The organism is Streptomyces djakartensis, from assembly GCF_014651075.1.
Classification (GTDB): domain Bacteria; phylum Actinomycetota; class Actinomycetes; order Streptomycetales; family Streptomycetaceae; genus Streptomyces; species Streptomyces djakartensis.
The window spans coordinates 1-56,973 of the sequence record NZ_BMWE01000025.1 but is presented as its reverse complement, the minus strand read 5'-3'; the positions used below and the strand labels follow the sequence as shown (position 1 = coordinate 56,973).

Here is a 56,973-nt window from a genome sequence, read left to right as displayed (position 1 = left end):
GTACTGGCCCAGGTCGTTGAGCAGCAGGAACACCGGAATGATCATCGCGACCAAGGGGACCATCTGAACCGCCAGGATCCCGACGATCACGATCTTGCGGCCGCGGAAGGCGTACCGGGAGATGGCGAGCGCGGCCAGCAGCCCGACGGCCATGCCGATGACGACCACCGCCAGCGACACCACCAGGCTGCGGCCCACCGGGCCCCAGAAGTCGGCGATGTCGAGCGCCCGGCCGAAGTTGGCGAAGGTGATGCCGGTCGGCAGCAGGCTCGGGTCGGGGTCGATGGCGTCCTCGGCGGGCTTGAACGCCGTGTCGAGCATCCAGTAGAGCGGGAAGCCGGCGGTGGCGAAGACCAGGAGGCCGAGGAGGTTCCACCAGAGCTTCGGGGCCCGGCGGCCCGTCAGGGTGCTGCTCATTCGACCTCTCCGATCTTCAGCATCTGCCGCATGTAGACGGCGACCACGCCGAGCAGCAGCAAGACGGTGATCAGCGCGATGGCCGAGCCCTGGGCGTAGTCGTTGACCACGAAGGCCCGGTCGTAGGAGTAGGTGTTGAGGACCTGGAACTCGGGCTCGGGGTGGCCGCCCCGCATGACGAACACCTGGGGGAAGACGCCCATGTCCCAGATGACCGACAGGGTCGTGAGCATCACGATGACCGGTTTGAGGACGGGCAGGGTGACGTAGCGGAAGACGCCCCAGGAACCGGCACCGTCCAGGCGGGCCGCCTCCTCCAGTTCCCTCGGGACCTGGGTGAGGCCCGCGCTGAGGGTGATGACCACGAAGGGCACGGCGCCCCACACCACCAGCAGCATGATCACAGCAAGCCCCTCGGGCCCGCTCGCGAACCAGTTGTGGCCGGTCATCTCGACGCCGGGCAGCTTGCTGAGCAGGGCGTTGAAGACGCCGTAGTCCGAGTCGAAGAGCCACTTGAAGACCGTGGTCGCCACGATCACGGGCATGCCCCAGCTCGCCACCAGCACGATGTTGATGAGCACCTTCAGCCAGCCGGAGACCCGCTGGAGCAGCAGGGCGAGCGCCATGCCGATGACCATGGTGAGGACGACGGCTCCGGCCGCGAAGACGAGGGTGCGCAGGACGACGGCCCAGAACACGCCGTCGCCCAGCACCTTGGCGAAGTTGTCGAATCCGACGGTCTCGGCGGGCTGGAAGCCCCAGAGCTGGGACTGCCCGAACCTCTGGAAGGACAGGGTGACCAGGCGGGCCAGCGGATAGCCCATGACCGCCGCGAGGACCAGCAGGCAGGGCGCCAGCAGCAGCCAGGGGACCGCGGCCCCGCCCGGCGTGCGCCGCTCGCGTGGCCGCCGGTCCGCGGGAGGTGGCGGCGGTGCCTGCCGCGGTGGCGGCACCTTGGCGGGGGTGGTGGTGTCTGCGGCACTCATCGCGTGCTCCTTGGCGGTCCCTCAGGTCTGAAAGGCGGCGGGGCCCCACCGATGAGGAGCCCCGCCGGAGGTCACTTGGTGTTGATGACCTTGTCGATCGCGGTGTCCGCCTCCTTGGCGGCGGCCTCGACCGACTTCTTGCCGGTGCCGATGCTCTGCAGCATGGTCTGCAGGATCTGCGCCTTCTCGACCTGGCCCCAGCCCGGCGCCATCGGGACGAACCAGTTGGACTCGGCCGCGATGGCCGGGACCGCCGTCTTGGGGTCGTTCTTGAGGGTCGCGAGGTCGGTCTTGTTGTTGGGCAGGTTGCCCTTGGCCATCAGACCCTTCTGGCCGGAGGATCCGGTGAACGCGTCGATCCACTCGGCGGCCAGCGCCCGCGCGTCCGACTTCACCGGCACGGCGAGGTCGGAACCGCCCAGGAAGACGGGCATGTTCCTGCCGGAGGGGCCGGGCATCACGAAGTTCTCGAGGTTGCCCTTGAGCTTGCCGGTCTTGTCGTTCTTCGGGTCCTCGGCGGTCGCGCCCTCCCACGCCGCCGCGAAGATCATGGCGGACTTGCCCTGGCCGTAGACGATGTAGCGGTCGGACTCGTCCTTGGTCTTGTCGCCGTGCATGTACCTGTCGACGACGTTCTTGAACTCCTTCAGGCCCTTGAGGGACTCGGGCGAGGAGAGCGACGCCTTCCACTGGCCGCCGGACTCGGTGGCGATGGCGCCGCCGGCGTCGTAGACGAAGGACATCGCCGCGTACCAGTCGCGGGTCGGCTGGTACCAGGCGCTGAACTTGCCGCCCCGCTTCTTCTGGATCTTGTCCAGCGCGGCCGTCAGTTCCCGGTACGTCTTCGGGGGCGTCTTCACCCCGACCGAGGCCGCCACGTCCCCCCGCCAGTTGGCGACCCGGCCTCCCGCGTAGTACGGGACGCCGTAGGTCTTGTCCTCGTAGGTCACCGAGGCCTTGAGCCCGTCCAGCCAGGCGTCCGAGTTGTCGAACTCCGACGCGTCGAGGGGGGCGAAGGCGCCCTTGACCATGTAGCCGAGCATCTCGGTGTTGCCCATCTCGACCACGTCGGGGGCCTTGTCGGTGGCGAGGACGGCGTCGAGCTTGGCGTTCTTGTCGGGCCAGCCGTAGTACTCGTGGTTGATCCTGACGCCGGGGTGCTTCTTCCGCAGCGCGGCGTCGGCGGCCTTCACCAGCTCGGGCCAGTTGTTCTGGGCGTCGACGGTGAGCCAGACGGTCAGCTCCTTGGCGTCCGCGCCCTTGTCCGAGCCCCCGCCGCCGCCTTCGCCCCCACACGCCGCGATGGAGACCACCATGCCCGCGATACCGATCGCGGATATCAGCTTGCGCTTCACGCCACCCTCCTCAGGGATGCCGGACCCCCCTGCTCCCCGCGGTGAACGTGGGGCCAGGACCTGGACCAATGGTTTAGACCAGTACCGGGAGCTTGGACCAGACCAGCAGGCCTGTCAAGGGTCGTGATACGGCGCTGACCAGCCGTTATGCGACCTACATATGCAGGGATCTTTAAGTAAGAAGCCAGCGAAATCCCGGGTCGGCACGGCATACTGCGGGTAGACCACAGAGATCGCTGGACTAGACCAAACAAGACGCCGACGGTATACAAGTGGGATCGTGTCGGCAGAGCAGCCGGGAAGGCGGAGCATGAGCACCGACGTCAGCAGTGCGGGGAACGAGAACGGCACGCCCGTCCGTACCGCACGCGTGCCCAAGTACTACCGCCTGAAGAAGCACCTGCTCGACATGACCGAGACCCAGGCACCCGGCACGCCGGTCCCGCCCGAGCGCACGCTGGCGACGGAGTTCGACACCTCGCGCACCACCGTGCGCCAGGCGCTCCAGGAACTCGTCGTCGAAGGCCGGCTGGAACGCATCCAGGGCAAGGGCACGTTCGTCGCCAAGCCGAAGGTCTCGCAGGCGCTGCAACTGACCTCCTACACCGAGGACATGCGCGCCCAGGGACTCGAACCCACCTCGCAGCTGCTGGACATCGGCTACATCACCGCCGACGACCGTCTGGCCGGGCTGCTCGACATCACACCCGGCGGGCGCGTGCTGCGCATCGAGCGGCTGCGCATGGCCAACGGCGAACCGATGGCCATCGAGACCACCCACCTGAGCGCGAAGCGCTTCCCGGCCCTGCGCCGGTCCCTGGCGAAGTACACGTCCCTCTACACCGCGCTCGCCGAGGTCTACGACATCCATCTCGCGGAGGCGGAGGAGACCATCGAGACCTCGCTGGCCACCCCGCGCGAGGCCGGGCTGCTCGGCACGGACGTCGGCCTGCCCATGCTGATGCTCTCCCGGCACTCGCTGGACCGCGAGGGCAGGCCTGTGGAGTGGGTGCGTTCGGTGTACCGCGGGGACCGCTACAAGTTCGTGGCACGGCTGAAGCGCCCCCAGGAGTAGCACGCGGTCCGGGCACCGCATTGCGGACGAGGGGTTCCGTAGGCGGCTCTCCCTGACCTAGATTGCCTGCGCATTGCAAAGGTGATCACCGAGGGGACGGAACCGCCTGATGTCGCACACCCCGGAAGTCGGCAGAGCGGTGGTGACGCCGATGCGCGTCGTCATCGCACTGTGTCTCGTAGCGCCCTTCGTGGCCATGCTGTGGGTCGGCTCGTACGCCAGGACCGGCCCGGCCTTCATCGGGATCCCGTTCTTCTACTGGTACCAGATGGCCTGGGTGCTGATCTCCACCGCCCTGACGATGGTCGCCTACAAGCTGTGGCAGCGTGACCAGCGCGCCCGCTCGGCCGCGAAGGGCGGTGCGTCGCAGTGAAGGACGGCGTGAACGGCGTCGCGCTCGCCGTCTTCATCCTCTTCTTCCTGGCCGTGACGGTCATGGGCTTTCTGGCCGCCCGCTGGCGCAAGGCCGAGAACGAGCACAGTCTGGACGAATGGGGCCTGGGCGGCCGCTCGTTCGGCACCTGGATCACCTGGTTCCTGCTCGGCGGCGACCTGTACACGGCGTACACCTTCGTCGCCGTGCCGGCGGCGATCTACGCGGCGGGCGCGGCCGGATTCTTCGCCGTGCCGTACACGATCCTGGTGTACCCGCTGATCTTCACCTTCCTCCCCCGCCTGTGGTCGGTGTCCCACAGGCACGGGTACGTCACGACCTCCGACTTCGTACGCGGCCGCTTCGGCTCCAAGGGACTGTCGCTGGCCGTGGCCCTCACCGGCATCCTCGCGACGATGCCGTACATCGCGCTCCAGCTGGTCGGCATCCAGGCCGTGCTGGACGTGATGGGCGTGGGCGGCGGCGAGAACACCAACTGGTTCATCAAGGACCTGCCGCTGCTGATCGCGTTCGGCGTGCTGGCCGCGTACACCTACTCCTCGGGGCTTCGCGCTCCCGCGCTGATCGCGTTCGTGAAGGACACCCTGATCTACATCGTCATCGCGGTGGCGATCATCTACATCCCGATCAAGCTGGGCGGCTTCGACGACATCTTCGCCAAGGCGGGCGACGCCTTCAGCCAGACCAACCCGGCCACGGGCGCGCCGCGCGGTGCGCTGACGCCGCCGGAGGCGGGCCAGTGGACGTACGCCACGCTGGCGTTGGGCTCCGCCCTGGCCCTGTTCATGTATCCGCACTCCATCACGGCGACGCTGTCCTCGAAGAGCCGTGAGGTGATCCGGCGCAACACCACGATCCTGCCGCTGTACTCGCTGATGCTGGGCCTGCTGGCACTGCTCGGCTTCATGGCGATCGCGGCCGGCATCAAGGTGCAGAACGGGCAGCTGGCGATCCCCCAGCTGTTCGAGACCATGTTCCCGGACTGGTTCGCGGGCGTGGCCTTCGCGGCGATCGGCATCGGCGCGCTGGTACCGGCGGCCATCATGTCCATCGCGGCCGCGAACCTCTTCACGCGCAACATCTACAAGGACTTCATCAGGCCCGACGCCACACCGGCGCAGGAGACCAAGGTCTCCAAGCTGGTGTCGCTGCTGGTGAAGGTGGGCGCGCTGGCCTTCGTCCTCACCATGGACAAGACGGTCGCCATCAACTTCCAGCTGCTCGGCGGCATCTGGATCCTGCAGACCTTCCCGGCCCTGGTCGGCGGCCTGTTCACCCGCTGGTTCCACCGCTGGGCGCTGCTCGCCGGCTGGGCGGTCGGCATGGTCTACGGCACGGTCGCCGCGTACGGCGTCGCCTCCCCGACACAGAAGCACTTCGGCGGCTCGGCGAAGGAGATCCCGGGCATCGGCGAGATCGGCTACATCGGCCTCACGGCGTTCGTCCTGAACGTGGTGGTGACGGTGGTGCTCACCTTCGTCCTGAAGGCCGTCAAGGCCCCGGACGGCGTCGACGAGACCAAGCCGGAGGACTACACGGCGGACGCGGGCGACCCCGGGGTCCAGGTGGAACTGCCGCCGGCGACGGCGGGCACCTCGCACTGAGCCCGGCGCAGGACGGGCCGTCGGGAGAGCACCCGGCGGCCCGTCGGCGTATCCGTCCGCCGCTCTAATCGCGGGTACGTGCCGCCATCGCATGCCAGAAGCGGTCCAGCTCACGGACGCGCATGCTCACCCAGGGCGGCGTCTTACGGCGCAACAGCCTGGGAAACCAGCGGCGCAGGCGTCCTGGCAGGAGGGCCTGTTGCTGGCGGCAGAAGGGCTCTCGGATCTCTCCCCGGGGCACACCTCGCGGCGGGTACGGGCAGAGCTGGAACTTGCAGTCGGGCAGGCATGCCGTGCCGGGTTCGGGTGCGGCCCCGGTACCGACGCGCGCGCCGGGCCGCAGCGGCTCGCGGTTCGTACGGACGCACGGTGGGAGCGGCATGCCGGACTGTTCCGCGCGAGCCATGCGCTCCTCGACCTCGTCGGGGCGTCCGTCCCGTTCGATGAGGTTCAGCATCACCAGCACATCGGCGACGAGACGCTGGGCGCGCCCGTCGAGGGTGCTCCAGCCGACCGAGGGCGGGATCCACAGGTTGTGCTTGCGGTATCCGCCGGAGCTGCCCGCGCGGGATCCGATGTTGTCGGCGACGCCCTTCTCGTCGATCCAGAGGAAGCGCTCGGGCTGCCCGGTCTCCAGGGCGAGGGCCACCAGATCGCCCGCCTCGGCGACGAACGGGTGCAGGAGCCGCCGCGGCGAGTCGCCGTTCGCACCGGGCGGGCCGGGTGGTGGGTTCACCGTGCCGGCCATTGCCAGCCACCGCCGTACGGTCTGCACGGCGGTGGAACCGCCGATCGTCGGGAGCGGCTCGCGAGGCCCGTGGTGATCGTCGAACTGCCCTGCCGTGGTGCCGCCGTTGCGGTCATGGTGGCCGACCCGGTCCGGAAGCTTCCACAGGCACAGCGCCTGAAGCAGGCTGAGCTGCGAGTACCAGCACCGGGACTGCTGCAGCACAGTCTCCGCCTGCCGGATCAGGTCGACGCTTCTGCCGGAATCCGTGTTCGGATGGCGCCGGCGCCGGTTGGCCGCGTACTTGAAGCCCTGGGCCAGTGCCGCCTCCAAGGCGAGCGGCAGGTCGGGGGCGCCGTCTGTGTGGGCCGGGTCGAGGTGGAGCAGCCATTTGGTGAGGCGTTCCCGGGCCTCGCCGCGGTGGGAGTCGTCGACCGACCCCAGCAGCATGGGAAGCATCCAGGCCCGCATCACGAACTCCCGGAGCAATTCGACCCGTTGCTTCTCGTACCGCTGGTTGAGTTCCTCCCGCTCGGCTTGCAGTCGGTCAATGGCCTCGGAGGATTCGGCCGGCGAGGAGGCTCGGGCGGCTCTGGCTTGCCCCATTTTCACGGTCCACGCTTCGAACTCCCTCGTGTTCTCGGCCTTCATGTCCTGGATCTTGGCGTTGTACTCCCCTATGGGGTCACGGTTGAGACCGACCCGCTCACGGATCACGGCGAACGCCTCGTTGCCGCCACTGCCGAACTCCTGGGCGATGGCCAGGCGGATGGAGTACGAGGGCTCAGCGATGCCTATCCGGAAGAGCCGCTCGTACATCGCCGTGGTGTCGATCTTCTTGGAAGCCTGCCGCGACGACGCGCCCAGCTGCTTGAGCAGCCTCAGTTTGGCGTCTTCGAGAGTGCGCTGATCGCCCTGGATGTCCGACCAGGCGTCCGACGCCTTCTCGACGATGCCGTTCAGCCGTCCGGGGTCGGCTTCCACACTCTCGACTTCGAGGGCGGCCGCGTAGAGGTCGAGGGTCTTCGGATCGTCCGGTCGGTGCCGCGCGGCCGCACAGAGCCGCTCGGACAGGGCGCGCCCCCGCGCGGGCACCCTCCGCAACAGCTCCCCCTTCCCCTCCGGGAACCCGGCCCCGGCACCGCCGCCTCGGGGAGGACGTCCCCTCAACCTCCCGCGGGACATGAACACGACCGCGACCAGCAGCTCACGGCCGGGGCCGGGCGGCTGCAGCGCCTGCTCGATCAGCTCGCCCGCGTCGGCCTCCTCCAAGTGGCTCAGGAGACGGAAGCCGAAGTAGGCCTGCAGGATGCTGTGCGGGAAGCGCGCCTTCGTCTCGGAACTCTCCAACAGCCCCAGCTTGTCCGCGCTACCGACCAGACGGGCGAGCACGGCGTGACGCTGCGCCATGTTCCCCTTGCGCAGCCGGCTCCCCTCCTCGTCTCCGAGCCCGGCGCAGAGCGCGGCCCAGATCTGTTGGCGGTGCCACTCGGAGAAGGCGTTCCCGCTGTTGCCGTACCAGCCGGAGCCGCGCACCCTGGTCCGCAGGCGGCGTGCCCCAGCCCTCGCGTATCGCGTTCTGCCGGGGTGGACGTCCGGGCCGAGCAACTCGGCGAAGTCCACCTCCAGCTTGTCCTGGAGCAGTCCCACACAGGCCAGGGCGGAGACCACCTCAAGGGTGTCGCGACGCTCGTGCGGGGCGAGCGCGACGTCCTCGCGCAGCCGGCCCTCGAGCAGGGCACGGCTCCAGGTGTCCAACAGCCACAACCGGAGCGTGCTCCGGTCCCGGCTGCGGGTGTTCAGACGCTTCGGGTCATCGGTCGGACGGTCACGTTCCAGGGCGCCGTGCCGGTGCAGTTCACGGGCGATCTGCAGGTAGACCGGCGATTCGGTCACCTCTGCCGTCTCCACGATCCAGTCCACGCGGCGCTCGTCCGTCTCGGGTACGGAGGCTTTGACGAAGTCCAGCGCCTCCTCCTCGCTCAGCGGTTCCAGCTCCACGATCGCGGCGGGCGTGGTGTCCAGCGGACTGTGCGGCCGGGAGGCGATGACCACCGGTAGCCGTTTCTCATAGGCGCGTTCGATGGCACAGCGGATGATGTTGTCCCGGTTCTGCTGAAGACCGCCGTCGAGAAGGGCTTCTTCGAGGCCGTCGGCGATGACCACCAGCTTGTCGTCGGCGAGCAGTTGCTGCCAGACCCGTTCAGCTTTGGTGCGGGCCATGATGCCTTGGGGTGCCTCCTCGGCGAAACGCTGCTTGGCCATGCGTTCGAAGTTCAGATCGCTGCCGTCGGCGTCCCGCAACCGGATCGGCACGGGCACGGCGTGTTCCCGGGCCAGCAGTTCGGTGAGCCGCACAAGGACGGCGGTCTTCCCCGTGCCGACACCGCCTACGAGCAGATAGGGCCGACGGGTGTTGCGCTCCCTCAGCCGTTGGGCGATGACCTGGGCGAGCTCATCGCGGCCCACGATCTCGTCGGTGTCCTGCCCGGCGGTGAGTACGAGCTTGTGAGGGTCCTTGCGTGCCTTCGCGAGGTACCGCCGCTTGTTCCAGCTGTACCACCAGAACAGAAAGAGCGCGGCGGCGACCGAAGCGGTGAGGGCCGGGCCGACGAAGCGGACCAGGGCTTCGACCCCTGGGTCCTTCTGCCATCGCTCGACCGTGGTCTCATCATCAGTGACCAGCATGTGTACGCCGGCCCCGATCCAGCCGAAGACCACGAGGGCGCCGACCGCCCAGGCCATCCGGAGCACGTTGGTGTAGGAGAACCACCTGCGCCATTTCCTGGGGCGGGTGGTGCCGCGGCGGGCCTCAAGCTTGATTGTCAGACTGTGCCAGTAGCCGACGACAACGCGGCTGGTCCACCTCGCCGCCCGTCGCAGATCCAGTGTGGCCATCGGTGCGTTGTGCGGCCGCTCCTTGCCTGGCGTGCGACGGACGACCCTCGTCATGGTGAGTACTCCCTCCGAGAGCGATGTGAATTCCCGGTACGGAGGACCCGCGGACGCCGGCACCTATTTCCATGGAAGCACTCCGGATGCGCCCCGCAACCGGTGGCGGAATCCGGACGGAGGGGGCCCGCGTCCACCTGGCCCTCGAAGGCACAAGGGGCTCGGCGATTCCGCACCTCGTGGACATCACTGACATCACTCTCCTCACCCACCAGTTGACGCTGTGAAACCACCGCGCCACAACATCTGGGGGTGCCACCGCGACCGAACACAAGATGTATGCTCATGCTCGCTGTCGCCGCAGGGGAATCCGGTGCGAATCCGGAACTGTCCCGCAACGGTGTACCCATGCGTGTTCATGCCTGTATGGGAATCAGTCCGAGGACCTGCCGACAGCGCACCCGGCCGACCCGGCCGGTGTGCCTGACGTCCGGGCCTCGTGGAGTGGGCCGGTGGACGCGACGCCGCGTGCGCTCGTGTGCCGCCCCCTGCCCTGCGCGAGGCCCCTGTGCCGAGCGAGGGAGAGCCCCCACGTGACCATCGCGCCAGCCGATCCGGTCTCAGCCGCCGAAACAGAGCACGACGGTCCCGGTGCCGCGCTGCTGCGGACCCTGGCCGAGCTGACCGCCGACCTCCCCGACGCCGATCCCGGCCGGGTCGCCGCCGCCGCGCTGCGCGGCCGGTCCTCGCGTGAGGCGTCCGCCGAGATGATCGCGGAGTTGCGCGAGCTGGCGACGGACGCGGCCGCCGGTCTCATCTCCGAGGACCCCGCCTACTCCCGGCTGGCCGCCCGGCTGCTGACCATCGGCATCCGCGAAGAGGCCGCCTCCCAGGGGGTCACGTCCTTCCCGGAGTCGGTCGCGGTCGGGCACCGGGAGGGCCTCATCGCCGACCGGACCGCCGAGTTCGTGCGGATCCACGCCGCCCGGCTCGACGCCCTGATCGACACGGCCGGCGACGACCGCTTCGGCTACTTCGGACTGCGCACGCTGTACAGCCGCTACCTGCTCAGGCACCCCGTCACCCGCAAGGTGCTCGAAACGCCCCAGCACTTCATGCTGCGTGTCGCCGCCGGTCTCGCCGAGGACGACACGGCCAGGTCGGTCGACGAAGTCGCCGCGCTCTACGGGCTCATGAGCCGCCTCGACTACCTGCCCTCCTCCCCCACCCTCTTCAACTCCGGCACGCGGCACCCCCAGATGTCGTCCTGCTACCTCCTCGACTCCCCCAAGGACGAGCTGGACTCCATCTACGACCGGTACCACCAGGTGGCCCGGCTCTCGAAGCACGCCGGCGGCATCGGCCTCGCCTACTCCCGGATCCGCGCCCGGGGTTCGCTGATCCGCGGCACGAACGGCCACTCCAACGGCATCGTCCCGTTCCTGAAGACGCTCGACGCATCGGTCGCCGCCGTGAACCAGGGCGGCCGCCGCAAGGGCGCGGCCGCGGTCTACCTGGAGACCTGGCACGCCGACGTCGAGGAGTTCCTGGAGCTGCGCGACAACACCGGTGAGGACGCGCGCCGTACGCACAACCTGAACCTCGCGCACTGGGTGCCGGACGAGTTCATGCGGCGGGTGAACGCCGACGCGCAGTGGTCGCTGTTCTCCCCCTCGGACGTGCCCGAGCTGGTCGACCTGTGGGGCGAGGAGTTCGACTCCGCGTACCGGGCGGCCGAGGCGCGGGGTCTGGCGAAGAAGACCCTGCCGGCCCGCGAGCTGTACGGCCGCATGATGCGCACCCTCGCCCAGACCGGCAACGGCTGGATGACCTTCAAGGACGCCGCCAACCGCACCGCCAACCAGACGGCCGAGCCGGGCCACGTCGTCCACTCCTCCAACCTCTGCACGGAGATCCTGGAGGTCACCAGCGACGGGGAGACGGCGGTCTGCAACCTGGGGTCGGTCAACCTCGGGGCCTTCGTGACCGAGGGCGGCATCGACTGGGAACGGCTGGACGAGACGGTGCGTACGGCCGTCACGTTCCTCGACCGCGTCGTCGACATCAACTTCTACCCGACGGAGCAGGCCGGCCGCTCCAACGCCCGGTGGCGTCCCGTCGGGCTCGGGGCCATGGGCCTGCAGGACGTCTTCTTCAAGCTGCGGCTGCCCTTCGACTCGCCGGAGGCCAGGGCGCTGTCCACGCGTATCGCCGAGCGGATCATGCTGGCGGCGTACGAGGCGTCCGCCGGCCTCGCCGAGCGCAACGGTCCGCTGCCCGCCTGGGAGAAGACCCGTACGGCCAAGGGCGTGCTCCACCCCGACCACTACGACGTCGAGCTGACCTGGCCGGAGCGCTGGGCGGCCCTGCGGGAGCGCGTCGCCGCGACGGGTATGCGCAACTCACTGCTCCTCGCCATCGCGCCCACGGCCACCATCGCCTCCATCGCGGGGGTGTACGAGTGCATCGAGCCGCAGGTGTCCAACCTGTTCAAGCGCGAGACGCTGTCGGGTGAGTTCCTCCAGGTCAACTCCTACCTGGTGGACGAGCTGAAGCGGCTCGGCGTGTGGGACGCCCGTACCCGGGAGGCCCTGCGCGAGGCGAACGGCTCGGTGCAGGACTTCGCCTGGATCCCCGAGGACGTCCGCGCCCTCTACCGCACGGCGTGGGAGATCCCGCAGCGCGGCCTGATCGACATGGCGGCGGCCAGGACCCCGTTCCTGGACCAGTCCCAGTCCCTGAACCTGTTCCTGGAGACGCCGACCATCGGCAAGCTCTCCTCGATGTACGCCTACGCCTGGAAGTCCGGGCTGAAGACCACGTACTACCTGCGCTCGCGCCCGGCGACCCGCATCGCCCGGGCCGCCCGCGCCGCCGTCCCCGTGCAGGCCACCCCGGACCCCGAAGCGGTCGCCTGCTCCCTGGAAAACCCCGAGTCCTGCGAGGCCTGCCAGTGACGACCACCCAGAACCTGCTCGACCCCGGCTTCGAGCTGACGCTGCGCCCCATGCGCTACCCGGACTTCTACGAGCGCTACCGGGACGCCATCAAGAACACCTGGACCGTGGAGGAGGTCGACCTCCACTCCGACGTCGCCGACCTCGCCAAGCTCTCCCCCGCCGAGCAGCACCTCATCGGCCGGCTGGTGGCCTTCTTCGCGACAGGCGACTCGATCGTCGCGAACAACCTGGTGCTGACGCTGTACAAGCACATCAACTCCCCCGAGGCGCGGCTCTACCTGAGCCGTCAGCTGTTCGAGGAGGCGGTGCACGTCCAGTTCTATCTGACGCTGCTCGACACCTACCTGCCCGACCCGGAGGACCGCGCGGCGGCCTTCGCGGCCGTGGAGAACATCCCGTCCATCCGCGAGAAGGCCGGGTTCTGCTTCAAGTGGATCAACGAGGTCGAGAAGCTGGAGCGCCTGGAGTCACAGGCGGACCGCCGCCGTTTCCTGCTCAACCTGATCTGCTTCGCCGCATGCATCGAGGGCCTGTTCTTCTACGGCGCCTTCGCGTACGTCTACTGGTTCCGCAGCCGGGGCCTGCTGCACGGCCTGGCCACCGGCACCAACTGGGTGTTCCGCGACGAGACGATGCACATGTCCTTCGCCTTCGACGTGGTCGACACCGTCCGCAAGGAGGAGCCGGAGCTGTTCGACGACCGGCTCCAGCAGGAGGTGACGGACATGCTCCGGGAGGCCGTCGAGGCCGAGCTGCAGTTCGCGCGCGACCTGTGCGGTGACGGTCTCCCGGGCATGAACACCGAGTCGATGCGGCAGTACCTGGAGTGCGTGGCGGACCAGCGGCTGACCCGCCTCGGCTTCGCTCCGGTGTACGGCTCCGAGAACCCCTTCTCCTTCATGGAGCTCCAGGGGGTTCAGGAGCTGACCAACTTCTTCGAGCGGCGGCCCTCGGCGTACCAGGTGGCGGTGGAGGGCACCGTCGACCTGGACGAGGACTTCTGAGCCGGCACCTCTTCGCGGGCCTCCTGAGCCTCCCGGATCTGACGGTCGATGCGCCTCTCGCGCACCAGGCCGAACACGGACGGGAGGATCAGGAGGACCAGGATCCCGAAGGTGGCGGTCAGTCCGATCAGTGCTTCTACCTGGTTGCTGTTCATGGACACCACTGTCGCGCGGATTGCTCCTTACCGTCAGTGGCAGTACTGCCGTAGACCCTCGAATTACTGCCATCGGTGAGGCACACTGGACGCATGCTGCAGAACGTGGCCGTCGTCCTCCTCGACGGCGTGAACCCCTTCGAACTCGGTGTGGTGTGCGAGGTCTTCGGCACCGACCGGAGCGACGAGGGCCTGCCGGTGTACGACTTCGCCGTCGCCTCGGCCGAGGGCCCGGTGCTGCGGATGAACTCCGGCTTCTCGCTCCACGCCGAGCACGGCCTGGAGCGGCTGGAGGCGGCCGACCTGATCGCCGTGCCGGCCGGGCAGAGCTACGCGCACCGGGACTTCCCGCCGGAGCTGCTGGGCGCCCTGCGCCGCGCGGTCGACCGCGGTGCCCGGGTGCTGAGTGTCTGCTCCGGCGTCTTCGTGCTGGCCGCGGCGGGGCTGCTGGACGGCCGCCGCTGCGCCGCCCACTGGAAGCACGCGAAGGACCTCGCGCGGCAGTACCCGGGCGTGGTCGTCGAGCCGGACGTGCTCTACGTCGACGAGGACCCGGTGATCACCTCCGCCGGTACGGCCGCCGGTATCGACGCCTGCCTGCACCTGGTGCGCAAGGAGCAGGGCAGTGAGGTCGCCAACAAGATCGCCCGGCGGATGGTGGTGCCGCCGCACCGCGACGGCGGCCAGGCCCAGTACATCGAGCGTCCGCTCCCCGAGCCCGAGGGTGACACGATCGGCGAGGTGCTGGCGTGGATGGAGCGCCATCTCGACGAGGAGGTCACCGTCGACCAGCTCGCCGCCCACGCGCACATGTCGCCGCGCACCTTCGCCCGCCGCTTCCAGCAGGAGACGGGGACGACTCCCTACCGGTGGATCCTGCGCCAGCGCGTACTGCTGGCCCAGCGGTTGCTGGAGGCGACGGACGAGACGATGGACGCGATCGCCGGACGGACCGGGTTCGGCAACGCGGCCACGCTGCGTCACCACTTCGTCCGGACGGTGGGGACGACGCCGAACGCCTACCGGCGGACGTTCAAGGGTCCCGAAGCGGCCTGAATCACCGGGCCGTCACCTCGGCACCGGCCGCAGCAGCAGGTCGTACGGCCGGAGCGTGATGCCGACACGGGTACGCGCGTTCGAACCGGCGACCTGCTCGAATCGGAACTTCCTGGCCAGCGCCGCCGTGATCAGGGTCAGCTGCGCCATCGAGAAGTGGTCGCTCGGGCACTTGCGGTTGCCCGTACTGAACGGGCTCATGGCGTGCTTCGGGATGTCCTTGACCCGGTCCGGGAGCCAGCGGTCCGGGTCGAACTCCAGGTTCCGCTCGTAGGACCTCGCATCGCGCTGGATCGCGTACGGGCTGTAGACGAGGTCGGCACCGGCCGGAATCCGGAAACCGCCGAGTTCCGTCTCCCGGACCGCCCGCCGGGTCAGAATCCAGACGGCCGGATGCAGACGCATGGCCTCGACGACGACATTGTTGGTGTGCCTGAGGCTGCGGACGTCCTGGAATGCCACCGGCCTCCCACCGGTGACGGCTTCGACTTCGTCGCGCACCTTGTCCGCGTGTTCCGGATGTTCCGCGAGCATGTGCAGGAGCCACATGATCGTGGAGGCGACCGTTTCGCTGCCGGGGGTGAGGATCGCGACGACCTGATCGTGGATCTCCTGTTCCCCGATGGGCTTGCCATTGTCGTCCTTCGCCTCCAGCAATGCCGTCAGCAAATCGTCCGGCCTTTGACCGGATGCGCGGCGCTCGGCGATGATCTCGTCGACCAGGAGATGCAAATCGGCCAATGCCCGGTTGAATTCGCGGTTGGCGGGCAGCGGCAGCCTGTAGAGCGGTCCGAGCGGCACCACCATCCGCCGGTACATCCCGCGGAAGACGGTGGCGAGCGCGACGCACAGCCGCTCCGCCCGCTCGTCCATGTAGTCCCCGCGCAGCAGGCAGCGGGCCGCGATGCGCACGGCCACCCGGAAGGACTCGGAGGTGCAGTCGATGGTCTCCCCAGCCTTCCAGCGCTCGGTCAGCGCATGCGCCTCCTCCTCCATGACCGGCCCGTAGGCGGGGATGGCGTCGAGCCGGAAGGCGGGCTGGATGGTGCGCCGCTGGCGCCGGTGGAGCGGGCCGTTCGCGGTGGCCACGCCCTCCTTGCCGAGCAGGCCCTCCAGGGACTCCCACAGCGGCCCGGCGATGATGAAGTCGTTGCTCAGCGCGAGCACGCCGGTGAGCGCCGGGGTGGTGACCGCGTACAACGTCTTCGGCCCGAGCTTCAGGCGGACGACGTCGCCGTGGTCGCGCAGCCGGGACATGAACGCCAGCGGGTCGCGCACCAGCTGCCAGCCGTGCCCGAGCAAGGGGAGCGCGCCGCCCGCCCGGTTCGGTACACGCGGGCCCGCGGCCGGGGTTTCGGATCGCACGGACTCGACTGTCATCGCTCACCTGCCGCTTCGTTGTCGACGTACGGAGGAGTGGAGCGGTCGTCCCAGCTGTCGACCCGGTAACGGCCGGACTCGTGGTGGAACCAGTAGACGGAACTGAACCAGTTCCGCATATTGCCCAGGCAGACCCGTACGGCGGCGCTCAGTTCCTTTCCCCGTACGGTGCCATCGGCGAGTTCGTCGGCGAACCGTAACGCCTCCTGTTCCGCGTCGAGGAAATCCGATATGCATTTCTCGACGCGGCGCCTGACTTCCGCTACCGCCTGTTCCAGAGTCAGGCCCTCATGCGCGATGAGGCTGATTCCGAGATTGTGCACCTCGTCGCCCGCTATTTCCTTCGGCAGCGAGCAGAGGTCGTTGTACCAGGCGGCGAACTCCTGGCTCAGCAACGCCGCCCGCCGGTATGCCGGGTGTTTCCGAACAGCGTCCGGGAGTTCGCAGCCCGCGGCCGGCTCCAGCAGGTCCGTCCAGACCCAGTGGGCGAAGGTGAGCCGGCGCAACCGGAGATATTCCTCGACCGTGGGCACGACGCCACGGGTGCGGTTGTGGAACTCCCGGTCGTACGCGTCGATCACCGCGTGGAAGTGCCGGGCGAACCGGAGGTTCCACGTCTGGGGCAGGAACCCGTACAGTCGCAGCACGCCGTCCGCGCATCCGGCGACCAGTGGGTCCTCGTGGTGCAGGTGCGCCCCCGGAGAGTCGAGCGCCGAGTGCAGCCGGCCCCGGAGCAGCCGCCAGGCGGCCGGACGCCTGTGCACGATGTCGCGGTCGTGCCGGTCGTCCCAGACGAAGAACCAGGCGCTGTAGTCCGCGATCGCCTGGAGGACCTCGTCGGAGGCACCCGTGTAGTACCCGGCCATGAGGTCGGTGTAGCAAAGACCATCGGCATATTCCTCCACCTTGTCCGCGGGCATGAGCCGCTTTTCGAGCAGCCAGGCCCGGGTCTTCTCCTGGCACTTCGGCCAATACGCGTGGAGTTGCCGTGGAAACCCGGTCTCGATCACCGGTAGGGAGAGCGACGGTGGCACTGCGGTCGTGGTCGGTGTGGATGTGGTGCCGTGTGACAAAGCATGCACGAACTAACCCCTCTCAGCCGCCAGTTGGCGCGAGCGCCCTCCCTTCGTGCCGGGCGTGCGCCGTTGCATACCCCGCTCATCCCATTCAGCACCACAACTGACCGCTCTGGGAACGTATTTGCTTCATTCACTACCCCACAACACCGGATCGTCCCCGTGTGTGGCGAGCACCGGATCACCAGGAGAGCGGAAGCGATCGAACGTGCGACGGACAAGCGAACGGAACAGACGAACGGCGTCTGTCCGGGCTGGGAAACCCGGGCAGACGCCGTACGCCTGGTGAGACTGAGGTCTCAGTCGTTGGCCACCACGGGGTAGCGGGGCTCGTTCTCCGCCATCTGCCGCAGCGCGTCCTTGCGCTCCCGCTTGGACAGCCGGTCGATGTACAGGTAGCCGTACAGGTGGTCGGTCTCGTGCTGCAAACACCGTGCGAAGTATCCGGTGCCGCGCACCTTGATCGGGTTGCCCTTCTCGTCCTGCCCGGTCACCTCGGCGTAGTCGGGCCGGGCGAGCGGCGCGTACGCGGTGGGCACCGACAGGCAGCCCTCGTTGCTGTCGTCCAGGCGGCGCTTCTCGGCGGGCAGTTCGACGAGCTTGGGATTGCAGACCACGCCGGTGTGCCGGACCCCCTCGTCGTCCGGGCAGTCGTAGACGAAGACCTTCGCGTCGACACCGATTTGGTTGGCGGCGAGTCCCACGCCCTCGGCGGTGCGCTGGCTGGCGAACATGTCCGCGACGAGCTGCTGGAAGTCGTCGCCGAAGTCGGTGACGTCCTGGCACTCCTTGTGCAGCACCGGGTTCCCGACCACCGTGATCGGCCGCGAGGTCCCCTTCTCCCGCCAGGCCGCCTCGCGCTCCTCGCAGTCCTCCGTGTCGATCACGTACCCCTCGTCATCGACGGGGAGCACGCCCGCGCGCTGCTGATCGGTGTCCTGCTGAGCCATGACGTTACGCACGCCTTCCTGAAACAAACCGGGCTGAGATGCTGATACAGATTACGCCGGTGCCGGACGCCCCTCTTGGGGGCGCGGGGGAACTGCGCGAACAACCACGACGGCGCGGCACCCGGCAACGGCGCTAACAGACCTCTTCCAGATCCCGCCAATCCCGAGAATCCGGACTGTCGGCGACCCACCCGTCCAACAGCCCCCGGACCAGCGAAGCCGGCGCAGCCAACCCGCACTCCCGCTCGGGAACCCACAGCTGCCCGTCCGTCCGATGCCCCAGCGGACCGGGGTGCCCCGGCTCGCTGTGATCATGCGGGTCGAGGTGCTCTCCGTCACCCTCGTCCGACGGCATCCGGGACTCGGAGCACATCCGGCACAGCAAGCGCACGGAGGAGGACCAGTCCTCCGCGGCGAAGCCGGCGTCGGCCGCGAGCTGCTCCAGCGCGTCCCGGTCCGACTCGGTCGCCGCCTCCAGCAGGACGACCCAGGTCGGCACCGGCGAGGGCGCCCACAGCTCGATCTCGTCGAACACCGGGTACGTGTGGCCGGCGGCCGTGGTCCGCTCCCCGTGCGGCACGCCGTCGTGCAGGACGACCTCGCCCCAGCGCCGCCCCGACGACGGCAGCGGGATGGACAGCACCTCGATCCGCGCGGGATCGAGCCGTCGTCCCCACACGACTTCCGCCTCCCCCTCCGGGGAGAGCCGTACCGCCGCACTGCCGAGGTCCATGCCGACCGGCTCGCCCGAGCCGTTCGCCGCCCCCGGCACCCGCAGCCCGTAGGCCTGCCAGGCGCGCCGGGCCAGCGGCCAGTCCTGCAGCGCGGTCGCGGCGATGCCGACGTTCCACCAGTCGGGCGCGCCGGTGTCCCGGTCGAGCAGGGCGACGGCCCTGAGACCCGCCGCCCGCGCCTGCTCCCAGTCGTGCCGGAACTTGTGCAGCAGCGCCAGGTTGAACCAGGACTCGGAGAGCCAGGGCTCCAGATCGGCGGCACGTGTCAACAGCGCGCCGGCGTCCTCGTACCGGCCATCGCCGATGAGGGTGAACGCCCGGTCCGTGGCCTGCCGCCAGGAGGCGGAGGGCCGGTTCCGTCCCTTGCCGAAGATCCTCACGATTCCCGCCTGCCAGTTCCGTGCGGTGGGCTGGCCGTAGCTGTGTTTCGAGCCCCCGGACACCTTCTCCTTCGCATCCAACCACGTACGGCCTCGAGGGCGCTCATTACCCATGGGTTACCCCGTCATGGGCAGGGTCAGACTGCTCCTTGCCAGTACCCGGGCCAGTGATTCCACCACCTCCGGGGCGTACTCCCCGGCGGTGGCGAGCCGGAGATCCTCCAGCGCCGTCAGCGGCCCGCCGGGACCTCCTTCCCGGGACTTCTCCTCGTACGCGTTCACGGCCCGGACGATACGGGCGGCGAGTGGCTGCTCCGCGCAGGGGTCGGCCTGCCGCTCCACGACCACCGCGACCGCCTCGTCGACGCCCGTGCGCCGTACGACGGCCCCGCCCAGCAGCGCGATCCGCCGCTGCTCCGCGTCGGGCAGGCCGGCGGTGGCGCCCGCCGGGACCGGGTCCACGAGGCTCAGCTGGCCGATGTCGTGCATGAGCGCGGCGTGCTCCAGCACGGTCAGCTCGGGCTCGGTGAGGCCCATGTCACGCCCCACGGCCCGGCTCAGCGCGGCGACGCGGCGGGCGTGCCCGGCGGGGGTGTACCCGGCGACCTCGGTGGCCCGGGCGAGGGAGGCGATGGTCTGCCGGTAGGTCGCCCGGACGGCGGCGTACCGGCGGAACGACATCTGGGCGAGCAGCAGGGGGACGGAGAAGACGGGCAGCGCCCACAGGCCCACGACGGCGACCGCCAGGGCCATCACCGCGCCCGTCGCGATGACGGCGGACCCGATGCCGAACACGGCACGCAACTCGTCCCGCAGCGCCGGCCCGAAGGGCCGGCCGGTGCGGGAACGGGCCGGCACGGCGGCGAGCACCGCGTCGCACAGCGCGGTCAGGGACAGCAGCGCGAGCAGCAGCAGCGCGTAGGCGGGGCCGCCCCAGTCGTCGAACATGCCCCGGCTGTACGGGGGCTGGAAGCACGCGGCGACGAATCCGACGGTGAGCACCCGTCGCGCCAGGTGGTCGAGCGTGGGCCCGTGTCCGCGCGCGACGTGCGGCACGCTGCCGAGCAGCGAGGCGGCCAGGACGACGGCGACGGCCTGGGCGAGGCCGTGGTGCGTGGGCCGCCCGCCCGCCTCCCCGAGCAGCGCGTACGACAGGGCCGCGGCGGCCCCGAGCGGTGCCGGTTCCCTCATCTGCGCCCCGTTGCGCCGGGTGAGTTCCCCGACGGCGATCAGCAGGCCGAAGGCGAGGGCGACGCGGCGTTCCTCGAGCCCGTCGTGGAGAGTGACGGCGAGGGAGCCGGCGGCGAGCAGGGCGGCGCAGGCGTGGACGACGGGGAACTGCCGGGGCGGCCGGTACGCGGTCACCGGCGTGCTCCCGGCCGGCTGGAAGCGGGCGCGCCGGGCGGGGGGACACGGGACGTGTGAGCATCGTCGGCGGTGACGGCGGGGCACCACCCGGCCCGGCCCACGGCGTCCACGAGGGCCGCGACCATCACGGGGTCGAACTGGCTGCCGGCGCACCGCTCCAGCTCCGCCAGGGCCACCGCGACGGGCCGGGCCCTGCTGTAGCTCCGCGTGGAGGTCATCGCGTCGAAGGCGTCCGCGACCGCCACCACCCTGGCCGACTCCGGAATCTGACGACCCATCAGTCCATACGGGTATCCGCTGCCGTCCAGCCGCTCGTGGTGGTGCAGCACGGCGGCGCGGGCCTCGCCGAGGAAGCCGATGCCGCGCACCATCTCGTGCCCGTACTCGGGGTGCAGCTCGATCACCCGCCGCTCCTCGGGCGTCAGCGGCCCGTCCTTCCGGAGCAGCCGGGTGGGCACACCCAGCTTGCCCACGTCGTGCAGGATCCCGGCGAAGCGGAGCACCTCGACGCGCTCGTCGTCCATGCCCAGCTCGCGCGCGATCATCATGGACGCCTGTCCGACGCGCTCGCTGTGGCCGCGGGTGTAGCCGTCCTTGATGTCGACGGCCTGGACCAGCGCCCGGATGGTCGCCTGGTGCGCGGCCCGTTCCCGGTGGTACTGGGCGAAGGCCCACCACGAGACGCACATCGGCAGCAGCACGAGCAGCGCGGCCACGGGCCCGTACGGGCTGCGCCACAGCACGGCCATCATCAGTCCGGCGAGCCCGTGCACGGCGATCGGCGCGAGCGAGCGCGCCACCAGCCCCCGCCAGGCCCGCCGCACCGGCACGCTCCCCCACTGCCTCAGGGGCGTGGGCGGTGCTCCCGCGCCGACGGCCAGTCTCCCGCCGTCGAGCAGCGCGAGCACCAGGCAGAACGCCAGCACGGCCGCCCCGGCGGGTCCGAGAAGGTGAGGGCAGTCGCCCGTGACGACCGCGTCCCGTCCGCCGAGCACCTGGTGCACGCGGGCCGCCGTCCACACACCGAGGACGAGCTGGGCGGCCCGCCAGATCCGCCGCAGGGCCACGGGCCGCCGCTCCACGTGCGAGAGGAGCGCGCCGGGCACCGCCACCAGGGCGGCGGCCGGCGCGGGCAGCAGGAAGGCGGCGGCCAGCAGCACGGGGTAGAAGGTCCCGGCCGGATGGGAGGACATGCCGACGAACCGGGAGCGGGCGACGCGCTCACAGCCGGCGTACAGCGCGGCGAGCAGCGTGAGCGCCGGCCAGTCCGTGCCGGCGTCCGGCGGCGGCAGCAGGCAGATGAGGGCGGCTGCGGTGGCACAGGCGATGTACACACGTGCCCGCGCCGGTACCGCTTCCATGAGCCCCTCCCCCGGCCATGTCCGTCAGGCCCGGAGCCTAGGACGGCGGTTGGGGGCTCCGCGGGTCGATGACCCGCGGATTAGCACGTACGAGTGACGCGTTCGAGGATGACTACCCGCGCGCGAGTGGGGTAGTTGAAAGACGCAGGAGTGTCAGGAGTCCTGCGGCGCGGCGGGCGAGGCCGTGACGTCCTTGTCGGGGACGGTCTGGCCGGAGCGGATCAGCTCGATCCGCCCCATGACCTTGGCCCGCAGGTCGCCGGGCACGTCGTCATGCCCGCAGCAGCGCTTGACCAGCTTCTTCACGGCCTGCTCGAGCCCGTACTTCTCGAGGCAGGGCGAGCATTCCTCGAAGTGGTGTTCGAACTTCACGCAGTCCGAGTCCGGCATCTCACGGTCGAGGAACTCGTAGAGATGATCGAGGATTTCGCTGCAATCCGTCTCGTGCGGCTCTCCGCAGCTCATGACCCCGAGCCTTTCGCTTCGTTCGACTCTCCGGCGCCGGCCGGAACCATCCCGCGGTCACGGGCGTAGTCCTCCAGCATGCCGCGCAGCTGACGGCGGCCCCGGTGCAGCCGGGACATCACCGTACCGATGGGTGTCCCCATGATGTCGGCGATCTCCTTGTAGGCAAAGCCCTCGACGTCCGCCAGATAGACGGCGATGCGGAACTCCTCGGGGATCGCCTGGAGTGCTTGCTTCACGTCCGAGTCGGGCAGGTGGTCGAGCGCCTGCGACTCGGCGGAGCGCAGCCCCGTCGACATGTGCGACTCGGCGCGGGCGAGCTGCCAGTCCTCGATCTCCTCGGCCGCGCTGCGCTGAGGTTCGCGCTGCTTCTTGCGGTACGAGTTGATGAAGGTGTTGGTGAGGATCCGGTACAGCCACGCCTTGAGGTTGGTGCCCTCGCGGAACTGGTGGAAGGACGCGTACGCCTTGGCGTACGTCTCCTGCACCAGATCCTCGGCGTCGGCCGGGTTGCGGGTCATGCGCAGCGCGGCCGAGTACATCTGGTCGAGGAACTCGAGCGCGTCCCGCTCGAAGCGCGCACTGCGCTCCGCGGCCGTCTCCGCGCCCGTGCCGCCCTGGCCCTCGGGCTTCTCCGCCTGGCCGTTTTCGGTCCCTGCGTCGGTCCCAGTGACCGGACCCACCTCCTCGAGTGTTCTCGTGAGACCGAGGCCGGTCTCACCCGAATCGGAGGATAGACGACGATCCGGTCCGCCCGCCGCCCGAATAGGGGCGGTCTTGGCCGCGTGCAGCACCGTCCAGTCCAGGTCGGCACGGCTGCTGCGGCTCGGGCAGTAGATCGAACCCATGCGGCGGACTTCCTCTCCTACGACGTCGGTGCTGGTCTCCAGCACGTACGTCCCGCACAACAGCGACCGCCGCCCCGGCATTCCCGGAGCTTTACCCGAGTGACCCGGCCCACTCGACGACCGCGTCCGTGATGACCGCCACGGCCTCCTCCTGCGAGATCTCCGCGCGTTTGGGCACGGCGAACCCGTGATCCCCGTACGGAACCTCCACCAGCTCGTACGGCCCCCCGGGAAACTCCTCCGGCTTCCCGAACGGGTCGTTGGCGCCCTGCACGACCAGGGTGGGCACGCCGGACCCCAGCAGTTCGGCGGCGCGGGACTTCTCGGGCCTGCCGGGCGGGTGAAGCGGGAAGCTCAGGGCGAGGACGGCGTGGGCGCCGAGCTCGCCTGCGGTACGGCAGGCGACCCGGGCCCCGGCACTGCGCCCTCCGGAGATCACCGGCAGTCCCGGCCCGGTCAGCGCGGGCCAGACGCCCCTCCAGCCGGTGTCCAGCGTCTTCGGAGCAGGGGCGAGCTTCTTCCCGGCCACCCGCCAGGGCTGCTCGACGCGGGCCACGGTGACGCCGTGGGCGGGCAGGGCGGCGGCGAGGGCGGTCAGGTCGCGGGCCTCGATGCCGCCTCCTGCCCCGTGGCTGACGGCGAGCACCAGCCGGGCCCTTTTCGCCTTGTGCCAGGTGATGCGGGCCGGGCCGGCGTCCGTCTCGACCGTCTCCGTGGTCACCTCGGTCACGTCTGTCACAGCGGTCCCATCGGTCTCATGGGTCTCATCGGTCTCGTCGGTCTTGTTCGCCGCTTCGTAGCGTTCGTAGCGTCGCCACGTCAGAAGAGTGTGCCCTCCTCCGGTCCTTCCAGCTCCTTGAGCAGCTCCGGGCCGTTGTTGCGGACGTTGCTGACGGCCGTGGTGACGGGGTAGGCGCGCATGAGCCCGGCGGGCGGCGGGGCGAGCAGGTCGCGAAGGCCGTCGGCGTCCGTGCGGGAGGGGTCCAGCCAGGCGTCCCAGCGGTCGGGCGTCAGCATCAGCGGCATCCGGGGATGAATGTCGGCCAGCGCCCTGGGCCCGTCGGCGGGGGCGACCGCGAGCGGGCTCCGCTCCGCCTCCGTCGTGATGACCGAGCAGGTCACCCACCAGGCCCGCGGGTGGTCGTCCGGCAGCGTCCGGTCGCGCCAGAACTCGTACAGACCGGCCATGGCGAAGACCGACCCGTCCGCCGGCGTCACGAAGTAGGGCTGCTTGCGGGGCCGCTTCTTCTTGCCTTCGACCTCCAGCTCCCGCTCCTGCGTGCCGGTGACCCACTCGTAGTAGCCGTCGGCGGGCAGGATGCAGCGCCGGGAGGTGAAGGCGCGGCGGTAGGAGGGCTTCTCATGGACGGTCTCCGCGCGGGCGTTGATCATCCGGGCGCCGCCCTCGGGGGTCTTGGACCAGGACGGGACGAGCCCCCACTTGAGCTTGCGCAGCTGCCGGACCGGGCGCGGGTCGTCCACGTCCTTCAGAGGACGGTCGAGGACGGCGTAGACCTCTTTGGTGGGCGCCACGTTGTAGTCGGGTTCGAGGGTCTCCTCGGGCTCCCACTTCTCGACCTCGAAGATCCCTGCGAGATCCTCCGGCCGACGACTCGCCGCGTACCGTCCACACACCTCGAACCACTCCTACGACCCGCGAAAACGTGGCGTCCCGACCGTCCGGGCACTGGCATCCGGTGTCCCGGTCACCGGGACACGTCCAAGAGTGACAGACCATCGCCGGGCACGGCCGTCGATGACGTCCCCGGTCGGCAGGCCGGAAGCCGGTCGGTCTTGGCCGGCGAGCCGCACGCCGAGCGAGGGCGTCGCCGCCACGTGCCCGAAGCCAGGCGCCACCAGAGACTCGGGCCGACCCGGTCAGGCGCAGGATGAGCCCCCGGCAAGCGCCGGCGCACGCCCTCCCGATTAAGGCGGGAACGGCGCGGATGGCACCGGGCGTGTAATTCACGAGCATGTTTCACCAAAACGGACATAGGGGTGCCAGCCACCGCAGATGAATTCGGGTCAAGAAATGGTTGACCTCAGGCCACGCCACCGCCTAGGATCTTGATCATAAGCGGGGAATTTTTCGACTGGCAGCGACGCGGGGGGCGACTGCTTTGTTCTTCTTTCTACCTTGGGATTTGCTGCGCCTGGCGAGCCCTGCCCGAGGTGAGAGTCCACGGCTGACCGACCCACGGATCCCGTGCGGAAGTCCATCCGCCGATTTCTACTGACCGCTTCTGCGTCCACGACGTTCAGCGGCTCCTGGCATCACTCATGCCCCGGCCCGATGGGCTGACCTCGCCATGCCGTGATGCAGCCCGAGTGTCTCCCGAATGAACCATCGCCGACCTCAGAGCGAATTTCGAGGAACTTCTGTGTCTTATCGTGTCTTAGTGGTGCAGCCGGCGTTCTCGGCGAACGCGTATATCGCGCACGCTCGGTCCATCGGCTGGGATGTCGTCGTGGCCTCCTATGAGAACGCGGGCCGCGTAATCGCCGACGCGGTACGCTCGCTTACCACCGAGTTAATCACGGTGGACACCAATGACAACGCCGCCCTCGAGGCCGCTGTCGTGGAATCCCATGAGCGAAACCCGATTCACGCCGTGGTGGCCGGAGGCGAATATTACGTACCCGGTGCCGCACAATTGTCGGCGCGCCTCGGACTGCCCGCCCTGACCCCCACCGCCGTCGACCAGGTCCGGCACAAGGGCAAAATGCGCCAAGCAGTGGCCGACGCCGGCCTGGAAGTGCCGAAGTTCGTGGTCGTGAGCGCTCCGGCCGACCTCGAAGAGGCCTGTACGTACGTCGGATTCCCCGCGGTCATCAAGCCGGTCGATTCCGGCGGAAGCGTGCACGTCTCGCGCGTCGACAGCATCGAGGAGGCGCGGGCGGCACTGGCCGCGATGCACGCCGAGGAAGGGCTCGAGTTCGACCGCGCCCTCACCCGCGACGCGATCCTCGAACAATACGTGCCCGGTACGGAGTACAGCGCCGACGGCTATGTGCGCGACGGAGAGGTAGTCGTCGTCGCGGTGACCCGGAAGCTGCTCGGCCCCGAGCCCCGGTTCCTGGAACTCGGACACCTCACACCCGCACCGCTGGACGAGGCCACGCGCCACGAACTGACGTCGTACGCCACGCGTGTCGTCGAGGCCGTGGGCATCACGACCGGCCCGTTCCACTGCGAACTGCGCCTCAGCGAGGGCCGCCCGGTCCTCATGGAGGTGGCCGCGCGGCTGCCCGGCGACAAGATCACCGAGCTGATGGAGATGGCCACCGGTCTCATGCTGCCGGGCAAGGTCCTCGCGGACATCACCGGCGCCGACCCGGAGCGCTCGGGTGCGTACCGCGAGCCCGTCGCCAAGGCGGCCGGCATCCGCTTCCTGACGGCCGGCGGCGCGGGTTCCTACGCGCGGCTCGAAGGCTGGGACGAACTCGCCGCCGAGCCCTGGGTGGTGGCGAGCCACGTCCTCGTCGAGCCCGGCACCGGGATCACGACGGACGAGGCCGACTACCACTGCCGGATCGCCGCCGTCGTCTTCACCGCCGACTCCCCCGAAGAGGCTCACGAGCGCTGGTCCGAGATCGGCGACCGCGTCCGCGTGCTCGGCGCCTGAGGCATCGACGTGCGCCCGGTGCCCGCAACGGAAGGAAGAAACACGATGGAACCCCTCCGTCTCCACTGGTGCTCGCCGCCCGACACCGGACAGGCGACGCCCACGGACACATACAAGATCGGCAAGCTGGACATGGGCGAGGTCAAGGACTTCGTCCAGGAAGCCGAGGAACTCGGCGTCGACAGCCTGCTGTTCGGTATCTCCAACTACCTGCCCGACCCGCTGCCGGTGCTCGGCGCCCTCTCGCAGGTGACGGACCGCGTCAAGTTCATGCTGGCCTACCGGCCCGGCCTGATGTCGCCGACCCTGTTCGCGCAGGTCGTCAACACGCTGTCCTGGATGACCGACGGGCGCATGTCCCTCAACATCGTCTCCGGCATCTCCCCCGCGGAGCAGGCCGGTTATGGCGACTTCCTCAGCCACGACGAGCGCTACGCCCGGTGCAACGAGTTCCTCGAGGTCATCCGCGGCCTCTGGGAGGGCGAGTCGCCCATGAGCTACGACGGGCAGCACTACACCCTCAAGGACGCCTCGCTCGGCCTCGGCCACAAGGACGGCGGCCGCCCGGAGATCTACATCAGCGGCGCCTCCGCCGTCGCCCAGCAGACGGCGATCGCCTCCGGCGACTGCTGGCTGCGCTACGGCGACACCCCCGAGGGCATGGCCAAGGCGAGCAAACCGCTCCTCGACGCCGGCCGCCGCGTGGGCACCCGTATGCACGTGCTGTCCCGCGACACGCGCGAGGAGGCGGTGGCGGAGCTCGCCAACCTCATGCGCAACCCGGACGAGGACCACACGGCGTGGATCCGCCAGTGGGTGAACACCACCGACTCCGAGGCGGTCAAGTCCTCGTACCAGCTGGCGGAGAGCGCCGAGGGCGAGTGGCTCTCGCCCTACATCTGGACCGGCGCCGTGGCCTACCGCGGCGGTCCGGCGCTGTGCATCGTCGGCAGCCACGAGGAAGTCGCCCGCTACATCCACAGCTACAAGGCCGCGGGCATCAGCGAGTTCATCTTCTCCGGCTGGCCGACGCGTGACGAGATGCGGAACTTCTTCACCCGCGTCGCCCCCCTGATCCGTCGCCTCGAGGAGCAGGAGGCATGAGCGGGCCGGACGAACGCGAACTGCTGCTCGTCGGCGTCGGGATCATGGGCCGCCCGTACGTGGCCGCCGCCCGCCGGCTCGGCCTGCGGGTCCGCGGTGTCGAGTCGCAGGACTGGGCCGCCGGCATCGAGGGCCTGGTCGACGCCGTCGAGCCGAGCCAGGGCCAGTACGGCTCGCTGGACGAGCTGTGGGCGCAGACCGCCCACGACGCCGCCCTGCGCAGCCGCCCGGCGGGGATCTTCGGGTTCACCGAGTGCCACGTCCTGGGCGCCGCCCTGGCCCAGGAAACCCACGGGCTGCCGGGACCGTCCCTGGGGGCGGCCGTGATCTCGCGGAACAAGGCACTGCAGCGCGGGCGCTTCCGCGCCCATGGGATCGGCCAGCCCGACCACCTCCTCACCAACGACTTATCCGAGGCGGCCGAGTGGGCCAAGGCCCGCCTCCCCGTGGTGATCAAGCCGCTGTCGTCGGCCGGCAGCGACGGCGTCGAACTCGTCACCGACGCCGCGGCCTTCGACGCCGCGGCGGTACGACGCGCCTCGGAGCGGCCGCTGCTGGTGGAGACCGCGGTCGAGGGCCCCGAGTACAGCTGGGAGGCCCTGGTCCGCGACGGCGAGGTCTGGTTCGCGAACCTGACCGCCAAGACCACCACGGGCGCGCCCCACTTCGTCGAACTGGAGCACCGGGCCGCGGTGTCCCTGCCGCCGGCCGAGGCCGCGCAGGTCGCCGAACTGGGCCGGTCCGTCATCGCCGCCATCGGGATGCGCACCGGCATCGTGCACCTGGAGTTCCGGATGACGAGCTCCGGCCCCTCGGTGATGGAGGTCGCCGTCCGCACGCCCGGCGACTACATCATGGAGCTGTGCTCCCTGGCATACGGGATGGACTGGTTCGAGCTGGTGCTGCGGCTCGTCGTCGGTGACGAGCTGCCGCCCCCGCCCGAGGGGCCGGTGAAGTTCTCGGCCAGTCTGTTCGTTGTCTCCGACCCCGGCGAGGTGATCGCCGTCGACGGTCTCGACGAGGTCCGCGCGCACCCCGCCGTCGTCGACGCGGCCGCCAAGGTGCGGGTCGGCGACACCGTCCAGCGGGCCTACTCCTCCCTGCAGCGCACCGGGTACGCGGTGCTCGCCGCGGACTCCCGCGAGGAGCTGGAAGAAGCCATCGGGTTCGTCCGGCGAACCCTGTCGATCAAGACCGTTCCCGTGGCGACGGAGGAGTGAGCCATGCACATTGTCGTCGTCAACCGCTGGCCGCGGTTCACGGAAGGGCCGCGCTGGGACTTCTCGATGGGCCGCTTCGAGGAGCTCATCGACCATGAGCGGCACCGCGTCAGCTACGTGGTCGACGCGGTCGGCGCCACCGGGATCCTTGCCGATCCGAAGCGGATCGCCAGCACCGTCCAGATCGAGGACGTCAACGACTTCGAGGCGCTGCGCGACGCGGTCCGCCGGGTCGCGGCCGAGGTCGGCCCGGTCGACCGGCTGATCGCCGTCTCCGAGTTCACCCTCGGCATCGCCGCCGAGGTCCGCGCGGCGCTCGGCATCCCGGGGCCCCGCCCGGAGGATGTCGCGGTCTACCGCAACAAGCTGCGGATGAAGGAACTCGTCGCCGAGGCGGGCATCCGCGTGCCCCGCTTCGACGCCTGCGAAAGCGCCGGGTCCGCGCTGGAGTTCGCCCGGGCCGCCGGGTTCCCGCTGATCCTCAAGCCGGTGTCCGGGGCCGCGAGCATGGGCGTGCACCGGGTCGATGACGAGGCCGCGCTCACCGCGCTGCTGTCGGAGGTCGACCTCGGCGACTACGAGCTCGAGGAGTTCGTCGAAGGCGCGATCTACCACGTCGACGGGTTCGCGGACGAGGACGCCGGCATCCCGTTCATGGCGGTGTCCCGTTACATCAACGACTGCCTGGCCTTCGAGGCCGGCGGGCAGCCCCTCGGCTCGGTCGTCGTCCAGGACTGCCCGCTGCGGACCCGTGTGCACGAGTTCGCCCGGCGCTGCGTGTCGGGTCTGGGCATGACCTCCATGCCGTTCCACCTGGAACTCTTCGTCACGCCCGACGGGGACCTGGTGTTCCTGGAGATCGCGGGCCGCATCGGCGGGGCCGAGGTGCCGTACCTCACGGACAAGCTCTTCGGGGTCAACCTCTTCGAGCTCTGGCTGGACGCCCTGTGCGAGGGCCGGGCGACGGTCCCGCCGCAGACGGGCGACCCGTCCGGCGGCTGGCTGATCATCCCCAAGCCCGCCGGGCTGCCTGCCGAGGTCGTCTCGGTGACCTCCATGCGGGACCGCTTCGCCACGATCTGGCGGGAGTTGGTGCCGGCCCCGGGCGAGGTGATGGAGCCCGGCGGCAGTTATGACGCGGTGCACAGCGGACGGTTCATCTTCATCGGCGACGAAGCGGCCGTCGAGGAGGACATCCGGAAGATCATCGCCGGTTTCCACATCGAAACCGTTCCGGTGTCGCGGTGAGGAGTCTCGGGCCGGGCGGCTCCCGGCCGAGCACAAGGGAGCGATCGATCTCATGACCACGCGATCCGTGCTGCACCGACGGCTCTTCGCCTGCGGTGTCCTTCTCGGGGTCGTTGCCGAGCAGATGGTGATGTTCGCCGTCCCGCTGCTCATCTTCCAGGACACCAAGGAGGTGTCGGCCCTCGGCCTCGCCTACGCGATCGAGTGGCTGCCGGCCCTGCTCGCGTATCCCTTCGCCGGTCTCCTCGCCGACCGTGACGGCGGGGCGCGGCTGTTCTCCGTCGTCACGGCCGGCCGGGCCGTGGTCCTCGGCGGCGCCCTCGTCGGCTGCCTGGCCGCGCCCTCACTGCTGACGCCCATCCTGATGACGGCCGCGCCACTGCTCTCGCTGCTGATGGCGCCGGTGCGCATGTCCGTGGAGAAGGTCGTGCCCCAGTTGGCCAAGGGCACCGAACTGGCCAAGATCCAGGGACTGGTGCAGAGCATGGAGGTCTCGGCGATGGCCGTCGGCCCCGCTCTGGCGATGCTGGGGGTGGCCTTCATCGACAAGGTCTGGCTGCTCGGTGCCGCCGGGGCGGTCTTCGCCGCGGCCGCCGCCTGCTGGCTGCCGCTGCCGCGCGGGCTGCGCACCCCCAGCACCGGCGGAGCCGCGGAGATCGTGGCCGAACTCCGGCTGGGCTGGTCCCTGCTGGTCCGCAGCAGGCCGCTGGTCCTCCTGGCCTCGCTCAACTTCTCCATCAACCTGGTCTTCGCCGTGGTGCTCGCCGCCAACGCCGCACTCGTCACGGGCGTGTTCCACGCCCCGGAGTCGGCGTTCGCCCTGCTGAACATCTGCATCGGCGTGCTGGGGATCGTCAACCTCCTGGTCATCCCGTTCGTGCTCCGGTACGTCAACGTGCGGATGCTCGGGGTCTTCGGCCTCGCCCTGCTCTGCGCGTGTCTGCTGCTCATCGGGTTCGCCTCCTCCATGCTGCTGTACGCCCCGGCGTTCGTGACGGCCATGGTCGGAGTGACGTACTTCAACGTCTTCAACCGGACGCAGCGCATCAAGGTCCTTCCCGAGGAACACCTCGGAAAGGTGATGGGCCCGTTCTATCTGCTCAATATGCTGGCCATGCCCATCGCGGGACTTCTGGTGGCCGGCGCCGGATCCAATGTGGGACCGCAACAACTCGTCCTGATGCTGGCCGTGGCGCTGACCGCCTTCGGTGCGTTCATGCTGCCGCTGACGATCCGGGCTTTCGGCCGCGCGATCGCCGCACGTGAGGCGAATCTCGCGAGCGCGACCGCGACCGCCACCGCGGAATAACCGCCGCCGCAAAGGAGCGGCGGCGGTCATAGAACACCATTACGGGCCGTTGGTTGCTTCGGCCTGCCCGAAAATACTCATGAGCTGTTCCGCGGAGGAACTTGATGGACGTCGGTTCTGTGCGCTTCAGCGAACTCTTCGGCTCGTTTCCGACCCCGATCGCCGTCGTGACGGCAACGGACGGAAAGGGTGAGCCGTACGGTTTCACCAGCAACGCCGTCTGTGCGGTGTCGGCGGCCACGTCGACGCTGCTGGTCTCCGTCGGAAAGGAGTCCCGCACACTGCCGGCGATCATTTCGTCGCAGGCGTTCGCGGTGAACTTCCTCTCCTCGTCCGGGCGCGACGCCTCCCAGGTGTTCGCGAGCAAGGCCACGGACAAGTTCGCGCATGTCGAATGGCGCCCCTCGGTTATTGCCGAAGGCGCGCCACTGCTTACCGAAATTTCGCTCGGCTTTGCTGAATGCAGGGTTGAAAATGCGATCGAGGTGAGCGATCATTGGCTTGTCATAGGCCGGGTGGAAGGCGCCACAGTCTTCCCCCGTGAGCCACTTCTCTACCGTCGGGGCGACTACGGTGTCTGGTCGCCGCTGAACGAGTTCTCCACTCTCTAGAGCGACGCCCGGGGCCGGATCTCTCGGTTCCCCGCCGGCACTCCATGAAAGCATCTCGGCTTTTTCCTGTCCGAACATGAAAACAGAAGGGTTTTGCATGGATATCGGGGCCGTAGACCACGTCGAGTTCTACGTCGGAGATGCCCAGCAGTCCGCGTTCTACCTCTGCACCGCTTTCGGCTTCCGTATTTGCGGCCAGGCCGGTCCCGAGACCGGGCAGGCCGACTACCGCTCGCTGCTGCTGCGCCAGGGCGGCATCGAGGTCGTCCTCACCTCCGCCCTCAACCCCTCCCACCCGGCCGCCTCCTACGTGATGCAGCACGGTGACGGTGTCGCCAACATCGCCTTCGAGGTCGGCGACGCCGCCAAGGCCTTCGAGTTGGCCGTCGAGCGGGGCGCCACCGCCGTCGAGCAGCCCACCGTCCACAGCAAGGACGGCACCGAGGTGGTCACCGCCACGGTCCTGGGCTTCGGCGACGTCGCCCACCGGTTCGTCCAGCGCACCGGCGACCGCGAGCAGTTCCTGCCCGGCGTGATGGACATCATCGCCACCGACCCCGAGGCGGGCGAGGAGCTGCTGAGCACCGTGGACCACGCGGCGATCTGCCTGCCCGCCGGCCGGCTGCGCCCCACGGTCGAGTTCTACGAGAAGGTCTTCGGCTTCTCGCAGATCTTCGAGGAGTTCATCGAGGTCGGCAGCCAGGCCATGGACTCGAAGGTCGTCCAGAGCCCGTCCGGCAAGGTGACCTTCACCCTGATCGAGCCGGTCACCGACCGTCAGCCCGGCCAGATCGACACCTTCCTGGCCCGGCACGGCGGCGCCGGCGTGCAGCACCTGGCGCTGCTGTGCGACGACATCGTGGGCACCGTGCAGACCCTGGAGAAGCGGGGCGTCAGCTTCCTTCAGACACCGGACTCGTACTACGAACAGCTCCAGGAGCGCTTCGAGCGCCCGAACCTCCAGGTCGAGGACCTGCGCCGGACCAACGTCCTGATCGACGAGGACCACTGGGGCCAGGTGTTCCAGATCTTCACCCAGTCCCAGCACGTACGGAAGACGTACTTCTGGGAGGTCATCGACCGGCACGGCGCCCGCACCTTCGGCAGCGGCAACATCAAGGCGCTCTACGAGGCGGTCGCCCGCGAGAAGGCCGTCTCCTGACCCTGCTCCACGCGCCGTCCCCGCACCGAACCACGTACCTGTAAGGAAGATCATGGCCATCCAGGACGCCCAGAGCTTCACCCTCACCGACGAGGAGCGCGCGCTCCTCCCGACCGACGAGGACGTCGTCTTCTACGCCGAGCACGGCTGGTACCTGTCGAAGAAGCTGTTCACCGACGAGGAGATCGACCAGCTGGAAGCCGCCAGTGAGCGCTTCTACGCCGGCCACCGCGACCGCACCCTGCCGGTACGCCCGCCGAAGCTGGCCTACTGGGAGCCGGAGAAGGGCGACGTCCAGCGGCACAACGACTACATCCACTACGAGGACGACACCATAGGCCGCATCCTGCGCAAGCCGCTGCTGGGCGCCGTGGCCGCGCGTCTGGCCGAGGCCGAGCAGATCCGCGTGTTCCAGTCGACGCTGATCTACAAGCCCCCGGTGGCGCATGAGCAGTCGAACATCGTGCCCTGGCACTTCGACCGCCACTACTGGGCCACCTCCACCTCCGAGCGGATGCTGACCGCGTTCATCCCCTTCCACGACTGCGGTGAGGAGATGGGCACCATCACGATGGTCGACGGCAGCCACCTGTGGAAGGAGACGTCGGACAACGACGCCACCTCCCTGCACTTCGCCGAGCGCGACCGCTCCGAACTGGAGCAGATGCTGGAGGACAACGCGGCCTTCAACGGGGTCGAGGTCAACAAGATCCCGGTCTTCATCCCCAAGGGTCACGTCAACTTCCACCACTGCCGCACCTACCACGGCAGCGGTGCCAACGTCAGCGACCGCCCGCGCCGCGCCATCTCCTTCCACCTGCAGGACGGCGAGAACCGCTACCGCGACTTCTTCCGTTCCGACGGCACCCAGGTCCACTACAACCACGACGTGCTGGTGCGGCGCACCGCGGAGGGCACCCCCGACTACAGCGACCCCGAGTATCTCCCGCTTCTGTGGAGCCACCACTGATGCGCAGTGCCGCAGTGGTGGGAACCGGCCTGATCGGTACCTCGATCGCCCTGGCCCTTCGGGGCCGGGGCGTGACCACCTACCTGATCGACGCGAACCCGGAAGCGGCGCGCACCGCCGCGGAACTCGGGGCCGGAATCGCGGGAACGCCTCGTGGCCCGGTCGACCTGGCCGTCATCGCGGTACCGCCGAGGCACGTCGCGGCGGCGCTGAAGGAGCACCAACTGCAGGGGCTCGCCGAGGACTTCACGGACGCCGCGAGCATCAAGGAACTGCCCCAGCGGGAGGCGGACCAGGCCGGCTGCGACCTGACCCGCTTCGTCGGCGGGCACCCCATGGGCGGCCGGGAGCAGTCCGGCCCGCTCGCCGCCCGGGACAACCTGTTCCACGGGCGGCCCTGGGTGCTCACTCCGTCCGCGCACACCCGGGCGCAGACCGTCGAACGCGCCCGGCACCTGGCCGAGTTGTGCGGTGCCCGGCCGGTCGTGATGGCCCACGCCGAGCACGACCGGGCGGTGGCGCTCACCTCGCACGCCCCGCACCTGGTGTCGAGCCTGCTCGCGGCGCGGTTACTGCACGGCGACCCCTCCCAGCTGGGGCTCGCCGGACAGGGACTGCAGGACATCACCCGCCTCGCCGCGGGCAGCGCCGACCTGTGGACCGACATCCTCGGCTCCAACGCCGTGGCCGTCGCCGACGTCCTCGCCGGTTTCGCCGAGGACCTGCACCAGGTGCTCGACGCCCTGCAGGGCCTGGGCACCGCCCAGGAGCCGGAGCAGCAGCGCGTCCACACGGACCGGCTCACCACGGCCCTGGTCCGCGGTGTCCAGGGCCGGGCCCGGATCCCCTCGCGCACCACGGCCCCCACCCCGATCACGGCCTACGCGGCCGCGCCGAGAGGAGTCTGAGCGGTGACACCGCAGACCCTGCCGTCCTCGCGGGCCCTGGCGCTCGACGAGCTGCACGGGTCGCTCAGCGACCCGGTCCTCGACGCCATGAACTTCCTCAACGAGGTGGTCGGCCGGTTCCCGCAGGCCATCTCCTTCGCGCCCGGCCGGCCCACCGAGGGCGACTTCGAGCCCGAGGACCTCGCGCGCCACCTGCACACGTACACCAGTCACCTGGAGGAGACGCTGGGCTGGTCGCGCGACCGGGTGCGCACCCAGCTGTTCCAGTACGGCCGCACAGGCGGGATCATCCACGAGCTGATCGCCCGGACGGTCGCCAACGACGAGGGGATCGAGGTGCCCCCGGAAGCCGTCGTGGTGACGACCGGCTGCCAGGAGGCGATGCTCCTCATCCTGCGGGCGCTCTTCGCCGCTCCCGAGGACACGCTGCTGGTCAGCTCGCCGTGCTACGTGGGCATCACCGGTGTGGCCCGGCTCCTGGGCATCCGGGTGCGGGCCGTGCCCGAGGGCCCCGCCGGTCCGGACCCCGAGGCCGTGTCGGCGGCCGTGCGCGCCGCCAGGGAGGCCGGCGAACGCCCCAGGGCCTTCTACGTCGTCCCGGACTTCGCCAACCCCTCCGGCACCAGCATGAGTCTCCCGGACCGCGAACGCCTGCTGCGGGTGGCCCAGGAGGAGGATCTGCTCGTCCTGGAGGACGACCCCTACGGTTTCTTCGTGCGCACCGGCTCGGCCCGCCCCACGCTCAAGGCCCTCGACGCGGGCCGCCGCGTGGTCCACCTGGGCTCCTTCGCCAAGACGGCGCTGCCCGGGGCCCGGGTGGGTTACGTCATCGCCGACCAGGAGGTCATCGGCCCGGGCGGCCGGCGTTCGCTGCTCGCCGACGAGCTGTCGAAGATCAAGAGCATGACGACCGTCAACACGTCGGCCGTCAGCCAGGCCGTCATCGGCGGACTGCTCATCGAGAGCGGCTGCCGGTTGCGGGAGGCGAACGCCGGGGCCATCGCGTACTACCGCACGAACATGGACACGCTCCTCGGCGAGCTGGAGCGGCACTTCCCCGCGGAGCGCCGGGCCGAGCTCGGCATCTCCTGGAACCGTCCGGACGGCGGCTTCTTCACCGTCGTCACCGTGCCCTTCGCCGCCGACCACAAGGCCCTGGAGCTGTCCGCGCGCACCTACGGCGTGCTGTGGACGCCGATGAGCGACTTCCACCTGGACGGCGGTGGCACCCACCAGCTGCGCCTGTCGTGCAGCGCGCAGAGCCCGGAGGCCATCATCGAGGGCATGGCCAGGCTGGCCGCCTTCATCACCGCGCAGAGCCCCGGCACCGCCGCCTGACGGCCGGTGTCCCGAACCCCTTGACCAGTACGGCGAACGGAGGAGATGTGGTGCTGGCGCTGCGCGCGTACGAGGCGGCGGCCAAGGAGCGGCTACCGCGACCGGTGTGGGACTTCTTCGCGGGCGGCAGCGGCACCGAGTCGATGCTGACGGCGGGGCGGGAGGCCCTGGACCGGATCCGGCTGCGGCCGCGCTGTCTCGTCGACGTCTCCCACTGCGACCCCCGCACCGAACTGCTCGGAGCGGACCTCGCCGCCCCCCTGGGCATCGCTCCCATGGCGTACCACCAACTGGCCCACCCGGAGGGCGAGGTGGCGACGGCGCGGGCCGCGGGTGAGGCCGGTGCCCTGTTCACGGTCAGCATGTTCGCGAGCCGGACACTGGAGGACATCGCCGCCGCGGCCACCGGCCCGCTGTGGCTGCAGCTGTACTGGCTCAAGCGCCGCGACCTCCTGGTGGACCTGATCCACCGGGCCGATGCCGCCGGTTTCCGCGCGCTGGTCCTCACCGTCGACGCGCCCAGGGTGGCGTTCCGTCCCCGGGATGCCGCCAACGGGTTCGCGGTGCCCCCGGGCATCCGGGCGGTCAATGTGGCGCACGACGTGATGGCCGCCTCGCACAGCGGCCGGGACGGGGAGTCGGCCATCGCACGGCACTCCAAGGAGCAGTTCGACGCCTCGATCACCTGGGAGGACCTCGCCTGGTTGCGGGAAGTGACCTCCCTGCCCGTGGTGCTGAAGGGCGTGCTCACCGGTGAGGACGCCGAACTGGCCGTCAAGCACGGCGTCTCGGGGCTGGTCGTCTCCAACCACGGCGGCCGCCAGCTGGACTTCTGCCGCAGCGCCCCCGACGCCCTCGCCGAGATCGTGGACGCCGTCGCCGGGCGGTGCGCGGTCGTCCTCGACGGCGGCATCCGGCACGGCGCCGACATCGCCAAGGCCCTGTGTCTGGGCGCGGACGCGGTGATGGTCGGACGCCCGGCCCTGTGGGGGCTCGCCCACTCCGGCGCGGAGGGCGTCGCGGACGTCCTGCGGTTGCTCACGGGCGAGTTCGAGGAGGTCATGGCCCTGATGGGGGCGCCCACCGTGGCCGGCTTCGAGCGGTCCGGGGTGGTCCTGCCCGGGTGTGCCCACGCCTGAGTCCGACGCCGCGCGTCCGCCCGGATGCCCGGATGCCCGGAGGCCCGGAGGCGCCCTCGGCCCCGTGCCGCGGAATACGCGGCGGGGCCGAGGGCGCCTTCTCGTACGGTCGAACGGGGCGCGGTGTCAGCCGAGCTGTCCGGCCGGCCGCATGGTGATGTGGTTGATGTCCACGCCCGCGGGCTGGTTGACGGCGAAGACGATCGTGTCCGCGATCTGCTCGGCGGTCATCGGCGGCGTCGCCTCGGGGGTCCCGCCGCGCTTGTCCCAGAACGGAGTGTCCACCACCCCGGGGGCGATGACGGTCACGCCGATCCCGTCCTTGCCGACCAGCAGCCGGGTGTTCTCGGCCAGCGCGTGCGCGGCCCACTTGGTGACCGAGTACAGGTTGCCGGGCGTGTTGCGCACCCCGGCGACCGAACCGATGACCACGATGCGGCCCTTGGACTCCCTGAGGTGCGGCAGGGTCTCCCGCACGAGCAGGGCAGGGCCCAGGACATTGGTGAGGACCATGGCGCGCATGTCCTCGGGGGCGTGGCTCTCCAGGTTGCCGGGCAGCGAGAAACCGGCGTTGGCGATGACGTTGTCCAGTCGGCCCCACGTGTCCAGCACCTGGCGCACGGTGGAGGCGACGTCGTGCTCGTCGGCGGCGTCGCCGGTTATCGTCAGCAGTCGCCCGCCCGCTCCGGCCGAAGCGGCGAAGGCGGCCAGCTTGTCCGCGTCACGTCCGGTGACGGCCACGCGGTGACCCTGCCCGAGCAGGGCGCGGGCGGTGGCGGCGCCGATTCCGGTCGAGCCACCGGTGATCAGCGTGACGGGTTCCATGCCGGCCTCCTCAGTGATGTGGTCACCGGCGTCCGCCGGAATCGCGGACGTCGATGGGCGCTGGGTTGCGCGTGAGGTCGACCGGCCCCGGGCCGCCGCCGGTTCTCCGAAACGCCTGCACTATACCCAGAGATCTTCCCGCCGAGCCGGTGAACCATCGCTGACCGGTCACGATGCCGACGAAGTGGCCGAACAGGCGCTGCCGGCCGCCGTGTTGGGCCGAGTGCGGCGCGAGGTCCCGGGCGCACTCGCGCTCTCCCGGCACAGCGGACCGGGTTTCTCGCCGCCGTGGCCCACGCCGCAGTCTTCGGATCCTCATCTCGGATACGGTCCGCACATACGTGCCACACCGCCCGGATTCCACCCGCCCTCAGGGAGTCACCGCCGCACATGGACAGCACCGCAACCGCCTCCCTCGCCTCCCTCTGGGACGAGGTCTCCGGCACCCAGCCCGACCCCGACCTCTGGGTGGTTCTCGCGACCCTGGTGGCCGCGCTCGCCGTGGTGATCCCGCACGGCCCTTGGCGCATCTCCCGCAACGCCATCACCATCGCCCACGAAGGCGGGCATGGGCTCGTGGCCCTGCTCACCGGCCGCACGCTCACCGGCATACGGCTGCACTCCGACACCAGCGGCCTGACCGTCAGCCGCGGCAAGCCGCACGGCATCGGCATGATCCTGACGGCCGCCGCGGGGTACACCGCCCCTCCCCTGCTGGGCCTGGGCGGCGCGGCCCTGCTGGCCGCCGGCCGCATCACGCTCCTGCTGTGGCTGGCCACCGCCCTGCTGCTGGCCATGCTCGTGATGATCCGCAACGCCTACGGCGCCCTCACCATGATCATTACCGGGGGTCTGTTCGTCCTGGTCTCCTGGCTGGCCGGTCCGCAGGTGCAGGCGGCGTTCGCCTACGTGGTGGTGTGGTTCCTGCTGCTGGGCGGAGTGCGCCCGGCGTTCGAACTCCAGGCGAAGCGGGCGCGGGGCGGGGCGGGCGACTCGGACGCGGACCAGCTGTCGCGCCTGACGCACGTACCGGCGGGGCTGTGGTTCTTCCTCTTCCACGCGGTGTCGCTGTGCTCGCTGATCGGCGGAGGACGCTGGCTGCTGGGCCTGTGACGTACCCGAAGGGTGTCCGGGCTGTGCCGGTGTGCGGCTCCGCCGCGTGGGCACGGCCGGCTCCGACGGCGCCGCACTCGGACAGCGGCCTGCTTATACAGTAAAGGCATGGCCCCGAACACCGCAGAAGCCGCCCTCTGGCCCGCCCCGCACGCGAGCGGAGCCGTCAACGCGACGGTCCACGTGCCCGGGTCCAAGTCGGTCACCAACCGCGCCCTGGTCCTCGCCTCCCTCGCCTCGGAGCCCGGCTGGCTGCGCCGCCCCCTGCGCTCCCGCGACACCCTGCTGATGGCCGGCGCGCTGCGCGCCATGGGAGTCGAGATCGAGGAGGGCGTGGGCCCCGACGGCACCGGCGAGGCCTGGCGCGTGCTGCCCACGGGCCTGCGCGGCCCGGCCACGGTGGACGTCGGCAACGCCGGAACGGTGATGCGGTTCCTGCCGCCGGTCGCCGCGCTCGCCGACGGTCCCGTCCGGTTCGACGGCGACCCCCGCTCCTACGAGCGTCCCCTGACCGGGGTCATCGACGCGCTGCGTCAGCTCGGCGCCCGGATCGACGACGACGGCCGTGGTGCGCTGCCGCTGACCGTGCAGGGCGGCGGTGCCCTGGACGGCGGCCCGGTCGCGATCGACGCGTCCTCCTCGTCGCAGTTCGTGAGCGCCCTGCTGCTGTCCGGGCCACGCTTCAACCAGGGCGTCGAGGTCCGCCACACCGGCGCCACCCTGCCCTCCATGCCGCACATCCGCATGACCGTCGACATGCTGCGCGCGGTCGGCGCCCAGGTGGACACCCCCGAGTCGGGCGGTGAGCCGAACGTCTGGCGGGTCACGCCGGGCGCCCTGCTCGGCCGGGACCTGGTCATCGAGCCGGACCTGTCCAACGCCCAGCCGTTCCTGGCGGCGGCTCTGGTGACCGGCGGCAAGGTCGTCATCCCGGACTGGCCGGCCCGCACCACCCAGCCCGGTGACCGGCTGCGCGAGATCTTCACGGAGATGGGCGGCTCCTGCGAACTGACCGAGTACGGGCTGGTCTTCACCGGCTCCGGCTCGGTCCACGGCATCGACGTCGACCTGAGCGAGGTCGGCGAGCTGACGCCGGGCATCGCGGCGGTCGCGGCCCTCGCGGACTCCCCGTCGACCCTGCGCGGCGTGGCCCATCTGCGGCTGCACGAGACGGACCGGCTGGCCGCGCTGACGAAGGAGATCAACGAGCTCGGCGGCGACGTCACCGAGACCGCCGACGGTCTGCACATCCGCCCGCGCCGCCTGCACGGTGGGGTCTTCCACACCTACGACGACCACCGCATGGCCACGGCCGGCGCGATCATCGGCCTGGCGGTGGAGGGGGTGCGGATCGAGAACGTGGCGACGACGGCGAAGACCCTGCCCGACTTCCCCGACCTGTGGACCGGGATGCTCGGGGCGTAGGACGCGGGGATCACGTCATGCGCCGCTACGGCAAGCACACCGACGAGGACGACATCCGCACCCGTCCTGGCCGCCGGAACACCCGGCCGCGGACCAACATCCGGCCCAAGCACGAGGACGCCGCCGAGGGCCTCGTCCTCACCGTCGACCGGGGCCGCCTGACCTGCCTCGTCGAGGACCGTGTGGTCATGGCGATGAAGGCCCGCGAGCTGGGCCGCAAGGCGGCGGTCGTCGGCGACCGGGTGGCACTCGTCGGCGACCTGTCGGGCAGGAAGGACACGCTCGCCAGGATCGTGCGCATCGAGGAGCGGACGTCCGTGCTGCGTCGCACGGCGGACGACGACGACCCGTACGAGCGCGTGGTCGTCGCCAACGCCGACCAGCTCGCCGTCGTGACCGCCCTGGCCGATCCGGAGCCCCGGCCCCGGCTCATCGACCGCTGCCTCGTCGCCGCCTACGACGGTGGTCTCGATCCGCTGCTGGTCCTGACCAAGTCGGACCTCGCGCCACCGGACAAGCTGCTGGAGCTGTACGGGGACCTCGACATCCCCTACGTCGTCACCAGTCGCGAGGAACTGGAGAGCGGCGTGGCCGTCGAGCGGGTGCGGGAGGAGCTCGACGGAAAGATCACCGCGTTCGTCGGCCACTCCGGTGTCGGCAAGACGACCCTGGTCAACGCGCTGGTGCCAAAGGAGCGGCGGCGCAGCACGGGGCATGTGAACGCGGTGACGGGCCGAGGCCGGCACACCACCACCTCGGCGCTGGCGCTGCCCCTGGCGGGCGGCGACGGCTGGGTGATCGACACACCTGGCGTGCGGTCCTTCGGGCTGAACCACGTGGACCCGTCCCGGGTCATCCACGCCTTCCCGGACCTGGAGCAGGGCACCGAGGGCTGTCCGCGCGCGTGCAGCCACGACGAGCCCGACTGCGCGCTGGACGCGTGGGTGGCCGAGGGGCATGCGGACCAGGCGCGGCTGTTCTCGCTGCGGCGGCTGCTGGCCACGCGGGACCGCAAGGAAGGCGACTGACCTCCGCGTTGTTTGTCATCGCCTGCGGACGGTAAGTGCATAATCGCACCAAGCCATATGCAAGACCGGCCAGAAGGCGAGAAGTCCGGCGAACCAGGTCGAACCAACTGAGCGGTCACTGAACGTGGGACACGGGAGGAACGACTCATGGCGTGGCTGCTGGTCATCGTGGCCGGGTTGCTGGAGACCGGCTTCGCCGTGTGTCTGAAGCTGTCGCACGGCTTCACACGGCTCTGGCCGACGGTCGCGTTCTGCGTCTTCGCCCTCGGCAGTTTCGGACTGCTGACCCTGTCGCTGAAGAAGCTCGACGTGGGGCCCGCCTACGCCGTGTGGACGGGCATCGGCGCGGCGGGCACGGCGATCTACGGCATGGTGTTCCTGGGCGACTTGGTGTCGACGCTGAAGATCGTGTCCATCAGCCTCGTCATCATCGGCGTGATCGGGTTGCAGCTGTCGGGGTCGGCGCACTGACGCCCCGTCAGCCCGCCTGCCGCTGGAGGGCGCCGCGGACCAGGTCGGCGACGCCGCCCTCGCCCGGGGGCGCGGCCACACAGGACAGGGCGAGCCGGACGGCGAGTTCGCAGGAGCGGGCCAGGTCGGCGGTGTCGGACCGGGGAGTGCCCGGCCCGGCCAGGACACTGACGGCGCGGTCGCGGACCAGGCTGACGAAGTCGCCGGGTGAGGGCAGTGGGCCGTCGGCGCGGCGCTGGGCCGGCACGGTGGAGGCGGAGGGGACGGCCGACAGGGCCGGGGAGGGCAGCCGTTCGTTCCAGCAGCCCGTGAGCATGGCGCGGACGAGGGAGTTCTCGCGGGCCACGGACGTGGTCCACTCGGCGGCGGCGGTGAGCCGGTCGCGGGGGTCGCTGTGGTTGGCGAGCGCGCGGTCGACCCCGGCGAGATACCCGTCGGCCTCCCTCCTCACGAGCGCCCGGGCGAGCCCGTCCTTGCTGCCGAACTCGTTGTACAGCGTCTGCCGGGACACTCCCGCCGCCGCGGCCACGTCCACCATGCGCACGGCGGACCAGGGCCGGCGCGCCAGCGCCGCGTAAGCGGCGTCCAGTAGCGATTCCCGCGCTGCAGGCATCATCGCCTCCCCTTGGGGCGAGCGGCTGTGCGCCCAGGTTTGACGCGCCCGGATCGACTGTCAAGGGTTCGCGGGCACGTGCGGGGGGCGCCTTTGAGCCGATCTGCGCGGCGCGTTCGCCTTTCACCAGTGGTGGAGCCGGATCCCGCCCGGCCGTCGTCCCCGTACCGGCGCCGAGCCCCCACAACGCCCCCACACCTACCCGCAAACCCCCGGTAGCCCCACCCCCACCTCGGCAGATACCGTTCGTCACATGCCCGACTACCTCGACGACCTGCGTCTCGCCCACGTCCTCGCCGACGCCGCCGACGCCGCGACGACGGACCGGTTCAAGGCCCTCGACCTCAAGGTCGAGACGAAACCGGACATGACCCCGGTGAGCGAAGCGGACAAGGCCGCCGAAGAACTCATCCGCGGCCAGCTCCAGCGCGCCCGCCCCCGGGACGCGATCCTCGGCGAGGAGTACGGCGTCGAGGGCACCGGCCCCCGCCGCTGGGTGATCGATCCCATCGACGGCACGAAGAACTACGTACGCGGCGTCCCGGTGTGGGCCACCCTCATCGCCCTCATGGAAGCCGGCGAGGGCGGCTTCCAGCCTGTCGTCGGCGTGGTGTCCGCCCCAGCGCTCGGCCGCCGCTGGTGGGCCGCCAAGGGCTACGGCGCCTTCACCGGCCGCAGCCTCACGAAGGCGACCCGCCTCCAGGTCTCCCGTGTCTCCAAGCTCTCCGACGCCTCCTTCGCGTACTCGTCCCTCAGCGGCTGGGAGGAGCAGGGCCGCCTGGACGGTTTCCTGGACCTCACCCGCGAGGTCTGGCGCACGCGCGCGTACGGCGATTTCTGGCCGTACATGATGGTCGCGGAAGGCTCCGTCGACATGTGTGCCGAGCCGGAGCTGTCGCTGTGGGACATGGCTGCGACCGCGATCATCGTCACGGAGGCCGGCGGCAGCTTCACCGGACTCGACGCACGCCCCGGCCCGCACAGCGGCAACGCGGCCGCGTCCAACGGGCTGCTGCACGACGAGTTGCTCGGGTTCCTCAACCAGCGCTACTGAGCCCCCGCGCATACCGAGCGCCCCCTTGTTGACCCTCCCTTTACCTGCCACTCTGAGAGCCCGCCCCCTTGTGAAATTGTGAAGAAATGAACAAACGGCGGGGACACTCCCAGGAGGTGGCTCCCTTCATGCTCGTCCGTGACGCCATGAGCACCGTCGTCCTCACGATCGGCCCGAACCACACCCTTCGCCAGGCCGCCGCACTGATGTCCGCCCGCAAGGTCGGCGCGGCCATCGTCCACGACCCCGACGCCGGCGGCATCGGCATCCTCACCGAACGCGACATCCTGAACTCCGTGGGCCTGGGGCAGGACCCGGACGCGGAGCGCGCCCACGCCCACACCACGACCGACGTCGTGTTCGCGGCCCCGGTCTGGACCCTCGAGGAGGCGGCCCGCGCCATGGCGCACGGCGGCTTCCGGCACCTCATCGTGCTGGACCACGACGAGCCCGCCGGCATCGTCTCGGTCCGCGACATCATCCGATGCTGGGCACCGGCACGCCAGCAGGTGCCCGCCTGACAGTGCGGACGGGCCGGGCCCCGGAAGAGGCCCGGCCCACCGCTGGACATCATCTAAAGCTGGAGAAAATCCAACTTCACACCTGTTCGGGACCTGGTCCCTTTTGCTGTTAGTCTGGTGGGCATGAGTGACCTTCTGGAACGCCTGCGCGGACGCGGTTGGCGGATGACCGCGCAGCGACGCGTCGTGGCCGAGGTCCTCGACGGCGAACACGTCCATCTGACGGCCGACGAGGTCCACTCCCGGGCCGTCGCCAAGCTGCCCGAGATCTCCCGGGCGACCGTCTACAACACACTGGGCGAGCTCGTGACCCTCGGCGAGGTGCTCGAGGTCTCGACCGACCAGCGCGCCAAGCGGTACGACCCGAACGCCCACCGGCCGCACCACCACCTGGTCTGCGCCCGGTGCGGCGCGATCCGGGACGTCCACCCGATCGGCAACCCGCTGGCGGACCTCCCCGACTCGGAGCGCTTCGGCTTCACGGTCTCGGAGGTCGAGGTGACGTACCGCGGTCTCTGCCCGAACTGCGCGGCCGCCTAGCCTCCCCCACACGCGGCAAGCCCCGGTACCGACAGGTACCGGGGCTTCGCGCGTCTCTGGATACACCTGGGGCCGGAACCCTTCCGGATTCCGGCCCCAGGCCTTCAGTAGCGGGGACAGGATTTGAACCTGCGACCTCTGGGTTATGAGCCCAGCGAGCTACCGAGCTGCTCCACCCCGCGTCGGTGAATGCAACGTTACGTGAGCGCAGAGGGCAGATGCAAATCGATGGTGAGTCAGCCTCAAGCCGACAGCTCCTGCCGCAGCGCGTCCCGCAGCCGCTCCGCCCGCTCCGCCACGGATTCCGGCCCGAGCGACACCGCACGCTCGGCCCACCGCTGCCCCTCCGCGAGCTCACCCCGACGCGCGTAGACCAGGGCCAGCCGCAACGCCGCCCGCCCGTGCCCCGCATCGGCCGCCCGTGTCCACCACAGCGCCGCTTCGGGCTCACTGCCTTCGCGAGCCAACAGCAGCCCCAAGTTGAACGCGCCGTTGCGCGACCCGGCCTCGGCGGCCTCGCGATACCACCGAGCCGCCTCGACGACATCCCCCCGGGCCGCCGCCAGCATGCCGACCCGCACCTGCGCCCGCCGATGCCCCTGCGTGGCAGCCCGCTCGTACCACTCCTCGCACTCGCTCCGCCGGTGCACCGGCTCGCCCAGCTCATGGGCCGGCTCCGGCGGCCGCCGCGCGTCGAGCACCGTGGCCAGCCGGTACGCGGCCTCGGCGCTCCCGCCCCCGGCCGCACACCGCAGGTGCCGCTCCGCCTCCTGCTCGTCGCCCTCCCGCAGCCGCGCCATGCCGACCTGGAGCGCCGCCTCGGTGTGCCCGGCGGCGGCGGCCCGCTCGTACCAGCCGAGTGCGGCCCTCTCCTCGCCGCGCCCGGCGTGCAGGATGCCCAGGTTGAACGCGGCGTCCACGCTCCCGGCCTCCGCGGCCTTGGAGAACCACGGCTCCGCGCCCGTCTCGTCCCCGCCCCGGAGCAGCAGGATCGCCAGCGCGTTGGCGGCCTCACGATGCCCGGCGTAGGCCGCCTGCCGGTACCATTGCTCGGCCTGCTGCGTACGTCCCTGCTCGGCGCAGAGCAGCCCCAGGTTGTACGCGCCGTTCACGTCGCCCGCGTCCATCGCGGCCCGGTACCACCGCTCGGCGGTCTGGGTCTCGCCTCGTTCGGCGTGCAGCGCGCCCAGCGCGTTCGCCGCGTTTCCGTCGCCGTCCTGAGCGGCCCGCAGCCACCACACGGCGGCGTTCTCGGTGTCGCCCGCGTCGCGCAGCAGGAACCCGAGGGCACAGGCGGCCCGGGCCTCGCCGTCCTTGGCGGACGTCAGGTACCAGCGCCCGGCCTCCTTGAGCTCGCCGCGCCTCTCCAGGATCGTCCCGAGGTGCAGCGCGGCTCTGCGGTGCCCGCGTGCGGCGGCCTGCCGGTACCACTGCTCGGCCTCCTGCGGAGCCCGGACACCGGTGTCCCCACCGGTCTCCGGCGCCGCCCTGTGATCCAGCGCCCGCGCCAGCCGGTACGCCGCCTCCCGGTGCCCGCGCTCGGCCGCCACCCGCATCCACCGCTCGGCCGCGGCGTCACCGCGGTGCTCCAGCAGATCGGCGAGGGCGTACGCGCCCAGGGTGTGGCCCTGTTCGGCGGACTGCCTCAGCCAGTACTCGGCGGCCGGTTCGTCACCGCGCTCACGGTGGTGCCGGCCGAGGGCGTGCGCGGCCGCGGCGGATCCGGCGACGGCGGCGATCCGCCACCATCCGGCGGCCTCGTCGGCGTAACCGCGCTGATGGAGAAGGACTCCCAGGTTGTTGGCGGCGGCCCGGTCGCCCGCGGCGGTGGCGGCACGCAGATGGGGTTCGGCACCGTCGAGATCACCACGGCGCAACAACATGGCCCCGAGGACACTCATCGCCTCGACGTCGCCGGCCTCCGCGGCGAGCCGCTGACGCAGCTCTTCGGCCGCCTCGTCGGCGATCTCCCCGGTCTCGTCCGCGGTCTCGGTGTCCTCCCGGCCGGAAGGCTGCACAAAACGCCCTGTCTCGAACAGAGTTCCCTTGTCCCCCATAACGTCCATCGTCGCACCACCTGCAACCTGGGTACACCTCGTATACCGCAGCCATTGAGGTCACTACAGCGTTTTGTCGACATGCCCACAGAGAGACAAGTCAAACACAGATTGCACAACTCCCCCCGCCGGCACGGCCACAGCAGGCGTCAGCACATGCGTTCACACATCACGAAGGCCCGGATTCCGCTGTGGAATCCGGGCCTTCGGTGTCGCTCCGTCGCTCGAACATCGCGACTTCAGTAGCGGGGACAGGATTTGAACCTGCGACCTCTGGGTTATGAGCCCAGCGAGCTACCGAGCTGCTCCACCCCGCGCCGTTGTGTTCACAACCGTACCACGGCGCGGGATGGGCATTTGACCAGGCCAGGAGCTAACTGCTCGGCTTGGGGCTCGGGCTGCCGCTCGGGGCGGTGCCGGGCTTGCTCGCCCCGCCCCCGCCGCCGGTCCGGCTCGCCTGTGCGTCCTCGGCTCGCTGCAGGGCTTCCTCAAGGTCCTTCTGCGCCCGGCCGTACGCCTCCCAGTCGTTGTTCTTCAGGGCCTCCTGACCCGCGTCGAACGCCTTCTGCGCGTCCTCCAGGGCCTGTTGGACCGTCGGATTGTCGGAGGTCGGCGGCGGAGTCGTATCGCCGCTGTCCGGGGGCTCAGGAGTCGCCCCGTCGGCTCCGAAGATCTTGTTGAGGGCCTCGTCGAGCGTGTTCTCGAAGGCGGTCTGGCCTCCGTAGGTCACCAGGACCTTGCGCAGCAGCGGGTACTTCAGTCCACCACCGCGTACGTAGACCGGCTCCACGTAGAGCAGTCCTCCGTCGAGCGGCACCGTCAGCAGGTTGCCGTACTCCACTTCGGAGTCGCCGCCCCTCAGGAGCCTGATGGACTCGGCGATGTCCTCCTGGGAGTTGAACTGGCTCTGGACCTGCTTCGGTCCGTTCACCGTGGTGTTGGTCGGCAGTTTGAGGATTCTGATCTTGCCGTAGTCACTCGTGCCGGCCTCGGCGTCGACCGCCATGAACGCGCTGAGGTTGTCCCGGCCGGTGGGGGTGAAGGTCGTCGTGAGCGAGAACGACTGCGCCTGCTGGTCGGGCATCTTCATGCTCAGGTAGTACGGCGGCACCGCGCTGCCCGAGCGGTTCGTCGGGTCGTCCGGCACCTGCCACACCTCGCTGCCGCTGAGGAACGTCGTCGCGTCCTTCACGTGGTAGCGCGTGAGCAGCTCACGCTGGACCTTGAACAGGTCCTGCGGATAGCGCAGATGGTCCATCAGGTCCTTGGAGATGTCGCTCTTGGGCTCGACCGTGTCCGGGAAGGCCTTCATCCAGGTCTTCAGGACCGGGTCCTTGGTGTCCCACTGGTAGAGCTTGACCTCACCGGTATAGGCGTCGACGGTCGCCTTCACCGAGTTGCGGATGTAGTTGACCTGGTTCTGCTGGGCCACCACGGCGCGGTTGTCGTTGGTGGCGGTGAGCGAGTCGGCGGTGGTGTCGCCGAGCGTCGTACGCGAGGAGTACGGGTAGCCGTTCGTCGTCGTGTAGGCGTCGACGATCCACTGGATCTTGCCGTTCACGACCGCCGGGTAGGCGTCGCCGTCGATGGTCAGCCACGGGGCGACCGCCTCGACGCGCTCCTTGGGCGTGCGGTTGTACAGGATCCGCGAACCGTCGCCGATGGCACCGGAGTACAGGATCTGCGGCTCGCCGAACGCCAACGCGTAGGCGGCCCGGTTGACCGGGTTGGAGAGGTCGACCCCGCTGTCGCCCTTGTAGCTGGTGGTCTTCTCGCCGTTGTCGTCGGAGTAGTCGATCTCCTTCTGGGGACCGCCCACGATCGAGTACGTGGTGGTCTTCTCGCCGTAGTAGACGCGCTGCTGGTACGTGCCGAGGTCGCCTTTGGAGGGCAGGTCGGACTCCGTGAAGTTCGGACGGCCCTGGGCGTCGGCACTGGTGCCCTCGGCGGCCACCACTCCGTACCCGTGGGTGTAACGGAAGTGGTTGTTGATCCAGTTCTTCTTCGGGATGCCCGCGAGGTTCAGCTCACGCAGGCCGATGACCGTGTCCTGTTCCTTGCCGTCCTTGGCGTACCGGTCGACGTCCAGGTTGTTCGGGAACGCGTAGTAGTTCCTGATCTGCTGGAGCTGCTGGAACGTCGGCGAGACGATGTTCGGGTCCATGATCCGGATGCTCGCCGTGGAGTCGACGTCGTCGCGCAGCCTGGTCTTGTCCTCGGCGTTGCCGGTGCCCGAGTAGTCGGTGACCTTGGTGCCGTCGATGCCGTAGGCCTTGCGCGTCGCCTCGAGGTTCTTCTCGACGTACGGCGCTTCCTTGGCCTGCTCGTTCGGCTGGACCTGGAACTTCTGCACGATCGCCGGGTACAGGCCGCCGATGAGGATCGCGGAGAGCACCATCAATCCGAAGCCGATCACGGGCAGCTGCCAGGTGCGCCGCCAGATGGTGGCGAAGAACAGCAGCGCGCAGATGACGGCGATGCAGAACAGGATCGTCTTGGCCGGCAGGTAGGCGTTGGCGTCGACGTACCGCAGGCCCGTCCAGTTGTCGGTCGCCCTGAAGTCACTGGACTTGACCGCGAGTCCGTACCGGTCGAGCCAGTACGCGACCGCCTTCAGAGCCACGAAGACACCGATGAGCACGGACAGGTGCCCGGTGGCCGCCGCCGTGGCGCGGGCCCCCGGGCTGGTGACGCGCAGCCCGCCGTACAGGTAGTGCGTGAGCGCGGCGGCGATCACGGACAGGATCGCGGCGGCGAAGCCGAAGCCGAGCAGGAACCGGTACCAGGGCAGGTCGAAGGCGTAGAAGGAGACGTCCAGCTTGAACTGGGGGTCCTTCTGGCCGAAGGGCACGCCGTTGATCCACATCAGCCAGGTACGCCACTGGCTGGACGCCGAGGCACCGGCGATCAGGCCCACCAGGGCGGTGATCCCGAGCAGCAGCCACGTCTTGTAGGGCGCGATGCCCATCCGGTAGCGGTCGAGGTTCTGCTGCTCCATCGACATGGCGCTCAGCGGCGGCCGCAGCCGGTGCGCCAGCCAGATGTTGAAGCCGACCGCGAGGGCCATGAGCAGACCGAAGACGAAGAAGAGCCCGATCTTGGTCCACAGGGTGGTGGTGAAGACCGACGAGTAGTTCACCGACCGGTACCAGAGCCAGTCCGTCCAAAAACCCGCGAACATGGTGAACGCCATGCCGAGGACGGCCAGGACGCCCAGCGTCATGAGCAGGGTCCGGACACGCCGGGACGGGCGGCCCACTCTGATCCGCGGCCCTGTCGGGCCTCCGCCGCGGTCCGGCATCTGGAAAGCCAAGGTGCGCACCTCGAATGTCGCTGTTGATTCGTAAGCCCGCGTCTTCACGGACCGATTGCGGCCCCCGTGATCGTGGGCCCCCACCTATGCAACTTACTCACCGTTTACTCGGTTCCCGATTCCGGCCGGGAACGAGGCAGGATTGTGACCATGTCCAACACTCCCATGGCTGCGAACCCGCTCACCCGGGCCGTCCTCGAGATCGACGAGTACGTCTCCGGCCTCGGCTGGGACCAGCCCGCCCGCCTTTTCGCCCTCGTCGACACCGCGCGGCTGCGCGCCGAACAGCCCTCGCTCGCCGACCGGCTCGGTCTGGACGACGCTTCGGAGCACTCCGGTCTGACCCCGATCGAGCAGGAGGAGATTCCGACGGGCAAGCCGCTCGACGAGTTCCTGGCCACCATCGCCTGGCCCGACGCGGTGGCCGGCTGCGCCCTCACCGTGGAGCGACTGATGCTGCCGCCGTCCGCGGAGGCTCAGGTTCCGCAGAATCTGGACGAGGCCGCGCTGACGAAGTGGGTGGCGGAGCACGCCGAGCGCCAGGAGGTCCGGATGACGGTCGCGGTCCTGCGCGACGGCACCCGCGACTCGGCCCTGCGCCTGCGTGAGAAGGACTCCCCCACGGAGGTCCTCACCGGTTCCGGCCTGGTGCCGGGCCTGGCGGAGGCATTGTCGGCGACGTTCGAGGAGTAGCCGGACGGCCGTGCGGCCCGGACCGGTACCGGGTTCGCCGGCCTACCTGCGGCACTTCGGGAGATCGGCCGTGTCACCGCTGCGGAGGTCCTCGAGGGCGCCCAGGGCGTCCTCGATGGTGTCCACCTTGATCAGGGTGAGGCCCTCGGGGGTGTCCTTGGCGGCGGCCGCGCAGTTGTCGGCGGGCGTCAGGAAGTACCGTGCGCCCTTCGCCCGTGCACCCACGGTCTTCATCTCGATGCCGCCGATCGGTCCGACCTTGCCCTGGTCGTCGATCGTCCCCGTGCCGGCCACGAACCTGCCCCCGGTCAGACTGCCCGGCGTGAGCTTGTCGTAGATGCCCAGCGCGAACATCAGACCGGCGCTGGGGCCGCCGACGTCGGCCAGCTTGATGTCGATGGTGAACGGGAACGTGTGGTCGGTCCCCGCGGAGATCCCCACTATGGCGCGCTTCTCGCCGGTGTCGTCGGAGGTCGTCGTGGTGATGGTTACGTCCTGCGTCTTCGTCGGGGTCCGCTTCTCCTTCTCCGCGGCGGCCTGCTCCTTGGCGGGGACGATCGTGAAGCGGACGTCCTGGCCCGCCTTGTGCTTGGTGACGAGCTTCGCGACGTCGGCCGGCTCCTTCACCGCCGTGCCGTCGACGGCCTTGATCACATCCCCGGCGTGCAGTTTGCCCTCGGCCGGAGAGCTTTTGACGACCGTCGAGACGATCACCCAGGACTTCACCGGAACGTCGAGTTCCTTGAGTGCCGCGACCTTGGCGCTCTCCTGGGACTGACTGAACTCCTCGGCGTTCTCCTGGGTGGACTGCTCCTCGGTCTTGCCGTCCGGGTAGAGCGTGTCGTGCGGCACGACCTTGTTGTCATGGGCGAGCCAGCCGTAGACGGCCTCGACCAGGTTCATCCGGTAGTCGGCACTGGTCACCCGGACCGTCGTCATGTTCAGGTGGCCACTGGTCGCATACGTCTTGCGCCCCGCGATCTGCAGCACCGGCTCACCGTCGTGGTCGCCGAGCGTGTTCACCGTCGGCCCCGGGGACATCTCCGAATACGGCACGGGGATGAACACTCCCGCGCACAGAAGCGCGATCAGCATCAGGGTGGAGGCGAGCATCGTCGCGGTGCGGCGTGGCATGACTCGACAGTACGGGACGGGCCTGTCAGCGCACCGTCAGGGCCGCCCGTCCGGGGCGGCCCTGTGCTCTCAAACGCGTGTGACCTGCTGTTTCCCTGGCCTTCAGCTGCCCTGTCGGGGCTTTTCCATGGCCTCGCGGAAACGGGCGTAGCCGATGAGTTCCGGGCCGTCGCCCCGAGCCTTGCGGGTCCGGTTGGCCCAACTGCCCCAGAGGCCCGCGCCGATGGCAGCCACAAGCGGAATCAGCAACCAGGCGAGCGCCGCCATGCCGACCTCCCTACCCCATTGAGCGTCCGCAACTGACTGATCAGCAGATTAACCATCCGCAGTGACAACGCTCACGCCAGGGGTGCGGTTACGCAACTGGAGCCGGACCTCCCGCTCTAGCAGGCCCCGACCCACTCCTCGGTGCCGTCGGAGAATTTCTGGTGCTTCCAGATCGGCACTTCGTGCTTGAGGTCGTCGATCAGCTTCCGGCAGGCTTCGAAGGCCTCTCCCCGATGCGGACACGAGACGGCGACGACCACGGCGAGGTCACCGACCCGGAGGTCCCCCACCCTGTGCACGGCCGCCAGCGCCCGCACCGGGAACTCGGCGACGACCTTCTCGGCGATCCGCCTCATCTCGGCCTCGGCACTGGGGTGGCAGGAGTACCCCAGCTCCGCCACGTCCGCGCCGCCGTCGTGGTTCCGCACGGTCCCCACGAAGAGCGCGGTGCCACCGGCCGCGTCGTCCCCGACGGCCCGGAACACCTCGTCCACGGAAAGGGCCGTGTCCCGAATCCCGATCAGCTTGATCGGGTCCTGCGCGGCCTGCTCACCGGGGTGATCGTTCGTGGATGCCATGCCTCCATCGTGCCGCACGGGGCCGGCGGCACGGAACAGAGCTGCCGGCCGGCCGGGCTCCTAGATCCGCCGCCGGGCCTTCCGTGCCCGCCGCACCACCGCCGCAGCGCCCAGCAGCGCCACCGTCGCACCCGCGGCACCCGCGGCCGTCGCGTCCTTGCGGCCCAGTCGCCGTCCGGCCACCGTGTGCCGGCCGGAGACCTCCTCCAGGAGCTCCGCCAGCACCTCCTCGTTGGTGTACCGAGGGCGCCACCCGGCGTCGTGCAGCCGGCTGCCGCTCACCACCCAGGGATACATGGTGTAGGCCAGGTCGCCCGCGGGAGAGGGCGTGAGCCCGATGCGGTGCAGGCGCGCCGCCGCGCCCAGCGCGACCGCCGACGGCAGCTCCATCCGGCGGATTCCGCTGAGCTCCTCGACCTCCTCCTGCTCCAGCCACCCCTCGCAGCCCACGGCGAGTTCCCCGTCGGCCTTCTCCAGGACGGCGTACTCCAGCGCGCTGCACAGATCCTCGACATGACAGAACTGCCACGCCGGCCGCGAACCGGCGACGACCAGCAGCCGCGGGGACTCGAAATACCTGGTCAGCGCGGTGTCGGTACCTCCGACCAGGACGGCCGGCCGCAGCACGGTGACGTTGAGCCCCGGGTGCGCCCGTGGCGCCCGCCGGGCCAGCCGCTCGATCTCCAGCAGGTCGCCGACGCCCGTCGCCTCCGCCGTGGCCCGCAGCTCCGCGTCCTCGGACAGCGGCAGCTCGTTGTCCGGCAGGGCCCCGTAGACCATCGTCGAGGTGCACAGCACGACCCGGTGCACTCCGGCCGCCGCGGCCGCCGTCAAAACGGTCTGCGTCCCCCGCACGTTGTAGGCCGTTCGGGCGGCCGCGTCGGTCTCCAGGTCGAGATCCAGCGCCAGGTGCACCACCACGTCGGCGCCGCGCAGCTTGTCCGCGATGGCCGGATCCCGTACGTCGAGGATGTGCCACTGCGCCGCCGCACAGTCGCCGCGTCGTTCGTCGATGGCCAGCACCTGTTTGACCTCGGCGGACGCGGCGAGCCGCTCGGTGAGCAGCGCTCCGACGCCGTACGCGGCGCCGGTGACCGCGACGACGGGTCCACGCGCCGCGGCACCCGCGGCACTGTTTGACTGGTTTCGCGCTGCGCGAACCTGCGGATCTGGGGAACTCACCGGGCGTCTCCAGCGGTTGTCTTCAGTACGAGCGCGAGTGATGCGTGCGTACCAGGTGGCATCCATCCTGCCGCAGGCGGTCAGTCGGCGAAGCACTGAGGCCCGATCCGTCCCAGGTGTCTACGCTGGGTGGTGTTGTCGGGCAGCCGCGCCGCCGGAAAGAACCGGCGGCCCTACCAGCCGAGGAATCCCGTGAGTGACACCCCATTCGGATTCGGCCTTCCGCCGGAGGAGCCGGACGACGGCGACGAGGGCAAGAAGAAGGACCAGCAGAGCGGTGGTGGTCAGGGACCGTCCAACCCGTTCGGTTTCGGCGGCCTGCCCGGAGCCGGAGGCTTCGGCGGCGGCCCCGGCGGCCCCGGTGCGGACAATCCGTTCGCAGCCATGTTCGGCTCTCTGAACCCCAACGACCTGGGCGCCGCTTTCCAGCAGCTGGGCCAGATGCTCTCCTACGAGGGCGGCCCGGTGAACTGGGACATGGCCAAGCAGATCGCCCGCCAGACCGTCTCCCAGGGCAGCCCTGACGGCACCAAGGACGCGAGCGTCGGCCCCGCCGAGCGCAAGGCCGTCGAGGAGGCCGTCCGCCTGGCGGATCTCTGGCTCGACGACGCCACGTCGCTGCCGTCCGGCTCCGCCTCCGCGGTGGCCTGGAGCCGCGCGGAGTGGGTCGAGGCGACCCTGCCCGCCTGGAAGGAGCTCGTCGACCCGGTCGCCGAGCGCGTCGGCACGGCCATGGGTGACGTCCTGCCGGAGGAGATGCAGGCCATGGCCGGCCCGCTGATCGGCATGATGCGCTCGATGGGCGGCGCCATGTTCGGCACGCAGATCGGGCAGGCCGTCGGCGTGCTGGCCGGTGAGGTCGTCGGCTCGTCCGACATCGGCCTGCCGCTCGGCCCGGCCGGCAAGGCCGCGCTGCTGCCGGTCAACATCGAGGCGTTCGGCAAGGACCTGAGCGTCTCCCAGGAGGAGGTGCGGCTGTACCTCGCCCTGCGCGAAGCCGCCCACCAGCGCCTCTTCGCGCACGTGCCGTGGCTGCGCTCGCACCTGTTCGGCGCGGTCGACGGCTACGCCCGCGGCATCAAGGTCGACACCGCCAAGCTGGAGGACGTGGTCGGCCAGTTCGACCCGCAGAATCCGGAGCAGCTGCAGGAAGCGCTTCAGCAGGGCATGTTCCAGCCGGAGGACACGCCTGAGCAGAAGGCCGCCCTGGCCCGTCTGGAGACGGCTCTGGCGCTCGTCGAGGGCTGGGTGGACGCGGTGGTCCACGCCGCCGCGAAACCCCGTCTGTCGTCCGCCGACGCCCTTCGCGAGACGCTGCGCCGCCGCCGCGCCTCGGGCGGCCCGGCCGAGCAGACGTTCGCCACGCTGATCGGTCTGGAGCTGCGCCCCCGGCGTCTGCGCGACGCCTCCCGTCTGTGGGCCTCGCTCACCGACGCGCGCGGCGTCGACGGCCGGGACGCCCTGTGGCACCACCCGGACATGCTGCCCACGGCCACCGACCTGGACGACCCGGACGGCTTCGTGCACCGCGAGCAGATCGACTTCTCCGAGCTCGACAAGATGCTCGGCGAGGCGGCGGACAAGCCCGACCTGAAGAAGAAGGACGAGGGCGACGACAAGAGCAAGGGCGACGACGCCGAGTGAGCCTGTACGACGACGCGGTCCTCGTGCTCAAGGGCTACGAGGACCAGGCGGACCTGCGGCAGGACTACCTGGACCACCTGGCAGCGCATCCGGACGGCCTGTGGAAGGCCTGCCGGGCGGGTCACATCACGGCGAGCGCCCTGATCATCGACCCGGAGGGCGGCCGGGTGCTGCTGACCCTGCACAGGAAGCTGCAGATGTGGTTGCAGATGGGCGGCCACTGCGAGCCGGACGACAGCTCGCTCGCGGCCGCGGCCCTGCGTGAGGCGACGGAGGAGTCCGGCGTCTCGGGGCTCTCCCTGCTGCCGGGCGGCCCGGTGCGCCTGGACCGCCACCCGATCCCGGCTCCGTGTCACTGGCACTTCGACGTCCAGTACGCGGCCCTGGCGTCCCCGGACGCCGCGCACACGATCAGCGAGGAGTCCCTCGACGTGCGCTGGTTCGGGTACGACGAGGTTCCGCAGGTGGCGGACGAGTCGGTCGTACGACTGCTGCAGGCGACGCGGGCGAGGCTCGCGGTCTGAGCATGAGAAGGGGCGACCGTTATGACGATCGCCCCTCACGTGTCTGTCCTGACCGTGGATCGCGCCCCTTTTTCTTGGGGGCGCGGGGAACTGCGCGACCAGCCACAACCGGCCCGCAGGCCAGGGCGAGCCCCCCCCCCCCCCCCCCCCCCCCCCCCCCCCCCCCCCC

At 70.0% G+C, this 56,973-nt stretch carries 50 protein-coding genes, 2 tRNA genes and 1 riboswitch (1 of these 53 only partly in view); of the genes, 27 read left to right on the top strand and 25 right to left on the bottom strand.

Annotation, left to right across the window (positions count from 1 at the left end; translation table 11 throughout):
• From IE212_RS30530 to IE212_RS30520, 3 genes are all read right to left on the bottom strand, one after another.
• Positions 1 to 417 carry the 5' portion of a carbohydrate ABC transporter permease gene (locus IE212_RS30530; protein ID WP_190201206.1) on the bottom strand. The gene continues 423 nt to the left of window position 1, outside the view, so 417 of the gene's 840 nt are visible here — the first part of the coding sequence; it begins with the start codon at positions 415 to 417; its stop codon lies off the left edge, out of view.
• Positions 414 to 1,403, bottom strand: coding sequence for a carbohydrate ABC transporter permease (locus IE212_RS30525; RefSeq protein WP_190201205.1), 990 nt, complete (start codon positions 1,401 to 1,403; stop codon positions 414 to 416). Before IE212_RS30525 ends, IE212_RS30530 begins: the two co-directional genes overlap by 4 nt.
• A 71-nt stretch (positions 1,404 to 1,474) precedes the next feature.
• A complete protein-coding gene (locus IE212_RS30520) occupies positions 1,475 to 2,758 on the bottom strand; it encodes an extracellular solute-binding protein (RefSeq protein ID WP_190201204.1) in 1,284 nt (427 codons plus the stop codon).
• A 310-nt stretch (positions 2,759 to 3,068) separates the two neighbouring features.
• On the opposite strand from IE212_RS30520, the gene IE212_RS30515 reads away from it, so the two are divergent.
• The 3 genes from IE212_RS30515 to mctP all read left to right on the top strand — a co-directional run bounded on the left by IE212_RS30515 (position 3,069) and on the right by mctP (position 5,831).
• Complete coding sequence (locus tag IE212_RS30515; protein ID WP_190201203.1) at positions 3,069 to 3,833, top strand: GntR family transcriptional regulator; 765 nt, start codon at positions 3,069 to 3,071, stop codon at positions 3,831 to 3,833.
• A gap of 109 nt (positions 3,834 to 3,942) precedes the next feature.
• Positions 3,943 to 4,206: a DUF3311 domain-containing protein gene (locus tag IE212_RS30510; RefSeq protein ID WP_190201202.1), complete on the top strand. Its 264-nt coding sequence runs from the start codon at positions 3,943 to 3,945 to the stop codon at positions 4,204 to 4,206.
• Positions 4,203 to 5,831: a monocarboxylate uptake permease MctP gene (gene mctP, locus IE212_RS30505; protein ID WP_190201201.1), complete on the top strand. Its 1,629-nt coding sequence runs from the start codon at positions 4,203 to 4,205 to the stop codon at positions 5,829 to 5,831. Before IE212_RS30510 ends, mctP begins: the two co-directional genes overlap by 4 nt.
• A gap of 64 nt (positions 5,832 to 5,895) precedes the next feature.
• On the opposite strand, the gene IE212_RS30500 is transcribed toward mctP, so the two are convergent.
• Complete coding sequence (locus IE212_RS30500; protein WP_190201200.1) at positions 5,896 to 9,510, bottom strand: NACHT domain-containing protein; 3,615 nt, start codon at positions 9,508 to 9,510, stop codon at positions 5,896 to 5,898.
• Positions 9,511 to 9,789: 279 nt separating this feature from the next.
• Positions 9,790 to 9,918: riboswitch (cobalamin riboswitch) on the top strand.
• Positions 9,919 to 10,043: 125 nt separating this feature from the next.
• Here IE212_RS30500 and IE212_RS30495 point away from each other — a divergent pair.
• Together IE212_RS30495 and IE212_RS30490 are read left to right on the top strand one after the other, a co-directional pair.
• Positions 10,044 to 12,407 carry a ribonucleoside-diphosphate reductase subunit alpha gene (locus IE212_RS30495; protein WP_190201199.1) on the top strand — a complete coding sequence of 788 codons (2,364 nt, stop codon included), beginning with the start codon at positions 10,044 to 10,046 and terminating at the stop codon, positions 12,405 to 12,407.
• Between the two features lie 50 nt (positions 12,408 to 12,457).
• Entirely contained in the window at positions 12,458 to 13,414 is a 957-nt protein-coding gene (locus tag IE212_RS30490; protein WP_229864653.1) for a ribonucleotide-diphosphate reductase subunit beta, read from the top strand.
• Here IE212_RS30490 and IE212_RS30485 read toward each other — a convergent pair.
• Positions 13,327 to 13,569 carry a hypothetical protein gene (locus IE212_RS30485; RefSeq protein WP_190201198.1) on the bottom strand — a complete coding sequence of 81 codons (243 nt, stop codon included), beginning with the start codon at positions 13,567 to 13,569 and terminating at the stop codon, positions 13,327 to 13,329. The genes IE212_RS30490 and IE212_RS30485 overlap by 88 nt on opposite strands.
• A 93-nt stretch (positions 13,570 to 13,662) precedes the next feature.
• Here IE212_RS30485 and IE212_RS30480 point away from each other — a divergent pair, with 93 nt between their 5' ends.
• Positions 13,663 to 14,625, top strand: coding sequence for a GlxA family transcriptional regulator (locus tag IE212_RS30480; RefSeq protein ID WP_190201197.1), 963 nt, complete (start codon positions 13,663 to 13,665; stop codon positions 14,623 to 14,625).
• 12 nt (positions 14,626 to 14,637) lie between these two features.
• On the opposite strand, the gene IE212_RS30475 is transcribed toward IE212_RS30480, so the two are convergent.
• From IE212_RS30475 to IE212_RS30430, 10 genes are all read right to left on the bottom strand, one after another.
• Positions 14,638 to 16,005: a bifunctional albaflavenone monooxygenase/terpene synthase gene (locus IE212_RS30475; RefSeq protein ID WP_190201196.1), complete on the bottom strand. Its 1,368-nt coding sequence runs from the start codon at positions 16,003 to 16,005 to the stop codon at positions 14,638 to 14,640.
• Positions 16,002 to 17,087: an epi-isozizaene synthase gene (gene cyc1 / locus IE212_RS30470; protein WP_190201195.1), complete on the bottom strand. Its 1,086-nt coding sequence runs from the start codon at positions 17,085 to 17,087 to the stop codon at positions 16,002 to 16,004. Before cyc1 ends, IE212_RS30475 begins: the two co-directional genes overlap by 4 nt.
• Before the next feature lie 293 nt (positions 17,088 to 17,380).
• Positions 17,381 to 18,031, bottom strand: coding sequence for a peptide deformylase (gene def / locus IE212_RS30465; protein WP_190201194.1), 651 nt, complete (start codon positions 18,029 to 18,031; stop codon positions 17,381 to 17,383).
• A 133-nt stretch (positions 18,032 to 18,164) separates the two neighbouring features.
• Positions 18,165 to 19,145: a tetratricopeptide repeat protein gene (locus tag IE212_RS30460; RefSeq protein ID WP_190201235.1), complete on the bottom strand. Its 981-nt coding sequence runs from the start codon at positions 19,143 to 19,145 to the stop codon at positions 18,165 to 18,167.
• A gap of 117 nt (positions 19,146 to 19,262) precedes the next feature.
• Positions 19,263 to 20,510: an HD-GYP domain-containing protein gene (locus IE212_RS30455; RefSeq protein ID WP_190201193.1), complete on the bottom strand. Its 1,248-nt coding sequence runs from the start codon at positions 20,508 to 20,510 to the stop codon at positions 19,263 to 19,265.
• Positions 20,507 to 21,874 (bottom strand): HD-GYP domain-containing protein, encoded by a 1,368-nt coding sequence (locus IE212_RS30450; protein ID WP_190201192.1) that lies wholly within the window; start codon positions 21,872 to 21,874, stop codon positions 20,507 to 20,509. Before IE212_RS30450 ends, IE212_RS30455 begins: the two co-directional genes overlap by 4 nt.
• A 153-nt stretch (positions 21,875 to 22,027) precedes the next feature.
• Entirely contained in the window at positions 22,028 to 22,339 is a 312-nt protein-coding gene (rsrA, locus tag IE212_RS30445) for a mycothiol system anti-sigma-R factor (protein WP_190201191.1), read from the bottom strand.
• On the bottom strand, positions 22,336 to 23,022 hold the full coding sequence (gene sigR, locus IE212_RS30440; RefSeq protein WP_190201234.1) for an RNA polymerase sigma factor SigR: 687 nt from the start codon (positions 23,020 to 23,022) through the stop codon (positions 22,336 to 22,338). The genes rsrA and sigR overlap by 4 nt, the downstream gene beginning before the upstream one ends.
• Before the next feature lie 256 nt (positions 23,023 to 23,278).
• The gene (locus IE212_RS30435; RefSeq protein ID WP_190201190.1) at positions 23,279 to 23,926 is read right to left on the bottom strand and encodes an alpha/beta hydrolase family protein; all 648 of its coding nucleotides are present in this window, start codon (positions 23,924 to 23,926) and stop codon (positions 23,279 to 23,281) included.
• An 80-nt stretch (positions 23,927 to 24,006) separates the two neighbouring features.
• Positions 24,007 to 24,822, bottom strand: coding sequence for an SOS response-associated peptidase (locus IE212_RS30430; protein WP_190201189.1), 816 nt, complete (start codon positions 24,820 to 24,822; stop codon positions 24,007 to 24,009).
• A 704-nt stretch (positions 24,823 to 25,526) separates the two neighbouring features.
• Here IE212_RS30430 and IE212_RS30425 point away from each other — a divergent pair.
• The 11 genes from IE212_RS30425 to IE212_RS30375 all read left to right on the top strand — a co-directional run bounded on the left by IE212_RS30425 (position 25,527) and on the right by IE212_RS30375 (position 37,822).
• Positions 25,527 to 26,813 carry an ATP-grasp domain-containing protein gene (locus tag IE212_RS30425; RefSeq protein ID WP_229864647.1) on the top strand — a complete coding sequence of 429 codons (1,287 nt, stop codon included), beginning with the start codon at positions 25,527 to 25,529 and terminating at the stop codon, positions 26,811 to 26,813.
• 45 nt (positions 26,814 to 26,858) lie between these two features.
• Positions 26,859 to 27,917: an LLM class flavin-dependent oxidoreductase gene (locus IE212_RS30420; protein WP_190201187.1), complete on the top strand. Its 1,059-nt coding sequence runs from the start codon at positions 26,859 to 26,861 to the stop codon at positions 27,915 to 27,917.
• The gene (locus IE212_RS30415) at positions 27,914 to 29,137 is read left to right on the top strand and encodes an ATP-grasp domain-containing protein (protein WP_190201186.1); all 1,224 of its coding nucleotides are present in this window, start codon (positions 27,914 to 27,916) and stop codon (positions 29,135 to 29,137) included. The genes IE212_RS30420 and IE212_RS30415 overlap by 4 nt, the downstream gene beginning before the upstream one ends.
• 3 nt (positions 29,138 to 29,140) lie before the next feature.
• Positions 29,141 to 30,385: an ATP-grasp domain-containing protein gene (locus IE212_RS30410; protein WP_190201185.1), complete on the top strand. Its 1,245-nt coding sequence runs from the start codon at positions 29,141 to 29,143 to the stop codon at positions 30,383 to 30,385.
• Positions 30,386 to 30,437: 52 nt separating this feature from the next.
• Positions 30,438 to 31,694: an MFS transporter gene (locus tag IE212_RS30405; protein ID WP_190201184.1), complete on the top strand. Its 1,257-nt coding sequence runs from the start codon at positions 30,438 to 30,440 to the stop codon at positions 31,692 to 31,694.
• A gap of 104 nt (positions 31,695 to 31,798) precedes the next feature.
• Complete coding sequence (locus IE212_RS30400; protein WP_190201183.1) at positions 31,799 to 32,305, top strand: flavin reductase family protein; 507 nt, start codon at positions 31,799 to 31,801, stop codon at positions 32,303 to 32,305.
• 97 nt (positions 32,306 to 32,402) lie between these two features.
• The gene (gene hppD / locus IE212_RS30395; protein WP_190201182.1) at positions 32,403 to 33,467 is read left to right on the top strand and encodes a 4-hydroxyphenylpyruvate dioxygenase; all 1,065 of its coding nucleotides are present in this window, start codon (positions 32,403 to 32,405) and stop codon (positions 33,465 to 33,467) included.
• A 52-nt stretch (positions 33,468 to 33,519) separates the two neighbouring features.
• Positions 33,520 to 34,437, top strand: a complete 918-nt coding sequence (locus IE212_RS30390; protein WP_190201181.1) for a phytanoyl-CoA dioxygenase family protein — start codon at positions 33,520 to 33,522, stop codon at positions 34,435 to 34,437.
• Positions 34,437 to 35,345 carry a prephenate dehydrogenase gene (locus tag IE212_RS30385; protein ID WP_190201180.1) on the top strand — a complete coding sequence of 303 codons (909 nt, stop codon included), beginning with the start codon at positions 34,437 to 34,439 and terminating at the stop codon, positions 35,343 to 35,345. Before IE212_RS30390 ends, IE212_RS30385 begins: the two co-directional genes overlap by 1 nt.
• A gap of 3 nt (positions 35,346 to 35,348) precedes the next feature.
• Complete coding sequence (locus tag IE212_RS30380; protein WP_229864646.1) at positions 35,349 to 36,683, top strand: aminotransferase-like domain-containing protein; 1,335 nt, start codon at positions 35,349 to 35,351, stop codon at positions 36,681 to 36,683.
• A gap of 50 nt (positions 36,684 to 36,733) precedes the next feature.
• Positions 36,734 to 37,822: an alpha-hydroxy acid oxidase gene (locus IE212_RS30375; RefSeq protein WP_229864645.1), complete on the top strand. Its 1,089-nt coding sequence runs from the start codon at positions 36,734 to 36,736 to the stop codon at positions 37,820 to 37,822.
• 126 nt (positions 37,823 to 37,948) lie between these two features.
• Here the strand turns inward: IE212_RS30375 and IE212_RS30370 are convergent, their stop codons facing one another.
• Positions 37,949 to 38,647: an SDR family oxidoreductase gene (locus IE212_RS30370; protein ID WP_190201179.1), complete on the bottom strand. Its 699-nt coding sequence runs from the start codon at positions 38,645 to 38,647 to the stop codon at positions 37,949 to 37,951.
• A gap of 390 nt (positions 38,648 to 39,037) precedes the next feature.
• On the opposite strand from IE212_RS30370, the gene IE212_RS30365 reads away from it, so the two are divergent.
• From IE212_RS30365 to IE212_RS30350, 4 genes are all read left to right on the top strand, one after another.
• Positions 39,038 to 39,760 (top strand): M50 family metallopeptidase, encoded by a 723-nt coding sequence (locus tag IE212_RS30365; protein WP_190201178.1) that lies wholly within the window; start codon positions 39,038 to 39,040, stop codon positions 39,758 to 39,760.
• Positions 39,761 to 39,868: 108 nt separating this feature from the next.
• Positions 39,869 to 41,185 carry a 3-phosphoshikimate 1-carboxyvinyltransferase gene (gene aroA / locus IE212_RS30360; protein ID WP_190201177.1) on the top strand — a complete coding sequence of 439 codons (1,317 nt, stop codon included), beginning with the start codon at positions 39,869 to 39,871 and terminating at the stop codon, positions 41,183 to 41,185.
• Between the two features lie 17 nt (positions 41,186 to 41,202).
• Positions 41,203 to 42,213, top strand: coding sequence for a ribosome small subunit-dependent GTPase A (rsgA, locus tag IE212_RS30355; RefSeq protein ID WP_190201176.1), 1,011 nt, complete (start codon positions 41,203 to 41,205; stop codon positions 42,211 to 42,213).
• A gap of 147 nt (positions 42,214 to 42,360) precedes the next feature.
• A complete protein-coding gene (locus IE212_RS30350) occupies positions 42,361 to 42,684 on the top strand; it encodes a DMT family transporter (RefSeq protein WP_030232322.1) in 324 nt (107 codons plus the stop codon).
• 7 nt (positions 42,685 to 42,691) lie between these two features.
• Here IE212_RS30350 and IE212_RS30345 read toward each other — a convergent pair whose 3' ends face one another.
• On the bottom strand, positions 42,692 to 43,300 hold the full coding sequence (locus IE212_RS30345; RefSeq protein ID WP_190201175.1) for a TetR/AcrR family transcriptional regulator: 609 nt from the start codon (positions 43,298 to 43,300) through the stop codon (positions 42,692 to 42,694).
• 250 nt (positions 43,301 to 43,550) lie between these two features.
• Between IE212_RS30345 and hisN the strand changes: the two genes are divergently transcribed.
• The 3 genes from hisN to IE212_RS30330 all read left to right on the top strand — a co-directional run bounded on the left by hisN (position 43,551) and on the right by IE212_RS30330 (position 45,412).
• The gene (gene hisN / locus IE212_RS30340) at positions 43,551 to 44,351 is read left to right on the top strand and encodes a histidinol-phosphatase (RefSeq protein WP_190201174.1); all 801 of its coding nucleotides are present in this window, start codon (positions 43,551 to 43,553) and stop codon (positions 44,349 to 44,351) included.
• Positions 44,352 to 44,479: 128 nt separating this feature from the next.
• Complete coding sequence (locus tag IE212_RS30335) at positions 44,480 to 44,872, top strand: CBS domain-containing protein (RefSeq protein WP_190201173.1); 393 nt, start codon at positions 44,480 to 44,482, stop codon at positions 44,870 to 44,872.
• Between the two features lie 123 nt (positions 44,873 to 44,995).
• Entirely contained in the window at positions 44,996 to 45,412 is a 417-nt protein-coding gene (locus IE212_RS30330; RefSeq protein ID WP_190201172.1) for a Fur family transcriptional regulator, read from the top strand.
• A gap of 108 nt (positions 45,413 to 45,520) precedes the next feature.
• Here IE212_RS30330 and IE212_RS30325 read toward each other — a convergent pair.
• The 4 genes from IE212_RS30325 to IE212_RS30310 all read right to left on the bottom strand — a co-directional run bounded on the left by IE212_RS30325 (position 45,521) and on the right by IE212_RS30310 (position 50,770).
• A tRNA-Met gene (locus tag IE212_RS30325) sits at positions 45,521 to 45,594 on the bottom strand.
• 60 nt (positions 45,595 to 45,654) lie between these two features.
• Positions 45,655 to 47,478, bottom strand: coding sequence for a tetratricopeptide repeat protein (locus IE212_RS30320; RefSeq protein ID WP_190201171.1), 1,824 nt, complete (start codon positions 47,476 to 47,478; stop codon positions 45,655 to 45,657).
• A gap of 234 nt (positions 47,479 to 47,712) precedes the next feature.
• Positions 47,713 to 47,786: transfer RNA gene (locus IE212_RS30315), tRNA-Met, on the bottom strand.
• A gap of 56 nt (positions 47,787 to 47,842) precedes the next feature.
• The gene (locus tag IE212_RS30310) at positions 47,843 to 50,770 is read right to left on the bottom strand and encodes a UPF0182 family membrane protein (RefSeq protein ID WP_229864651.1); all 2,928 of its coding nucleotides are present in this window, start codon (positions 50,768 to 50,770) and stop codon (positions 47,843 to 47,845) included.
• Between the two features lie 162 nt (positions 50,771 to 50,932).
• Here IE212_RS30310 and IE212_RS30305 point away from each other — a divergent pair, with 162 nt between their 5' ends.
• Complete coding sequence (locus IE212_RS30305) at positions 50,933 to 51,475, top strand: PPA1309 family protein (protein WP_190201169.1); 543 nt, start codon at positions 50,933 to 50,935, stop codon at positions 51,473 to 51,475.
• Between the two features lie 42 nt (positions 51,476 to 51,517).
• Here IE212_RS30305 and IE212_RS30300 read toward each other — a convergent pair whose 3' ends face one another.
• The 4 genes from IE212_RS30300 to IE212_RS30285 all read right to left on the bottom strand — a co-directional run bounded on the left by IE212_RS30300 (position 51,518) and on the right by IE212_RS30285 (position 54,636).
• Positions 51,518 to 52,609 (bottom strand): YlbL family protein, encoded by a 1,092-nt coding sequence (locus IE212_RS30300; protein WP_190201168.1) that lies wholly within the window; start codon positions 52,607 to 52,609, stop codon positions 51,518 to 51,520.
• Between the two features lie 102 nt (positions 52,610 to 52,711).
• Positions 52,712 to 52,876, bottom strand: a complete 165-nt coding sequence (locus IE212_RS30295; RefSeq protein ID WP_190201167.1) for a hypothetical protein — start codon at positions 52,874 to 52,876, stop codon at positions 52,712 to 52,714.
• 116 nt (positions 52,877 to 52,992) lie between these two features.
• Positions 52,993 to 53,454 (bottom strand): molybdenum cofactor biosynthesis protein MoaE, encoded by a 462-nt coding sequence (locus IE212_RS30290; RefSeq protein WP_190201166.1) that lies wholly within the window; start codon positions 53,452 to 53,454, stop codon positions 52,993 to 52,995.
• A gap of 60 nt (positions 53,455 to 53,514) precedes the next feature.
• Positions 53,515 to 54,636, bottom strand: a complete 1,122-nt coding sequence (locus IE212_RS30285; RefSeq protein WP_190201165.1) for an SDR family oxidoreductase — start codon at positions 54,634 to 54,636, stop codon at positions 53,515 to 53,517.
• A gap of 192 nt (positions 54,637 to 54,828) precedes the next feature.
• Between IE212_RS30285 and IE212_RS30280 the strand changes: the two genes are divergently transcribed.
• Both IE212_RS30280 and IE212_RS30275 read left to right on the top strand, forming a co-directional pair.
• Entirely contained in the window at positions 54,829 to 56,280 is a 1,452-nt protein-coding gene (locus IE212_RS30280) for a zinc-dependent metalloprotease (RefSeq protein ID WP_190201164.1), read from the top strand.
• Positions 56,277 to 56,804 (top strand): NUDIX hydrolase, encoded by a 528-nt coding sequence (locus tag IE212_RS30275; RefSeq protein ID WP_190201163.1) that lies wholly within the window; start codon positions 56,277 to 56,279, stop codon positions 56,802 to 56,804. The genes IE212_RS30280 and IE212_RS30275 overlap by 4 nt, the downstream gene beginning before the upstream one ends.
• Positions 56,805 to 56,973 lie beyond the last annotated feature (169 nt).

Coding starts and splice junctions, on each gene's coding strand:
- IE212_RS30525 (WP_190201205.1), bottom strand. CDS start 1,403: ATGAGTGCCGCAGACACCACCACCCCCGCCAAGGTGCCGCCACCGCGG.
- IE212_RS30515 (WP_190201203.1), top strand. CDS start 3,069: ATGAGCACCGACGTCAGCAGTGCGGGGAACGAGAACGGCACGCCCGTC.
- IE212_RS30510 (WP_190201202.1), top strand. CDS start 3,943: ATGTCGCACACCCCGGAAGTCGGCAGAGCGGTGGTGACGCCGATGCGC.
- IE212_RS30500 (WP_190201200.1), bottom strand. CDS start 9,510: ATGACGAGGGTCGTCCGTCGCACGCCAGGCAAGGAGCGGCCGCACAAC.
- IE212_RS30490 (WP_229864653.1), top strand. CDS start 12,458: ATGCGCTACCCGGACTTCTACGAGCGCTACCGGGACGCCATCAAGAAC.
- IE212_RS30485 (WP_190201198.1), bottom strand. CDS start 13,569: ATGAACAGCAACCAGGTAGAAGCACTGATCGGACTGACCGCCACCTTC.
- IE212_RS30480 (WP_190201197.1), top strand. CDS start 13,663: ATGCTGCAGAACGTGGCCGTCGTCCTCCTCGACGGCGTGAACCCCTTC.
- IE212_RS30475 (WP_190201196.1), bottom strand. CDS start 16,005: ATGACAGTCGAGTCCGTGCGATCCGAAACCCCGGCCGCGGGCCCGCGT.
- def (WP_190201194.1), bottom strand. CDS start 18,031: ATGGCTCAGCAGGACACCGATCAGCAGCGCGCGGGCGTGCTCCCCGTC.
- IE212_RS30450 (WP_190201192.1), bottom strand. CDS start 21,874: ATGGAAGCGGTACCGGCGCGGGCACGTGTGTACATCGCCTGTGCCACC.
- rsrA (WP_190201191.1), bottom strand. CDS start 22,339: ATGAGCTGCGGAGAGCCGCACGAGACGGATTGCAGCGAAATCCTCGAT.
- IE212_RS30425 (WP_229864647.1), top strand. CDS start 25,527: ATGAACCATCGCCGACCTCAGAGCGAATTTCGAGGAACTTCTGTGTCT.
- IE212_RS30420 (WP_190201187.1), top strand. CDS start 26,859: ATGGAACCCCTCCGTCTCCACTGGTGCTCGCCGCCCGACACCGGACAG.
- IE212_RS30415 (WP_190201186.1), top strand. CDS start 27,914: ATGAGCGGGCCGGACGAACGCGAACTGCTGCTCGTCGGCGTCGGGATC.
- IE212_RS30410 (WP_190201185.1), top strand. CDS start 29,141: ATGCACATTGTCGTCGTCAACCGCTGGCCGCGGTTCACGGAAGGGCCG.
- IE212_RS30405 (WP_190201184.1), top strand. CDS start 30,438: ATGACCACGCGATCCGTGCTGCACCGACGGCTCTTCGCCTGCGGTGTC.
- IE212_RS30400 (WP_190201183.1), top strand. CDS start 31,799: ATGGACGTCGGTTCTGTGCGCTTCAGCGAACTCTTCGGCTCGTTTCCG.
- hppD (WP_190201182.1), top strand. CDS start 32,403: ATGGATATCGGGGCCGTAGACCACGTCGAGTTCTACGTCGGAGATGCC.
- IE212_RS30390 (WP_190201181.1), top strand. CDS start 33,520: ATGGCCATCCAGGACGCCCAGAGCTTCACCCTCACCGACGAGGAGCGC.
- IE212_RS30385 (WP_190201180.1), top strand. CDS start 34,437: ATGCGCAGTGCCGCAGTGGTGGGAACCGGCCTGATCGGTACCTCGATC.
- IE212_RS30370 (WP_190201179.1), bottom strand. CDS start 38,647: ATGGAACCCGTCACGCTGATCACCGGTGGCTCGACCGGAATCGGCGCC.
- IE212_RS30365 (WP_190201178.1), top strand. CDS start 39,038: ATGGACAGCACCGCAACCGCCTCCCTCGCCTCCCTCTGGGACGAGGTC.
- aroA (WP_190201177.1), top strand. CDS start 39,869: ATGGCCCCGAACACCGCAGAAGCCGCCCTCTGGCCCGCCCCGCACGCG.
- rsgA (WP_190201176.1), top strand. CDS start 41,203: ATGCGCCGCTACGGCAAGCACACCGACGAGGACGACATCCGCACCCGT.
- IE212_RS30350 (WP_030232322.1), top strand. CDS start 42,361: ATGGCGTGGCTGCTGGTCATCGTGGCCGGGTTGCTGGAGACCGGCTTC.
- IE212_RS30345 (WP_190201175.1), bottom strand. CDS start 43,300: ATGATGCCTGCAGCGCGGGAATCGCTACTGGACGCCGCTTACGCGGCG.
- hisN (WP_190201174.1), top strand. CDS start 43,551: ATGCCCGACTACCTCGACGACCTGCGTCTCGCCCACGTCCTCGCCGAC.
- IE212_RS30335 (WP_190201173.1), top strand. CDS start 44,480: ATGCTCGTCCGTGACGCCATGAGCACCGTCGTCCTCACGATCGGCCCG.
- IE212_RS30330 (WP_190201172.1), top strand. CDS start 44,996: ATGAGTGACCTTCTGGAACGCCTGCGCGGACGCGGTTGGCGGATGACC.
- IE212_RS30320 (WP_190201171.1), bottom strand. CDS start 47,478: ATGGACGTTATGGGGGACAAGGGAACTCTGTTCGAGACAGGGCGTTTT.
- IE212_RS30310 (WP_229864651.1), bottom strand. CDS start 50,770: ATGCCGGACCGCGGCGGAGGCCCGACAGGGCCGCGGATCAGAGTGGGC.
- IE212_RS30305 (WP_190201169.1), top strand. CDS start 50,933: ATGTCCAACACTCCCATGGCTGCGAACCCGCTCACCCGGGCCGTCCTC.
- IE212_RS30300 (WP_190201168.1), bottom strand. CDS start 52,609: ATGCCACGCCGCACCGCGACGATGCTCGCCTCCACCCTGATGCTGATC.
- IE212_RS30295 (WP_190201167.1), bottom strand. CDS start 52,876: ATGGCGGCGCTCGCCTGGTTGCTGATTCCGCTTGTGGCTGCCATCGGC.
- IE212_RS30290 (WP_190201166.1), bottom strand. CDS start 53,454: ATGGCATCCACGAACGATCACCCCGGTGAGCAGGCCGCGCAGGACCCG.